Source organism: Allobosea sp. NPDC055332 (assembly GCF_053645455.1).
The window spans coordinates 1,063,618-1,117,990 of record NZ_JBSHMO010000003.1 but is presented as its reverse complement, the minus strand read 5'-3'; the positions used below and the strand labels follow the sequence as shown (position 1 = coordinate 1,117,990).

At 67.4% G+C, this 54,373-nt stretch carries 56 protein-coding genes, 1 tRNA gene and 1 pseudogene (2 of these 58 running past the window's edge); 31 read left to right on the top strand and 27 right to left on the bottom strand.

Annotation, left to right across the window (positions count from 1 at the left end):
* The 4 genes from ACWIGM_RS21610 to ACWIGM_RS21595 all read right to left on the bottom strand — a co-directional run.
* On the bottom strand, positions 1-660 hold the 5' portion of the coding sequence (locus ACWIGM_RS21610) for a glycoside hydrolase family 25 protein (RefSeq protein WP_454027998.1). It extends 270 nt beyond the left edge of the window; only the first 660 of its 930 coding nucleotides appear in the window; the start codon lies at positions 658-660; the stop codon falls past the left edge of the window.
* Positions 661-737: 77 nt separating this feature from the next.
* Complete coding sequence (mgtE, locus tag ACWIGM_RS21605) at positions 738-2,144, bottom strand: magnesium transporter (RefSeq protein WP_454027997.1); 1,407 nt, start codon at positions 2,142-2,144, stop codon at positions 738-740.
* A 178-nt stretch (positions 2,145-2,322) separates the two neighbouring features.
* A tRNA-Leu gene (locus ACWIGM_RS21600) sits at positions 2,323-2,407 on the bottom strand.
* 123 nt (positions 2,408-2,530) lie between these two features.
* Positions 2,531-2,800 (bottom strand): FliM/FliN family flagellar motor switch protein, encoded by a 270-nt coding sequence (locus tag ACWIGM_RS21595; protein WP_454027996.1) that lies wholly within the window; start codon positions 2,798-2,800, stop codon positions 2,531-2,533.
* A gap of 136 nt (positions 2,801-2,936) precedes the next feature.
* Here ACWIGM_RS21595 and lipB point away from each other — a divergent pair, with 136 nt between their 5' ends.
* From lipB to ACWIGM_RS21580, 3 genes are all read left to right on the top strand, one after another.
* Entirely contained in the window at positions 2,937-3,641 is a 705-nt protein-coding gene (gene lipB, locus ACWIGM_RS21590; RefSeq protein WP_454027995.1) for a lipoyl(octanoyl) transferase LipB, read from the top strand.
* Positions 3,642-3,705: 64 nt separating this feature from the next.
* Complete coding sequence (locus ACWIGM_RS21585) at positions 3,706-3,906, top strand: hypothetical protein (RefSeq protein ID WP_454027994.1); 201 nt, start codon at positions 3,706-3,708, stop codon at positions 3,904-3,906.
* A 162-nt stretch (positions 3,907-4,068) separates the two neighbouring features.
* Positions 4,069-5,676, top strand: a complete 1,608-nt coding sequence (locus tag ACWIGM_RS21580; RefSeq protein WP_454027993.1) for a carboxyl transferase domain-containing protein — start codon at positions 4,069-4,071, stop codon at positions 5,674-5,676.
* Between the two features lie 180 nt (positions 5,677-5,856).
* Here the strand turns inward: ACWIGM_RS21580 and ACWIGM_RS21575 are convergent, their stop codons facing one another.
* Positions 5,857-6,822, bottom strand: coding sequence for a Bug family tripartite tricarboxylate transporter substrate binding protein (locus ACWIGM_RS21575; protein ID WP_454027992.1), 966 nt, complete (start codon positions 6,820-6,822; stop codon positions 5,857-5,859).
* 218 nt (positions 6,823-7,040) lie between these two features.
* Here ACWIGM_RS21575 and ACWIGM_RS21570 point away from each other — a divergent pair, with 218 nt between their 5' ends.
* Positions 7,041-7,466 carry a GNAT family N-acetyltransferase gene (locus ACWIGM_RS21570; RefSeq protein ID WP_454027991.1) on the top strand — a complete coding sequence of 142 codons (426 nt, stop codon included), beginning with the start codon at positions 7,041-7,043 and terminating at the stop codon, positions 7,464-7,466.
* A gap of 8 nt (positions 7,467-7,474) precedes the next feature.
* Here ACWIGM_RS21570 and ACWIGM_RS21565 read toward each other — a convergent pair whose 3' ends face one another.
* Entirely contained in the window at positions 7,475-8,362 is an 888-nt protein-coding gene (locus tag ACWIGM_RS21565; RefSeq protein WP_454027990.1) for a LysR family transcriptional regulator, read from the bottom strand.
* 72 nt (positions 8,363-8,434) lie between these two features.
* Between ACWIGM_RS21565 and ACWIGM_RS21560 the strand changes: the two genes are divergently transcribed.
* Entirely contained in the window at positions 8,435-9,745 is a 1,311-nt protein-coding gene (locus tag ACWIGM_RS21560) for an aspartate aminotransferase family protein (RefSeq protein WP_454027989.1), read from the top strand.
* A gap of 33 nt (positions 9,746-9,778) precedes the next feature.
* Here ACWIGM_RS21560 and ACWIGM_RS21555 read toward each other — a convergent pair whose 3' ends face one another.
* Positions 9,779-10,231, bottom strand: coding sequence for an Lrp/AsnC family transcriptional regulator (locus ACWIGM_RS21555; RefSeq protein WP_454027988.1), 453 nt, complete (start codon positions 10,229-10,231; stop codon positions 9,779-9,781).
* 113 nt (positions 10,232-10,344) lie between these two features.
* Here ACWIGM_RS21555 and ACWIGM_RS21550 point away from each other — a divergent pair, with 113 nt between their 5' ends.
* On the top strand, positions 10,345-11,304 hold the full coding sequence (locus ACWIGM_RS21550) for a nucleoside recognition domain-containing protein (RefSeq protein WP_454027987.1): 960 nt from the start codon (positions 10,345-10,347) through the stop codon (positions 11,302-11,304).
* On the opposite strand, the gene ACWIGM_RS21545 is transcribed toward ACWIGM_RS21550, so the two are convergent.
* Positions 11,301-12,248, bottom strand: coding sequence for a LysR family transcriptional regulator (locus ACWIGM_RS21545; RefSeq protein ID WP_454027986.1), 948 nt, complete (start codon positions 12,246-12,248; stop codon positions 11,301-11,303). The two genes, ACWIGM_RS21550 and ACWIGM_RS21545, sit on opposite strands and share 4 nt — an antisense overlap.
* A 107-nt stretch (positions 12,249-12,355) precedes the next feature.
* On the opposite strand from ACWIGM_RS21545, the gene ACWIGM_RS21540 reads away from it, so the two are divergent.
* Positions 12,356-13,564 (top strand): cytochrome P450, encoded by a 1,209-nt coding sequence (locus ACWIGM_RS21540; RefSeq protein ID WP_454027985.1) that lies wholly within the window; start codon positions 12,356-12,358, stop codon positions 13,562-13,564.
* Between the two features lie 29 nt (positions 13,565-13,593).
* Here ACWIGM_RS21540 and ACWIGM_RS21535 read toward each other — a convergent pair whose 3' ends face one another.
* Entirely contained in the window at positions 13,594-14,484 is an 891-nt protein-coding gene (locus ACWIGM_RS21535; protein ID WP_454027984.1) for a LysR family transcriptional regulator, read from the bottom strand.
* Between the two features lie 101 nt (positions 14,485-14,585).
* Here ACWIGM_RS21535 and ACWIGM_RS21530 point away from each other — a divergent pair, with 101 nt between their 5' ends.
* Positions 14,586-15,578 carry a zinc-dependent alcohol dehydrogenase family protein gene (locus ACWIGM_RS21530; RefSeq protein ID WP_454027983.1) on the top strand — a complete coding sequence of 331 codons (993 nt, stop codon included), beginning with the start codon at positions 14,586-14,588 and terminating at the stop codon, positions 15,576-15,578.
* A 152-nt stretch (positions 15,579-15,730) separates the two neighbouring features.
* On the top strand, positions 15,731-19,279 hold the full coding sequence (locus ACWIGM_RS21525; protein WP_454027982.1) for an autotransporter domain-containing protein: 3,549 nt from the start codon (positions 15,731-15,733) through the stop codon (positions 19,277-19,279).
* A 35-nt stretch (positions 19,280-19,314) separates the two neighbouring features.
* Here the strand turns inward: ACWIGM_RS21525 and ACWIGM_RS21520 are convergent, their stop codons facing one another.
* Entirely contained in the window at positions 19,315-20,400 is a 1,086-nt protein-coding gene (locus tag ACWIGM_RS21520; RefSeq protein WP_454027981.1) for a Kelch repeat-containing protein, read from the bottom strand.
* Between the two features lie 155 nt (positions 20,401-20,555).
* Here ACWIGM_RS21520 and ACWIGM_RS21515 point away from each other — a divergent pair, with 155 nt between their 5' ends.
* From ACWIGM_RS21515 to ACWIGM_RS21490, 6 genes and pseudogenes are all read left to right on the top strand, one after another.
* Complete coding sequence (locus ACWIGM_RS21515) at positions 20,556-21,317, top strand: SDR family oxidoreductase (protein ID WP_454027980.1); 762 nt, start codon at positions 20,556-20,558, stop codon at positions 21,315-21,317.
* Between the two features lie 136 nt (positions 21,318-21,453).
* Positions 21,454-22,179: a cation efflux transmembrane domain-containing protein gene (locus tag ACWIGM_RS21510; RefSeq protein WP_454027979.1), complete on the top strand. Its 726-nt coding sequence runs from the start codon at positions 21,454-21,456 to the stop codon at positions 22,177-22,179.
* A 106-nt stretch (positions 22,180-22,285) separates the two neighbouring features.
* A pseudogene (locus ACWIGM_RS21505) lies at positions 22,286-22,702 on the top strand (rhodanese-like domain-containing protein); the annotation flags it as partial.
* Between the two features lie 117 nt (positions 22,703-22,819).
* Positions 22,820-23,272: a sulfurtransferase gene (locus ACWIGM_RS21500; RefSeq protein ID WP_454028038.1), complete on the top strand. Its 453-nt coding sequence runs from the start codon at positions 22,820-22,822 to the stop codon at positions 23,270-23,272.
* A gap of 6 nt (positions 23,273-23,278) precedes the next feature.
* Positions 23,279-24,529 carry a YeeE/YedE family protein gene (locus ACWIGM_RS21495; RefSeq protein WP_454027978.1) on the top strand — a complete coding sequence of 417 codons (1,251 nt, stop codon included), beginning with the start codon at positions 23,279-23,281 and terminating at the stop codon, positions 24,527-24,529.
* 87 nt (positions 24,530-24,616) lie between these two features.
* Complete coding sequence (locus tag ACWIGM_RS21490; protein ID WP_454027977.1) at positions 24,617-26,602, top strand: acetyl/propionyl/methylcrotonyl-CoA carboxylase subunit alpha; 1,986 nt, start codon at positions 24,617-24,619, stop codon at positions 26,600-26,602.
* A 40-nt stretch (positions 26,603-26,642) separates the two neighbouring features.
* On the opposite strand, the gene ACWIGM_RS21485 is transcribed toward ACWIGM_RS21490, so the two are convergent.
* Positions 26,643-27,224 carry a helix-turn-helix domain-containing protein gene (locus ACWIGM_RS21485; RefSeq protein WP_454027976.1) on the bottom strand — a complete coding sequence of 194 codons (582 nt, stop codon included), beginning with the start codon at positions 27,222-27,224 and terminating at the stop codon, positions 26,643-26,645.
* 70 nt (positions 27,225-27,294) lie between these two features.
* Between ACWIGM_RS21485 and ACWIGM_RS21480 the strand changes: the two genes are divergently transcribed.
* On the top strand, positions 27,295-28,263 hold the full coding sequence (locus ACWIGM_RS21480; RefSeq protein WP_454027975.1) for a threonine ammonia-lyase: 969 nt from the start codon (positions 27,295-27,297) through the stop codon (positions 28,261-28,263).
* Here ACWIGM_RS21480 and ACWIGM_RS21475 read toward each other — a convergent pair.
* Positions 28,260-29,099, bottom strand: coding sequence for an aminoglycoside phosphotransferase family protein (locus tag ACWIGM_RS21475; protein ID WP_454027974.1), 840 nt, complete (start codon positions 29,097-29,099; stop codon positions 28,260-28,262). The genes ACWIGM_RS21480 and ACWIGM_RS21475 overlap by 4 nt on opposite strands.
* A gap of 169 nt (positions 29,100-29,268) precedes the next feature.
* Positions 29,269-30,048 carry an SDR family NAD(P)-dependent oxidoreductase gene (locus ACWIGM_RS21470; protein ID WP_454027973.1) on the bottom strand — a complete coding sequence of 260 codons (780 nt, stop codon included), beginning with the start codon at positions 30,046-30,048 and terminating at the stop codon, positions 29,269-29,271.
* Positions 30,049-30,199: 151 nt separating this feature from the next.
* Between ACWIGM_RS21470 and ACWIGM_RS21465 the strand changes: the two genes are divergently transcribed.
* Positions 30,200-30,637 (top strand): DUF1489 family protein, encoded by a 438-nt coding sequence (locus ACWIGM_RS21465; RefSeq protein WP_454027972.1) that lies wholly within the window; start codon positions 30,200-30,202, stop codon positions 30,635-30,637.
* Between the two features lie 18 nt (positions 30,638-30,655).
* Here the strand turns inward: ACWIGM_RS21465 and ACWIGM_RS21460 are convergent, their stop codons facing one another.
* Complete coding sequence (locus ACWIGM_RS21460) at positions 30,656-31,186, bottom strand: YcxB family protein (RefSeq protein ID WP_454027971.1); 531 nt, start codon at positions 31,184-31,186, stop codon at positions 30,656-30,658.
* A 24-nt stretch (positions 31,187-31,210) separates the two neighbouring features.
* Entirely contained in the window at positions 31,211-32,059 is an 849-nt protein-coding gene (gene panC, locus ACWIGM_RS21455; protein WP_454027970.1) for a pantoate--beta-alanine ligase, read from the bottom strand.
* An 87-nt stretch (positions 32,060-32,146) separates the two neighbouring features.
* On the opposite strand from panC, the gene ACWIGM_RS21450 reads away from it, so the two are divergent.
* Both ACWIGM_RS21450 and ACWIGM_RS21445 read left to right on the top strand, forming a co-directional pair.
* Positions 32,147-32,896, top strand: a complete 750-nt coding sequence (locus ACWIGM_RS21450) for a VWA domain-containing protein (protein WP_454027969.1) — start codon at positions 32,147-32,149, stop codon at positions 32,894-32,896.
* Complete coding sequence (locus ACWIGM_RS21445) at positions 32,893-33,621, top strand: DnaJ domain-containing protein (protein ID WP_454027968.1); 729 nt, start codon at positions 32,893-32,895, stop codon at positions 33,619-33,621. Before ACWIGM_RS21450 ends, ACWIGM_RS21445 begins: the two co-directional genes overlap by 4 nt.
* A gap of 17 nt (positions 33,622-33,638) precedes the next feature.
* On the opposite strand, the gene ACWIGM_RS21440 is transcribed toward ACWIGM_RS21445, so the two are convergent.
* Positions 33,639-35,273 carry a serine hydrolase gene (locus ACWIGM_RS21440; protein WP_454027967.1) on the bottom strand — a complete coding sequence of 545 codons (1,635 nt, stop codon included), beginning with the start codon at positions 35,271-35,273 and terminating at the stop codon, positions 33,639-33,641.
* A 382-nt stretch (positions 35,274-35,655) separates the two neighbouring features.
* Here ACWIGM_RS21440 and ACWIGM_RS21435 point away from each other — a divergent pair, with 382 nt between their 5' ends.
* The 8 genes from ACWIGM_RS21435 to ACWIGM_RS21400 all read left to right on the top strand — a co-directional run bounded on the left by ACWIGM_RS21435 (position 35,656) and on the right by ACWIGM_RS21400 (position 42,802).
* A complete protein-coding gene (locus tag ACWIGM_RS21435) occupies positions 35,656-36,000 on the top strand; it encodes a phasin family protein (protein ID WP_038118787.1) in 345 nt (114 codons plus the stop codon).
* A 196-nt stretch (positions 36,001-36,196) separates the two neighbouring features.
* A complete protein-coding gene (locus ACWIGM_RS21430) occupies positions 36,197-37,282 on the top strand; it encodes a Rieske 2Fe-2S domain-containing protein (protein ID WP_454027966.1) in 1,086 nt (361 codons plus the stop codon).
* Between the two features lie 269 nt (positions 37,283-37,551).
* Entirely contained in the window at positions 37,552-37,893 is a 342-nt protein-coding gene (clpS, locus tag ACWIGM_RS21425; protein ID WP_454028037.1) for an ATP-dependent Clp protease adapter ClpS, read from the top strand.
* A 43-nt stretch (positions 37,894-37,936) separates the two neighbouring features.
* Positions 37,937-40,444: an ATP-dependent Clp protease ATP-binding subunit ClpA gene (gene clpA / locus ACWIGM_RS21420; RefSeq protein WP_454027965.1), complete on the top strand. Its 2,508-nt coding sequence runs from the start codon at positions 37,937-37,939 to the stop codon at positions 40,442-40,444.
* Positions 40,445-40,448: 4 nt separating this feature from the next.
* Positions 40,449-40,724, top strand: a complete 276-nt coding sequence (locus tag ACWIGM_RS21415; protein ID WP_454027964.1) for a hypothetical protein — start codon at positions 40,449-40,451, stop codon at positions 40,722-40,724.
* Between the two features lie 219 nt (positions 40,725-40,943).
* Positions 40,944-41,678, top strand: a complete 735-nt coding sequence (locus ACWIGM_RS21410) for an AzlC family ABC transporter permease (protein ID WP_454027963.1) — start codon at positions 40,944-40,946, stop codon at positions 41,676-41,678.
* Entirely contained in the window at positions 41,675-42,031 is a 357-nt protein-coding gene (locus ACWIGM_RS21405; protein WP_454027962.1) for an AzlD domain-containing protein, read from the top strand. Before ACWIGM_RS21410 ends, ACWIGM_RS21405 begins: the two co-directional genes overlap by 4 nt.
* A 228-nt stretch (positions 42,032-42,259) precedes the next feature.
* Positions 42,260-42,802, top strand: a complete 543-nt coding sequence (locus ACWIGM_RS21400; protein WP_454027961.1) for a hypothetical protein — start codon at positions 42,260-42,262, stop codon at positions 42,800-42,802.
* 112 nt (positions 42,803-42,914) lie between these two features.
* Here ACWIGM_RS21400 and ACWIGM_RS21395 read toward each other — a convergent pair whose 3' ends face one another.
* From ACWIGM_RS21395 to ACWIGM_RS21355, 9 genes are all read right to left on the bottom strand, one after another.
* Positions 42,915-43,757, bottom strand: coding sequence for a M48 family metallopeptidase (locus ACWIGM_RS21395; RefSeq protein WP_454027960.1), 843 nt, complete (start codon positions 43,755-43,757; stop codon positions 42,915-42,917).
* 107 nt (positions 43,758-43,864) lie between these two features.
* Positions 43,865-44,752 (bottom strand): sigma-70 family RNA polymerase sigma factor, encoded by an 888-nt coding sequence (locus ACWIGM_RS21390; protein WP_454027959.1) that lies wholly within the window; start codon positions 44,750-44,752, stop codon positions 43,865-43,867.
* Positions 44,753-44,761: 9 nt separating this feature from the next.
* The gene (locus tag ACWIGM_RS21385; protein WP_454027958.1) at positions 44,762-45,235 is read right to left on the bottom strand and encodes a carboxymuconolactone decarboxylase family protein; all 474 of its coding nucleotides are present in this window, start codon (positions 45,233-45,235) and stop codon (positions 44,762-44,764) included.
* 70 nt (positions 45,236-45,305) lie between these two features.
* Positions 45,306-45,773 (bottom strand): carboxymuconolactone decarboxylase family protein, encoded by a 468-nt coding sequence (locus tag ACWIGM_RS21380; protein ID WP_454027957.1) that lies wholly within the window; start codon positions 45,771-45,773, stop codon positions 45,306-45,308.
* Positions 45,774-45,837: 64 nt separating this feature from the next.
* Positions 45,838-46,266 (bottom strand): HIT family protein, encoded by a 429-nt coding sequence (locus tag ACWIGM_RS21375; protein ID WP_454027956.1) that lies wholly within the window; start codon positions 46,264-46,266, stop codon positions 45,838-45,840.
* A 33-nt stretch (positions 46,267-46,299) separates the two neighbouring features.
* Positions 46,300-47,520 carry a GNAT family N-acetyltransferase gene (locus ACWIGM_RS21370; RefSeq protein ID WP_454028036.1) on the bottom strand — a complete coding sequence of 407 codons (1,221 nt, stop codon included), beginning with the start codon at positions 47,518-47,520 and terminating at the stop codon, positions 46,300-46,302.
* Between the two features lie 11 nt (positions 47,521-47,531).
* Entirely contained in the window at positions 47,532-48,281 is a 750-nt protein-coding gene (locus tag ACWIGM_RS21365; RefSeq protein WP_454027955.1) for a glycerophosphodiester phosphodiesterase family protein, read from the bottom strand.
* Positions 48,281-48,754, bottom strand: coding sequence for a RidA family protein (locus ACWIGM_RS21360; RefSeq protein WP_454027954.1), 474 nt, complete (start codon positions 48,752-48,754; stop codon positions 48,281-48,283). The genes ACWIGM_RS21365 and ACWIGM_RS21360 overlap by 1 nt, the downstream gene beginning before the upstream one ends.
* 107 nt (positions 48,755-48,861) lie before the next feature.
* Positions 48,862-49,674, bottom strand: a complete 813-nt coding sequence (locus tag ACWIGM_RS21355; protein ID WP_454027953.1) for an SDR family NAD(P)-dependent oxidoreductase — start codon at positions 49,672-49,674, stop codon at positions 48,862-48,864.
* 123 nt (positions 49,675-49,797) lie between these two features.
* Between ACWIGM_RS21355 and ACWIGM_RS21350 the strand changes: the two genes are divergently transcribed.
* Together ACWIGM_RS21350 and ACWIGM_RS21345 are read left to right on the top strand one after the other, a co-directional pair.
* The gene (locus ACWIGM_RS21350; protein ID WP_454027952.1) at positions 49,798-50,373 is read left to right on the top strand and encodes a TetR/AcrR family transcriptional regulator; all 576 of its coding nucleotides are present in this window, start codon (positions 49,798-49,800) and stop codon (positions 50,371-50,373) included.
* Positions 50,374-50,479: 106 nt separating this feature from the next.
* Entirely contained in the window at positions 50,480-51,307 is an 828-nt protein-coding gene (locus ACWIGM_RS21345; RefSeq protein WP_454027951.1) for a cell envelope integrity EipB family protein, read from the top strand.
* Here the strand turns inward: ACWIGM_RS21345 and ACWIGM_RS21340 are convergent.
* Together ACWIGM_RS21340 and ACWIGM_RS21335 are read right to left on the bottom strand one after the other, a co-directional pair.
* Positions 51,264-52,628, bottom strand: coding sequence for a DNA polymerase IV (locus tag ACWIGM_RS21340; RefSeq protein WP_454027950.1), 1,365 nt, complete (start codon positions 52,626-52,628; stop codon positions 51,264-51,266). The genes ACWIGM_RS21345 and ACWIGM_RS21340 overlap by 44 nt on opposite strands.
* On the bottom strand, positions 52,625-52,963 hold the full coding sequence (locus ACWIGM_RS21335) for a DUF3572 domain-containing protein (RefSeq protein ID WP_454027949.1): 339 nt from the start codon (positions 52,961-52,963) through the stop codon (positions 52,625-52,627). Before ACWIGM_RS21335 ends, ACWIGM_RS21340 begins: the two co-directional genes overlap by 4 nt.
* A 92-nt stretch (positions 52,964-53,055) precedes the next feature.
* On the opposite strand from ACWIGM_RS21335, the gene ACWIGM_RS21330 reads away from it, so the two are divergent.
* Positions 53,056-53,427, top strand: coding sequence for a response regulator (locus tag ACWIGM_RS21330; RefSeq protein ID WP_454027948.1), 372 nt, complete (start codon positions 53,056-53,058; stop codon positions 53,425-53,427).
* Between the two features lie 16 nt (positions 53,428-53,443).
* On the top strand, positions 53,444-54,373 hold the 5' portion of the coding sequence (locus ACWIGM_RS21325; RefSeq protein WP_454027947.1) for a PleD family two-component system response regulator. 447 nt of this gene lie beyond the right edge of the window; only the first 930 of its 1,377 coding nucleotides appear in the window; its start codon is at positions 53,444-53,446; its stop codon lies beyond the right edge, outside the window.

Genomic DNA, 54,373 nt, shown 5'->3' with positions numbered 1-54,373 from the left:
GGTGAACTGCCAGAAGGCCCAGGGCCGGTTCTCGTAGCGGACCTCGGGCTTCGCCGCGGTCGAGCGGATCCAGTAGGGATAGTCGTTGAACTCGCCTTCCAGAATGTCCTTGTGGAAGGTGATGTCGGTGTAGATCACCGGCTTCTTGCCGGTGAGCTGCTCGAGCTCGGTCAGCATCAGCCGGATCTTCTCCAGCGCCAGCGAGCGCTCGACCTTCTTCGGGCAGGTCTTGGAGTGGCCGTTCCATTCGAGGTCGAGCACTGGCGGCAGCGCCTCGGGATCGTTCGGGATGTGCTGCTTGAACCAGACCGCCTGCTCATGCGCCGGGCGGCACCAATAGACGAAATGATAGGCGCCGCGCGGGATGCCGGCGCGGCGCGCGCCTTCCCAGTTCTTCTGGAAAGCCGGGTCGATATGGTCGCCGCCCTCGGTCGCCTTGATGTAGACGAAGCGGGTGCCGGCGGCCTTGACCGAAGCCCAGTCGATCTCGCCCTGCCAGCGCGAGATGTCGATGCCCTGGATCGGATAGCGCCTGGCAGCCTCGACGCCGGGGTGCGGGCGCGCATCGCCCTTGGCCGGATAGTTGTCCAGCCCGACGCAGCCGCCCAAGGCCGTCAGGGCGGCGAGCAGTGCGAAGGGGGCCAGGAAAAGGGGTTTCATGCGGCGGGCGGTCATTTCTCGGACAATTATGGAGAAAGCTTGACGCCCGGTTTACGTTACCGGTTTTCCGCCGCAGGTCAGCCCAGCCGCAGCAACAATGTCGCGATGCCCAGGAAGGAGAAGAAGCCGACCACGTCGGTGATGGTGGTGACGAAGGTGCCGGACGAGATCGCCGGGTCGATGCCGGCCTTGTCGAGAGCCAGCGGCACGGCGACGCCGGCGAGCGCTGCGATGATCAGCGTCGCGACCATGGCGAGGCCGATGACCGCGCCGAGCATGGGGTTGCCGAACCAGAAGCCGGCGACCAGCGCGGTGATCAGCGCGAAGGCGACGCCGTTGAGCACGCCGACGATCATCTCGCGCCGGAAGAAGCGGCCCATGTTCCAGCCGCCGAGTTCGCCGGTGCCGAGCGCGCGCACCGCCACTGTCATCGTCTGCGTCGCGGCGTTGCCGCCCTGGCTGGCGACGATCGGCGCCAGAACGGCGAGCGCCACGAGCTTGCCGAGCTGTTCCTCGAACAGCGCCATCACCGAGGCGCTGACGAAGGCGGCGATCAGGCTGATGAAGCGCCAGCGGAAGCGGCCGAGCGCGACCTGGCGCACCGAATCCGAGATCTCTTCTTCGGCATCGACGCCGCCGAGCTGCTTGACGTCGTCGTCGCCGGCTTCCTCGATCACGTCGACGATGTCGTCGATGGTCATCACGCCGACGAGCCGGCCAGCCGCGTCGATCACGGGAGCGGCGACGAGGTTGTAGCGCTGGAACATGCGCGCCACGTCCTCGATGTCGTCGGTTGCCAGTACGACGCGGCGATCGTCCTCGACGAGATCGACCACGCTGACCGGGCGCTTGGTGCGCAGCAACCGGTCGAGCGGGACCGTGCCGACGAAATGATGGCTGGGATCGGCGATGAAGATCTCGAAGAAGCGCTCGGGCAGGTCCTCGGTGTCGCGCAGGAAATCGATGGTATGGCCGACCGTCCAGAACGGCGGCACCGCGATCACCTCGGGCTGCATGCGCCGGCCGGCGGAACCTTCCGGATAATCGAGGCCCTGCTGCAGTACGGTCCGTTCGGCCGGCGTCAGCTTGTCGAGAATCTCGCGCTTGTCGGCCTCGTCGAGGTCCTCGAGGATGTAGACCGCATCGTCGGTGTCGAGGTCGCGCACGCCCTCGGCGACGGTCTCCGGCGAGAGCTCCTCGAGAATCTCCTCGCGGACGGCGTCGTCGACCTCGGTCAGCGCGGCGAAGTCGAAATCGCCGCCGAGCAGCGAGATCAGCTTGGGCCGCTCGTCGGCGTCGAGCGCCTCGATCAGGTCGCCGAGATCGGCTTCATGGAGTTCTGCGACGAGCTCGCGCAGCGTGGTGACGTCGGAGAGCAGGACGGCCTGCGAGACCTGCTCGACGAAGCCGGCCTCGATCGCGCCGTCCTCGTCGCGGACCTTGCGCTCCAGCGTTTCGTCCGGAGCGTGCTCGGCTTCCACCATGGGTCGCTCCGCGATTCGAGGGCAGGGGCTTTGGGGCAGGGGATTCGCGACCGGAGACGCTGCGCTCTTGTGTCAGCGCCCCGGCCACATGGCAACGCGCCACAAGCCAATTCGATGCAATCGCAACGAAAAACGGCGACCCTCGCGGATCGCCGTTTCTCGGACCTTCGTCCTAAACTGGTGCGGTCAAGAGGACTCGAACCTCCACGGGTCTCCCCGCTACCACCTCAAGGTAGTGCGTCTACCAATTCCGCCATGACCGCAGCGGCTCTGAAGGGCGCCGCGCTGTGGCGGTGAACTCCGGAGCGGCGCGGGTCTAGCAAATCAGGTTCCCGGCTACAAGAGCCGCAATCAGGAAAATCGTCAGGGCTGTGGGAAGAGGCCGCTCAGGCGGCGTCGGCGACGGTCTCGAGCGAGTAGACGGTCGGCCGCATCAGCATCTCGGTGATCTCGACCGAGATTCGGGTGCCGGCGACGACGACATGCCCCTTGGCGAAGGGGTGGTTGTTGGCGAGAATCTGGACTTCGTCGTTCTCGGTCGCATTGAGCTCGATGATCGCGCCGCGGCCCATGCGCAGCAGCTTGTAGATCGGCATCTGCGCCGAGCCGAGCACCACCGTGAGCTCTACCGCGACGTTGTCGAGATCGGCCTTCAAAACCTGCCTCCGCAGACCTACTTCAAAATGATTCCACGAACTTGCCAGCGACGCGGAAACCGGCGCATGAGCAGCGGTGAAGCGAAACGGGCGCCGCACCGGTTTCCAAGAGTTGAACGGACAGGGTTAAGGCAAGGTGAAGACGCGCGAGGCGCTGTCGGTCTCGTTCCTGCCGGAGGCGGGTTCGGAGCCGGTTGAATGGGTGATCGCCGACGAGCCGGTCGGCTACGAGGCGGCAGTCGCCGAGATGGAGGCTCGCGCCGCGCTGATCGCCGAGGGCGTGGCGCGCGAGCGCGTCTGGCTGGTCGAGCACCCGGCGCTCTATACCGCGGGCACCTCTGCCAAGGATGAGGACCTGCTGACGCCGGAGCGCTTTCCGGTGCATCGGACCGGGCGCGGCGGGCAGTTCACCTATCACGGCCCGGGCCAGCGCGTGGCTTACGTGATGCTCGACCTGAAGCGGCGCGAGCCGGACCTGCGCCGCTTCGTCTCGGCGCTGGAGGCCTGGCTGATCGGCACGCTCGCGGCCTTCAACATCCGCGGCGAACGGCGCGAGGAGCGTGTCGGCGTCTGGGTGCGCCGGCCGGAGAAGGGGGCAGAGGCCGAGGACAAGATCGCCGCGCTCGGCATCCGCGTGCGGCGCTGGGTCTCGTTCCACGGCATCTCGCTCAATGTCGAGCCGGAGCTGGCGCATTTCGACGGCATCGTGCCCTGCGGCGTCTCCGACCAGGGCGTGACCTCGCTGGTCGACCTCGGCCTGCCGGTGACGATGCCGGAGGTCGACAGCGCGCTCAGGGCCGAGTTCGAGCAGATTTTCGGGCCCACGGTCGCCGTTTCCTGACGTTTACCTTGCGTTGACCATCCGCCCGGATGCTTGCCCCGTGATATCAACCATGGGGACGATGATGACGAGGTTCATCTTCGCGGGCTGCCTGGCGGCCCTGCTTTCTGCCTGCTCGACCACCGAGGAGCGCATCGCCGGCGCTGCCGCCGGAGCGGGAACGGGCGCGATCATCGGCGGGCCGATCGGCGCCGTCGCGGGCGGTGCGGTCGGCGCCTTCGCCGCTCCGACCGTGACCGGCTCGGTCAAGCGGATGCGCGAATAGCCTATGTCGTTCAGCGCGAATTCTGATCGTTCAGCCGAGATCGGCTGAACGGAACGCGCGCTGCAAATTCACGCACGGCGCATCTGCGCGCCGTCGCCTGTTTGCCTTTTGGCCGCGGCACGCCATAACCCGCACTGAAGAGTTGTCGTGAGGGAGCGCGCCGTGGCGGTCATCGAGAGCAAGGTCGATCTCGGCTCGGCCGAGGCGCGCGCCAATACCGAGGCCTGGAGCACGCTGCGTGACCAGCTGCTGGAGCGGCGCGCCACTGCTGCGCTCGGCGGCAATGCCCGCTCGCGTGAGCGCCATACGTCACGCGGAAAACTGCTGCCGCGCGAGCGCGTGCTTCGCCTGCTCGATCCCGGCTCGGCCTTCCTCGAGATCGGCTCGCTCGCCGCCTTCGACATGTACGACAAGGACGTGCATGGCGCCGGAATGATCGCCGGCATCGGCCGCGTCGCCGGACGCGAGGTGATGGTCGTCTGCAACGACGCCACCATCAAGGGCGGCACCTATTACCCGATGACGGTGAAGAAGCATCTGCGCGCCCAGGAGATCGCGCGCGAGAACAATCTGCCCTGCATCTATCTCGTCGATTCGGGCGGCGCGAACCTGCCGCACCAGACCGAGGTCTTCCCCGATCGCGAGCATTTCGGCCGGATCTTCTACAACCAGGCGACCCTGTCCGGTCTCGGCATCCCGCAGGTCGCGGTGGTGATGGGCTCCTGCACCGCCGGCGGCGCCTATGTGCCGGCGATGTCGGACGAGACTGTTATCGTCAGGAACCAGGGCACCATCTTCCTCGGTGGCCCGCCGCTGGTGAAGGCGGCGACCGGTGAAGTCGTCTCGGCCGAGGATCTCGGCGGCGCCGACGTGCATGCCCGGCTCTCGGGTGTCGCCGACCATTATGCCGGCGACGACACCCATGCGCTTGCGATCGCGCGGCGGATCGCCAGCAACTTCAACAGCGTCAAGCGGCCGGACATCGACATCGCCGAGGTGGTCGAGCCGCTCTACGGCGCCGACGAGCTCGACGCCGTCGTGCCGACCGATCTCAAGAAGCAGTACGACATCCGCGAGGTCATCGCCCGGCTGGTCGACGGCTCGCAGCTCGACGAGTTCAAGCCGCTTTACGGCTCGACCCTGGTCACGGGCTTCGCCCGCATCCATGGCATCCCGGTCGGCATCATCGGCAATAACGGCATCCTGTTCTCGGAGAGCGCGCTCAAGGGCGCGCATTTCATCGAGCTCTGCTGCCAGCGCCGCATCCCGCTGCTCTTCCTGCAGAACATCACCGGCTTCATGGTCGGCCGCGAGGCCGAGACGCGCGGCATCGCCAAGGACGGCGCCAAGCTGGTGACGGCGGTCGCCTCGGCGCGGGTGCCGAAGATCACCGTGCTGGTCGGCGGCTCGTTCGGCGCCGGCAATTACGGCATGTGCGGGCGCGCCTACTCGCCGCGCTTCCTGTTCGCCTGGCCGAATTCGAAGGTCTCGGTGATGGGCGCCGAGCAGGCGGCGAGCGTGCTCGCGACCGTGCGCGGCGACAATCTCGAAGCCGAGGGCAAGCCCTGGACGGCGCAGGATGCCGAGGCCTTCAAGGCGCCGATCCGCGACAAGATCGAATCCGAGGGCTCACCCTATTACGCCACAGCCCGGCTTTGGGACGACGGCATTATCCTGCCCTCCGAGACCCGCCGCGTGCTGGCGCTCGCCTTCTCCGCCTGCCTCAACGCCGAGGTGCCGGAAACGCGGTTTGGCGTATTCAGGATGTGAGGCGAGCCGCCTCTCCCTTCTCCCCTTGCGGGGGAAGGTGGCCCGCAGGGCCGGATGAGGGGTCGCACAGGTCTGGAAGGTTCTGGGATACAGGTGGCGCTGCGCTCGCGATCAGCGTCGCGCGACCCCTCACCCTAACCCTCTCCCGCAGGGGGAGAGGGGATATGGCGCGCTTCTTCGTCAGTTCTTGGTCAGGCCGAGTTCCTTCAGCACGCCGTTGCCGCGTTCGGTGAAGGCCTTCACATAGGCAGCGAACTCCTCCGGCTTGTCCCAGACGGGGGTGATGCCGCGATCGGCCATGCCCTTGCGGACATCCTCGCGCGCCATGGTGCGCTGGGCGGCGTCGAACAGGATCTTGCGCCGGTCGGCCGGGACGCCCTTGGGCGCGGCGAGGGCGAACCAGTTCTGATAGGTCCAGTCGAGCCCGGCCTCCTTGGCGCTCGGCACGTCCGGGAAGTTCGGATGGCGCTCCTCGGTCATCAGCAGGATGGTACGCACACGGCCCGCTTCCAGCATCGCCTTGGCCTCGATCGGCGAGCCGGTGAAGACCTGGAGGCCGCCGGCGACGAGGTCCTGCAAGGCCGGGGCGCCGCCATTGCTCGGCACCCAGCGCACCGCGTCGGGGGCGATGCCGGCCGCCTTCAGGATGCCACCGGAGGCGATGTGCCAGGAGCCGCCGACGCCGGTGCCCGACGCCATGATCGAGCCTTTCGGGCTGTCCTTGACCGCCTTGAGATAGTCGGCCGCGGTCTTCCAGGCGCTGTCGGCCTTGACGGTGATGCCGGCCGGGATCAGCGACACCCGCGAGAACAGGTCCATCGACTCCGGCGTGAGATCGCCGAGGCCGAGCGATTTGAAGAAGGAGATCTCCGGGCTGGCGCCGCCGATGGTGTAGCCGTCAGGCGCCGCATTCGCGATGGCCGAATGGCCGGTGATGCCGCCGCCGCCAGTGCGGTTGACGACGTTGACCGGCTGCTTCAGCTCCGCTTCCAGCCCGTTGGCGAAGATGCGCATAACCGAATCCATGCCGCCGCCGGCCGCCCAGGGCACGATCAACTGCACCGGCCGGTCCGGGAAGGCGAAGGCTGGCGCCGCGCCGATGGCGAGCGCGCCCAAGGCCAAAGCGAGTGTGCGGAAACCCTTCATCGTACTCCTCCCTCACTTGTCATTGCTTCTTGCATGCAAGGAGTAGAGCGCTCCCGCCGCAACGACAAGAGTGTATGCGGAATTTTGTATGCAGGATATCGCAGCGTTCCCATGCATGGCGGGGCCGAGCGCCCGGTGATGGCGAGCTGCCCTTCGGCGCGATACGAGATGCGCCCGGAAAAGCCGGTGACGTGCTGCCGACGCGGGGAGGGATGGCGATGATTTCAGTCAGACGGCTTGTTCCGGCCGAATGGACGCAGGCCTTCCCGGTCATTGCGCAGTTGCGGAGCGCGCTCGACGAGGCGGAATTCCTGCGGCGCGTGCAGCGGCAATCCTTTTCCGGCTACGAGCTGGTCGGTGCCTTTCGTGACGGAGCGCTTGTCGGTGTGCTCGGCATGCGCCCGGTCCACACATTGGCGCGCGGGCCGCATCTGCATGTCGACGATCTCGTGGTCGACGAACGGGTCCGCAGCGGCGGCATCGGCAAGGCATTGCTCGCCTTCGCCGAGGAGGATGCACGGGCGCGCGGCCTTACCGCGGTTTTCCTCGACGCCCGCCGCGAGGCGATCCCGTTCTACGAGCGCGAGCGCTACGCCTTCCACACCGCCCCGTCGATGAAGAAGCTGCTGGGTGAACAGGCCTAGGCTGGCGGTCAGAGGCGTGGCAGCTCGGCCCGAATGTGGGCGCCAAGCGCCGCTGCGGCGGCCGAGGGCCGTTGATCGGCGAACTCGACGGCGATGCCGATCGATGGAAGCGGCGGCAGCCCGGCTTGTACGACGTGGAGATCAGGCGGGACGGCCGTACGGGTCAGCACGCTGATGGCGTGGCCCGAGCGGGCGATCGCGATCAGGCCGGCGAGGCTGTTGCTGGCGAAGGCGATCCGATAGCGCCGGCCGACCGCCTCCATCGCCTCGCAGGCAGCGCGATAGTCGAGGGTCAGCGGGGCAGAGAGGGCGAGCGGCAGGCTGGAATGGTCGAGGATCGGCGGCTCGGGCTCGTTGGCGACCCAGACGAAGCGCTCCTCGCGGATGACCTCCCGGCTTGTGGCATCGGGCAGCGAAACCAGCGCCACTTCGATCTGGCGGCGATGCAACAGCGGCCGCAACTCCGAGGTCGGCGCGCAGACCATGCGCAGCTCGACATCGGGATGGAGCGCGCAGAAGCCGTGCAGCAGGTCGGGCAGGAAGGCGATCGAGTAATCCTCCGGGCAGCCCAGGCTCAACGCGCCGCTTAAGCCCGCGCCGCGCATCTCGGCGAGAATCTCGTCATGGCTGGCCAGCAGCGCCTCGGCATGCGTTAGAAGCTTCTGGCCGGCCGCGGTCGGCCGTACGCCGGAGCCGCTGCGATGCAGCAGCGCCTGGCCGATGAGGTCTTCGAGGCGCTGCATCTGCATGCTCAATGCCGATTGCGTGCGCCCGACCTGCACCGCGGCGAGGCTGATCGAGCCCGTCCGCGCCACGACGGCGAAGTTCCTGAGCAAAGCGAGGTCAAGCGTAGTCACGCCATCAATCCAATCGATATCGGATTGAAGAAGTATCAATTTGCCTGCTGAGGCAAGGGCCTATAGCGCTCTGGAACAGCGATTGCTTGGATGCCCCCGAAAGGAAACACGATGTCGCTCAATGCCGATGCCGCCTTCTGGGCCAGCGCCAACACGCATCTGACGCGCTATGGGCCGAGCTTCGAGCAGATCATCGTCGAGCGGGCCGAAGGCTCCTTCGTCTATGACGCCGATGGCCGCGGCATCCTCGATTTCACCTCCGGCCAGATGAGCGCCGTGCTCGGCCATACCCATCCTGACATCGTCGCCACCGTCGACCGGCAGATGCGGGCGGTGGCGCATCTGTTCAGCGGCATGCTCTCGCGCCCGGTGGTGACGCTGGCTGAGCGTCTGGCGGCGCTCGCGCCCGGGCTTCCACGCGTACAGCTGCTGACGACGGGGGCGGAGTCGAACGAGGCTGCGATCCGCATGGCCAAGCTGGTCACCGGCGGTCATGAGGTCGTCGCCTTCGCCCAGAGCTGGCACGGCATGACGGGCGCTGCCGCCTCCGCGACCTACAGCGCCGGGCGGCGCGGCTATGGGCCGGCTGCGGCGGGCTCCTTCGTGATCCCGGCGCCGAATTCCTATCGCCCGCGCTTCAAGCATCCCGATGGCAGCAATGACTGGCAGGCCGAGCTCGACGACGCCTTCGAGCTGATTGATCGGCAGTCGACGGGCGGTCTCGCCGCCTTCATCGCCGAGCCGATCCTGTCGAGCGGCGGCATCCTCGAATTGCCGCCGGGCTATCTCGCCGCGCTGAAGCGCAAATGCGAGGAGCGCGGCATGCTGCTGATCCTCGACGAGGCGCAGACCGGCGTTGGCCGCACCGGCCACATGTTCGCCTTCCAGCGCGACGGCGTGACGCCGGACATCCTGACGCTGTCCAAGACCCTCGGCTCCGGCCTGCCGCTGGCAGCGGTGATGACCACGGAGGCGATCGAACAGACGGCGCATGAGCGCGGCTTCCTGTTCTACACAACCCATGTCTCCGACCCGCTGACGGCGGCGGTCGGCGTCACCGTGCTCGACGTGGTCGAGCGTGATGGCCTTGTTGCGCAAGCTCGTGAACGCGGCGAGCGGCTGAAGCAGGGGTTGCTCTCGCTGCAGCAGCGCTACGAATGCGTCGGCGATGTCCGTGGGCGCGGGCTGCTGCTCGGCCTCGAAGTCGTCACCGACCGCAAGACCAAGGCGGCGGGCTTCGAGCTCGGGGCGCAGATCATGGACGAGGCAATGCGCCGGGGCCTCAGCATGAACATCGTCAAGCTGCCCGGCATGGGCGGCGTCTTCCGGATCGCGCCGCCGCTGACAGTATCCGAAGCGGAGGTCGACCAGGGCCTCGCGATCATGTCGGACGCCATCGAGGCGGCGAGCCGCGTGCAGTAGGATCGCGATAGGGGCGATAGGCGGCGGCGGTGCTCATAGTGGGATCGCCGTCGTTTCCTTGGCGGTCTTGTTGACGACCATGGTGTAGTAGCGCGTCACATTGCTGTGCCCGTCGAACAGCAGCTCGCACAGCGCCGTCACCTCGTCCATGTCGGCGACGCGCAGCATCAACATCACATCGGTCTGGCCGGTGACGCCATAGGCCTGGACGACCGCCGGCTGGCGCGCCGCCAGTTCCAGGAACTGCCGCCGGCTCGGCTCGTCATGCCGGGCGAGCTCGACGGCGATGATCACCTTCAGATTCTTGCCCGCCTTGACGGGATCGAGGATCGCGACGGTGCGGAGGATCAGCCCGGCCGCTTCCAGACGCCTTATCCGCCGCAGGCAGCTCGACGGCGCGAGGCCGACCTCATCGGCCAGCTGGGCATTGGTGCGCGAGGCGTCGGCCTGCAGCAGGTTCAGCAGCTTTCTGTCGATGCGATCCATTGCGGCCATCCCTGCGCTCGGCGTGCAATAAAATTGCACCAAGCCGACGATTTTGACCACCGCCGCGCATGCGTCGGCGCTAGTTTCCCGGCGTCAATCAAGGGCCGCCGCCGATGCCGCTTCAAACCCAGTTTTACCGGAAGACGCTGGAGACGCTGACCGTCTACCGCGAGCTGGTGGTGATCATGATGCCGATCGCGGTGGCGACGCAGGCGCTGACCGAATTCGGCGTCATCAGGGCCATCTCGCCCTGGCTGGCGCCGGCGATGCAGCTCTTCGGCCTGCCGCCGGAGCTGGCGCTGGCCTGGCTGACCGGATTGCTGGTCGGGATGTGGGGCGGCGTGATCGTGCTGTTCACGCTCGTTCCGACGATGGCGCTGAGCAGCGCCGACATGACGGTGTTCTGCAGCCTGCTGCTGATGGCGCATGCCATACCGGTCGAGCAGCGCATCGTCGCCAGGGCCGGGCCGAGCTTCTGGGCGACCACGATCCTGCGCATCGCCGGGGCGATGGCCTTCGCCGCGCTGCTGCACCAGCTCTTTGCGGCGACCGGCTGGCTGTCGCAGCCGATGGCCCCGGTCTGGACGCCTGCGGCGGGCGAGGGCGGCTGGATCAGCTTCTTTTTCGGGTTGGCCAAGACGCTCGTCGTGATGCTCGCGATCCTGCTCGCTCTGACCTGGGTGATGGAGCTGCTCCGGGCTGTGGGTGTCCTCGACATGCTCTACAAGGCGCTCGCCCCATTGTTCCGCCTGGTCGGCCTGCGCCAGGAGGCGCTGCCCTTTACCACCGTCGGCCTGCTGCTCGGCATCTCCTATGGCAGCGGGCTGATGCTGGCCGAGGTGCGCCGGCAGCCGATCGAGCCACGCCAGGTCTTCCTCGCCAGCGTCTTCATGGGCTTCGCCCACAGCCTGATCGAGGACACGCTGGTCGTGGTCGCGCTCGGCGCCGACCTGACGACGGTGCTGTTCGGGCGACTGCTCTTCGCCATCGTCGCCACGGCGGCCGTGGCCTTTGTCCTCGAGAGGTTCTCGGACGCCACCATCACCCCGAGCGACTCCGCGAGCCGGCCCTAGAGCGGTGGTCGGTTCGCGTCCCGCCCGGTCGAACGATCGACGAGGTCTGCTTCGGCCCTCAGCAGTGACAGCAGATTGAGAGTTGCCGGACTGAGATAGCCGCCCCGGCGAATGACGGCATAGACGGGATTGGCCATCTTCAGATCAGCGATCGCGATGGTGGCCAGTGAACCGGCGCGCAACTCCTCCTCGATCGCGCTTTCCGGCAAGAGCGCCAGGCCAAGGCCGGCCTCGACCAATCGCTTCATCGCGTTGAGGCTGTCGACGGGCGTCCAGCGGATCTCGCTGATTCCGCGCGCCTGAAACTGCGCGAAGATGTTGTCCGCGAAGCTTTCGCGCAGATCGTATGCATTGCGGAAGGCGAACCAGGATTCGTCGCGCAAGGCGGACACCGACGTCAGGCACTTGCCGGCGAAGGGATGTTCGGGGGCACATGCGACGGACATGCTTTCCGACGCAATGTGCTCGCAGACGAGGTCGGGCGCGATATCGAAAAGGTAGCGCAGCCCGATCGTGGCCTCGCCGCGTCTCACCAGCTCGCTGACCCCGGCGCTGGTGGCGGTGCTGATCGACAGATCGATTCCAGGATGGCCGGCTGTGAAGCGTTTCAGCACGGCGGTGAGATTCGATCCGGCGAGCGTACCGACGGTGACGAGTGCGACGCGGCCGGCAGCGCCCGTGCGCATCGCCTCGATCGCGCTTTGCGCATCGCGCAGCGCGGCCAGCACGCGTTCGGCATGGGGCAGCAGCACCTTGCCTGCTTCGCTGAGCACCACTCCGCTCGCAGCTCGCTCGAACACTGGCACACCGAGCTCGTCTTCGAGCAGGGCGATGCGCCGGCTGATCGCCGGCTGGGACCGGCCGAGGATTTCAGCGGCGCGGGAAAACCCGTTGGCATGATGGATGGTGACGAAGGTCGCGAGTGCTTCGCTATCCATGGTCATGCAAAAAGCTGATTGGCATCAGCAATACTATGACTTCGACAAATGATCGTGCAAGCCGCATCACTGGGCTGACGACGGCGCCAAGGCGCGAACCCGATGGGGTCCACATGCAGGCGATGACTTCGACGGACCGTGATCCCGCCCATGCCCGCGCGGCGCCGTCCCATCCTGACCCGTATCCTTACTATGGCCGCCTCGCGCGCCAGCGGCCGTTTTTCCGGGACGAGATCAATGGCTGGTGGGTGGCCGCGAGCGCCGCTTCCGTCGCCGAGGTCCTGGCCAGCCCGGTCTGCCTCACCCGCCCTGTGAGCGAGCCGGTCCCCGAGGTGTTACGCGGTGGCGCGACGGCGGAGATTTTCGGGCGGCTCGTGCGCCTGCGCGACGACGAGCAACATGGCAAACTCAAGGATGCGGTAGCGAGCGCTCTGACCAGCATCGATCTTCGTCAGGTCGCGGATATCGCGCGGAAGCGCGCGGCTGAACTCTACAGCGAGCTCGGGCCGGACCGCGACAAATCCTGGATCAGGCAGTTCATGTTCGCGCTGCCGGTGCAGGTCATCGCTCACCTGCTCGGTATCCCTCGGAGCCATTTCGGCGAGGTGATGGGTTGGCTCGGCGACTACGGCGCCGCTGCGGCGGCGGCCGGAACAGGAATTCCGGTGGCGACGCCCGAAATGATCGCCAGGGGGCATTGCGGCGCGAAGGCACTCCTGGATCTGGTCGGCGCGCTCGGCAGCGAGCCCGGCCGACGAGGGCCACTCTTCGACGCGCTGCTGCGCGAGGCGGCGCGCACCGGATGCGACGACAAGGACGTGGTCGTCAACGCCATCGGCTACATGATCCAGGGCTATGCCGGGACCGCGTCGCTGATCGGATCGGCCCTTCTCGCGCTGGCGCGTGATCCGGCGCTGCGTTCGAAGGTCGATACCGACAGGAGCCTGTTGCGCCCGCTCGTCGCGGAGGTGGCGCGGCACGACACCGTGACCAGCAGCACATTTCGCTTCATGGCGCGCGATGGCGAGATCGCCGGTCATCAGCTGCGCCAGGGGGAGATGATCATCGTACTGCTGGCAGCGGCCAACCGCGATCCCGTGCTCAATTCCGATCCCGATCGCCTCGACATCATGCGGGCAGATCGGAAATCCTTCGAATTCGGCGCCGGCGCCCACGCTTGCCCGGCAGACAAGGCCGCCTCCCTGCTCGTCGAGATCGCGGTCGATCATCTGCTGAGCTGGGGCGTGCCACTCGACGGCCTCGACGTCTCGTTGAGCTATGCCGCCTCGGGACATGTCCGCACGCCTCTGTTCAAAGCCTGACCGGACGATCCGGACCTCGAAGACCGCCATCAGCCGAATTTGGCGACGATGAAATCGACGAAGCTGCGCAGCTTCGGGGTCGGGCGGCGATCGGGCATGAAGACGATGTGCATCGGTCGCGTCGGGCCCTCATAGCCCGGCAGGATCCGGACCAGGCGGCCGCCGGCGATGTCCTCGCGCAGCAAGTCCTCGGCCTGCAGGGTAATGCCGAAGCCCGACAGCGCCGCCTGGCGCAGCGCCTGGCCGTTATTGGTCAGGAACTGGCTGCGCACGGTGACGCGCTCGCTGCCGGACGGGCCGGTGAACTCCCAGTCGAACAGAGGTGGGGCAGCCCAGTAGGCGAAGCCGAGGCATTCGTGACCCGCAAGATCGGCTGGGACCCGCGGCGTGCCGCGTGCGGCGAGATAGGCCGGGGCGGCGCAGGCGATCAGCTGGTAAGGCCTCAGCGTACGGGCGATCAGCCCTGAATCCTTCAGCGGCGAGATGCGGATCACCGCATCATAGCCTTCCTCGGCGAGGTCGACGACGCGGTCGGTCAGCGAGAGGTCGACGCTGACCTCGGGATAACGCTGCATGTAGCGGATCAGCGCCGGCGTCAGGCTGTGGGCGCCGAAGCTGAGCGGGGCGTTGATCCGCAGCTTGCCGCGCGGTGTGGCGCGCAGGTTCTGTGCGATCGCGTCGGCGGCGTCCGCCTCGGCGAGGACGAGCTTGCAGCGCTCGTAATAGGCCGAGCCGATCTCGGTCAGGCTCTGGCGCCGCGTCGTCCGGTGCAGCAACCGTGCGCCGGTGCGCTCTTCGAGAAAGCGCAGGTGCTTGCCGACCATTTGCGAGGACAGGCCGAGGCTGATGCCAGCGGCCGTGAGCGTGCCTGCCTCCACCACCTTGACGAAGACCTGCATGCTGGTGAGGCGATCCATCATTGCACACTCAATGTTTCAAGTATGGCGATGGTACGCCGACTTATCGCTGGAATGCGAGCAATCCATATCCCGCCTCATCGGTCATCGATGAGGAGCTATCCATGCCGCGTATCGTTCGTTTTCATCAGAAGGGCGGGCCCGAGGTTCTGCGGATCGAGGAGGTCGAGACCGCTCCGCCGGGGCCGGGCGAGTTGCAGATCGCCGTCAGGGCGATCGGTCTCAATCGGGCCGAATCGATGTTCCGCTCCGGCCCCTATGTCGAGGAGCCGGTGTTTCCGGCCCGGCTCGGCTACGAGGCGGCCGGGATCGTCACCGCGCTCGGCCAGGGGGTCGAAGGCTTCGCCGAGGGCGATGCGATCAGCATTGTGCCGCCGCTCTCGATCACACGCTGGGGCAGCTATGGCGAGGTCGCGACGGTGCCGGCCGCGGTCGCGGTCAAGCATCCGGCCGAGCTCTCCTTCGTCGAGGCTGCGGCGCTGTGGATGGCGCACGTCACCGCCTACGGCGCGCTGGTCGAGCTTGCCGGTTTGAAGGCGGGCGAGCATGTGCTGATCACCGCGGCATCGAGCAGCGTCGGCATCGCCGCGATCCAGACGGCGCGGGCGCTCGGCGCGATTCCGATCGCGGCGACGCGGACGCGCGAGAAGGCGCAGGCGCTGTTGGAGGCGGGTGCAGCGCAGGCGATCGTCACGCAGGAAGAGGACCTTGCCGCTGCTGTGGCCAGGCATACGGCCGGGCAGGGCGCCCGCGTCGCCTTCGACCCCATCGCGGGGCCGGCGCTGGAACAGGTCTTCGGCGCCACGGCCCAGAACGGCATCGTCATCGCCTATGGCGCGCTTTCGCCGGAGCCGACGCCGCTGCCGCTCTTCCCGCTGCTGGCGAAGAACCTGCGGCTCGCCGGCTACCAGTACAAGGAGGTCGTCCGCGATCCGCAGGCGCTGGAGCGTGCCAAGGCCTTCATCCTCGACGGGCTGAAGCGCGGCGCGCTGAAGCCGGTCATCGACAAGGTCTTCGCCTTCGACGAGATCGTCGCGGCGCATCGCTATCTCGAGGCGAACCAGCAGTTCGGCAAGATCGTCGTCGAGGTGCGGTAGGCGGGCCGGCGCAATCGCGAGGCGCCTGGGCTTCGCGCCTCGCATCGACGCGGCAAATCAGCAACACAACCCCGAATTAACGATTTGTGAACGGCTGTTCATTGCCTCGCGCGCGCAGTCGGGCAACCTCGCTGGTTGGGGTGGGGTTTTGAATGTCGCTGATCGATCCGGATCGCCTGGAGGCCGTGCCGGCCCGCGCATCGGCGCGTGGCCGCATGCCTGCCGTCGTGATGTCGTCAGCATCCCTGCTCACCCTGACGCTATTGCTTCTTGCCGGCCCGGCAGTGGCCAATGGCGGGCGCGGCGGCAATCCTGAGGGTAACTCCAATACCGGCGGCCTTGCCGGGACCGACAACGCGACCGGCGCGGGCGGGGCAGGTAGCAATGGCTTCCAGCAATATGCCGGCGGCGGCGGCGGCGGAGCCGGCGCGACGGCCGGCGGCGCCGGAGGCCTGACCTGGAGTCACGATCCGACGCTTGGTCGTGGCGGCACGGGCGGTGTGCACGGCTCGGTCAGCGCCGGTCTGCCGACCGGCAACAGCACCGGCAGCAATGGCGGCAACGGCGCTGATGGCAGCACCGCCAGCGGCGGTGGAGGCGGCGGTGCCGGCGGCTGGGGCGCCGTGGTCACGGGGGCCGGAACCACAGGGGTCGTATCCGGCACGATCACAGGCGGCAATGGCGGGAACGGCGGCAACACCTACTGGGATTTTGGCGGCAGTGGCGGCTCCGGTGGCACCGGCTTGAGCTTCACCAATGGCAGCCAGACGACGACGCTGACGGTCAATGGCACGGTCCAGGGCGGCAATGGCGGCGGGAGGGGCGTCCACAATCCGGCCGCCAGCGGTGGCCCTGGCGCCTATGGCGCCGGCGGCATCGGTATCGTCGGTGCCAATCTTTCGATCACCAACAATGGCACGATCGCGGGCGGGATGTCCGGCGACGGCGTCACGCGCACCTGGGCGCTCCGCTTCACCAGCGGCAACAACACGCTGACCTTCGGCAATGCCACCTCCGGGCTGATCGGCGGCATCCTGATGGACGCGGGTACGCTGACATTCGCCCAGCCGACCGACGCTACCCTCGACAATGTCATCAACGGCAATGGCAGCGTGATCAAGACGGGGGCCGGCACACTGACGCTGACCGGGACGAACACCTATACCGGCGGCACGACGATCGCCGAAGGCAAGCTCAGCATCTCGGCGGAGGCCAATCTCGGCAATGTCGCGGCTGCGCTGACGCTGGATGGCGGTGTGTTGCAGGTGACTGGAACGACGCTGACCAGTCTTTCGCGCGGCATCGTGCTCGGCAGCAATGGCGGTGGCTTCGAGATCGTCGAGGCCGGCAACAGCTTCACGGTGACGCAGTCGCTGTCCGGCTCCGGCGCATTGTCGAAGAGCGGCGCGGGGACGCTGGTCCTGGCCGGAGCGAACACCTATACCGGCGGAGCGACGATCAACGCCGGCAAGCTGTCGGTGTCCTCCGACGCCAATCTCGGCGATGTCTCCGGCGGGTTGACGCTGGATGGTGGCACGCTGCTGGTGACGAACAGCATCACCCTGGCGCGTGCAGTGACGTTGTCGGGCACTGGCGGCGGCATCGAGGTCGACGCCGGACGCGCCGTGCTTTTGACCGGCACCATCACCGGCACGGGCGGCCTGACCAAGAGCGGCGGCGGCACGCTCGCCCTGCAGAACAACAGCAGCTATTCCGGCGACACGCTGGTCGAGGCCGGGACGCTGGTCGGCAGCTCGTCGACGGCCTTCTCGGCGAACTCGAACTTCACCGTTTCGGCCGGCGCGACGCTCGAACTCAGCGATGTGCCGGGCCTCGTCGCCACGGTCGGCTCGCTCGCCGGCGCGGGCGCGGTCCAGCTCGGCTCCGGCTCAACCTTGAAGGCGGGCAGCAGCAACGCCTCGACGACGTTCTCGGGCACGATCAGCGGCAATGGCGCGCTCGACAAGACCGGCACCGGCACGCTGACGCTGACGGGGACGAACACCTATACCGGCGGTACGAAGGTCTCGGGCGGCAAGCTCGTGGTGAACGGCTCGATCACCGGCGCGGTGACGCTGAGTGGCGGCACGCTCGGCGGCTCGGGCACGATCGGCGGTGTCAGCGTCGCCAGCGGCGGTACGATCGCCCCCGGCAACTCGATCGGCACGCTGAATGTTTCCGGCAACGTCGCCTTCGCTGTTGGATCGACCTACCAGGTCGAGGTCAACGCTGCCGGGCAGAGCGACAGGATCGCGGCTTCGGGCAAGGCGACCATCACCGGTGGCACGGTGCAGGTCCTGGCCGAGAACGGCAACTACGCTGCGGCGACCAACTACACCATCCTGACCGCCTCGGGCGGCGTCACCGGCACCTTCACCAGTGTCAGCTCGAACCTCGCCTTCCTGACGCCCTCGCTGGGCTATGGCGGCACCAGTGTGACGCTGACCATGACCCGCAACGACACCGGCTTCGGGCCGGGTGGTGGGGACACCGGCGGCGGCACGACACCAGGCGGTGGCGGCACGACCCCGGGTGGCAGCACCTCCGGCAATTACATCGCCCAGACCCGCAACCAGGGCTTCATCGCCAATGCGGCCGAGGCGCTGGGCGTCGGCAACCCGGTCTATGACGCGCTGATCTCGGCGACGGCGGCCGAGGCCAGGGCCGGCTTCGACCTGCTCTCGGGCGAGGCCCATGCGCAGGCGGTCTCGGTGATGATCGATGAGAGCCGGCTGGTGCGCGAGAGCATCCTCAACCGCCTGCGCGGGCCGCTGCTCACTCAGCCGGGCCAGCAGGTCGCGGCCGCGTTCAGCGCCGACCTGCCCGGCAGGAAGGGCGCGATCACGATGGCCGCGCCGCTGCCGCAGCCGCGCTACACGCTCTGGGGCGAGGCTTTTGGCAGCGCCGGCAATACCGACGCCGACGGCAATGCCGCGAGCCTGAGCCGCCGCAGCGGCGGCGCCCTGCTCGGGGCGGACGTCATGCTCTATGACGCGCCGGGCTCGTCGCTGAAGGTCGGCGTCGCCGGCGGCTACAGCCAGTCGCGCTTCGATCTCGACGCCCGCCTGTCCTCCGGCAAGCTCGAAAGCGGCCATGCCGCGCTCTATGCCGGCGCCCGCTTCGGCAGCCTGCGCTTCGATGCCGGTGCGGCCTATAGCTGGAGCGAAAGCGACATCCGCCGCCAGGTCGCGATCCGCGGCTTCGGCGACCTCTTGCGCCTGCAGCGTCCGGGGCAGGTCCTGCAGGGCTTCGCCGAGCTCGGCTATGGCTTTGCCTTCAGCGGCTTTGCGCTCGAGCCCTTCGCCCAGCTCGCTCTGCTCCGGGTCTCGACCGATGCCGGCACCGAGCAGGGCGGCGCTGCGGCCTTGCGCGTCCTCTCCAGCGACCAGACCCTCGGCTTCACCACGCTCGGCTTAAGGGCCGAGGCGCAGATCGGGACGATGCCGCTGTTCGCCCGGGCCATGCTCGGCTGGCGCCACGGTTTTGGCGAGCTCACCCCGCAGGCCCGCACCGCCTTCGCGCTGGGCACCAACCCGGCCGTGGTCTTCGCCGCCCCGATCGACCGCAACGCCCTCACCGCCGAGGCCGGCCTCGACTGGCGCATCTCGCAGGCCACAGCGCTCGGCCTGACCTACTCCGCGGCAATCGGCGAACGCTCCCGCGACCACGCCCTCAAGGGCAGGGTCGAGATGCGGTTCTGAGGGCGAAGCAGGCGAAGGCCGGCCTCGCGATCAGGTCAGCCCAGACTAAACGCCTCATGCACGGCGCTCTGGACGCCGCCGCCCATGATCGGGCCGCCGCCGGCGACGTGGATGGCGTCGCCGACCAGCGCAGCTCCCAGCCCGTGGCGCGGGGTCAGCATCGGGGCGTACTGCTCCCAGCCGTCGCTGGCGGGGTCATAGGCCTCCATCTGGCCGAAGACGCGGTTGGTGCCTTCGCCGCCCATGATGAAGACCTTGCCGCGATAGAGCACGGCGCCATGGCCGGAGCGCGCGGTCGGCAGCGGGTTGCGCGGCGCCCATTTGTCGGTGGCCGGGTCATAGGCGTGGTGCAGGTTCGAGTTGGTATGGAACGAGTCGACGCGCCCGCCAATGACATGGATCAGGTTGCCGATGGGAACCGTCCCGGTGTGGTCGCGCGCTGTCGGCAGCGGCGAGCGCTCGCTCCAGGCATCGGCCTTGGGATCATAGACGCGGTGCCAGTTGACCGAGGTCTTGCTCTCGGTGGTGTCGCCTATGGCGCCGCCGATCGAATGCAGCACCCCGTTCAGGCCGACGATCGCCGCCGAGCCGATCGGGCGGGGCAAAGGCGCGATCTGCGCCCACTTGTCCGCCCTGGGATCGTAGACGAAGCATTGCGGATGCGGCTTGCGGTTCTGCTCCAGGAAGCCGCCGATGGCGTAGAGCCTGCCGTCGAGGAAGGCGACGCCGACATGGTTGGCGCCCTGCGGCAGCGGCGCGCCGTCGCTCCATTTGTCGGCCTTGGGATCGTAGACATGGTGATAGGGCCGATCGGTCCGCTGCTCGCCATAGCCGCCGACGATGTGCATGCGGTCGTCATGGGCCGCCGCCCAGGCCATTTCGGAGCGCGGCAGCGGCAGCAGGGCCTTAGGCTGCCAGCGGCCGGGATTGGCGGCCTTGGGCGCCGGTGAATCGAAAACGTTCTGCGTGGCGGCGAGCTCGGGCTTGCCGATGCGGCCGGGCTGGTTCAGCCGCTCGTAATGGCCACCATGCTGCTCGTGGCCGGGCTGCTGGGCGAGAGCGGGACCGGCAAGACCGGCGGCTCCAGCGGCGATGAAGCTTCGACGGTTCAGGCTGGTCATGATGCATCCTCCCTCGCTAGAACTGTACGGGAGACCTTGCGTCAGGCAAGGGACAGGGCGGAGTCGATCTGCTGGAAAAGCGGTTCCGCATACTGCATACGCTGCTAAGGTGCGGCACCTGAAACGGTTTAAATCACGGTAAGGCGAGGAAGCGCATGTCTGGGCATAACAAGGTCGCGATCATCACCGGCGCCGGCTCGGGCGTCGGCAGGTCCGTCGCCATCGCCTTCCTGAAGGACGGCTACCGCACCGTGCTGGCCGGGCGCCGGACCGATGCTCTGGAAGAGACGATCAAGCTCTCGGGCGCACCGGCGGCGCAGGCGCTGGCGGTCTCGACCGACGTCACCGACAAGAAGTCGGTCGAAGCCCTGTTCGCTGCCACCAAGGAAAAGTTCGGCCGCGTCGACGTGCTGTTCAACAATGCCGGCGTCAATGCACCGGGCGGTGTGCTGCTCGAGGACCTCTCGCTGGAGGACTGGCAGAGGGTGGTCGACACCAATCTGACCGGCCCGTTCCTGTGCACGCAGGAGGCCTTCAAGGCGATGAAGGCGCAGGAGCCGCGCGGCGGGCGCATCATCAACAACGGCTCGATCTCGGCGCAGGTGCCGCGGCCGAATTCGGCGGCCTACACCGCGACCAAGCACGCCATTTCCGGTCTGACCAAGACCGCCTCGCTCGACGGGCGCAAATACGACATTGCCGTCGGACAGGTCGATATCGGCAATGCGCTAACCGAGATGGCCAAGAAGATGACCACCGGCGTGCCGCAGCCGGACGGCTCGATCAAGGTCGAGCCGGTGATGGATGTCGACCATGTCGCCACGACGGTGCTGCACATGGCCGGCCTGCCGCTCGAGGCCAATATCCTCTTCGTCACGGTGATGGCGACAAAGGCTCCGCTCGTCGGGCGCGGCTGAGCGACACGCTCCCGCAAGCGCCGGCGCCGTGAGCGGCGATCCGCTGTCGTCCTGGTCGGGCCAGTCCCGGCCAGCGACGGCTTGCGACGAGCGGTTTTTGCGCGACACTGCCCGGGGTGGCTCGGGAGTGCCTCGCTTGTCAGCCTTCGATGCCTCGGAACGACGTGAAGACGTGGATGGCCGCCACAAGGGCGACCATGACGGAGAGCCTGCGACCGGCGGCGAGCCTGGCCATGCCGCGCCGGTCGATCCCAGGGTCGGGCGCGCCTATCGGCTGACGATCTGGGGCATCGCGCTCGGCATCCTGATCTTTGCCGGCAATGTCGTGCTCTGGGCGCTGGCGATCGGCAACAACCAGCTGTTCAAGGACGGCGTCGACTGGGTCTACGACGTCGCGCTCTACGGCATCGCGGCGCTCGTCTTCGGCCGCGACGAGCGCGCCGAGAAGCTGGCGGCGCTCGGCATCGGCGCGGTGATGGCCGTCGCCGGGCTGCACACGCTCTACGACCTCTGGGACAAGATCCTGCGGCCGCGGCCGATCGAGCTCTTCACGCTCGGTTTCTCGGCAGCGAGCGCGATCCTGATCGCCTACCTCATCATCGGCGTGCTCTGGCGCTTCCGGCGCGAGCCCAATCCGGTGATCAAGGCGACCTGGCTGTCGAGCCGGAACGATGCGATCTCGACCACCGGCTTCGCGCTGCTCGGCCTCGCCGCGCGCCTGCTGCCGGTGCGCTGGCCGGAATACCTATTCGACGTCTTCGTCGCCTTCCTCTGCTTCCAGGCGACATGGGCGATCTGGCGCGCGACCAGACAGTCGCAGGATCGAACCAAAGTCGAAGCAAAAGGAGAATATTCTCCCTAGACCAAGGTCGTACGACTCAGTTCTTCCGCCTTGATGGCAAACAAAAAAATCCTGTCCGGCTTCTCCGGCAGGTCACGTGGCGAAATCATGGCAGCCCCTGCAATTCATGCCGAAACGGGCCGATATGTCGGCTCTTTCGGCGCCAAGGAGCGCCAGAATGTCCGTCCTCTCCCTCATCCGCCGCGGCGCGGTTGCGCTCGCCGCGAGCCTCGCGCTCGGCGGCGCGGCGCTGGCCCAGACCGGCCCGCTGGTCTCGACCGAGTGGCTGGAGAAAAATCTCAGCGACCCCAAGGTCCGGATCGTCGAAGTCAGCGTCGAGCCCGGCATCTATGAGCGCGGCCATATCCCCGGCGCGCAGAACATCGCCTGGCACACCGATCTGGTCGAGACTGTCTCGCGCGACATCGCCGGGCCGGAGAAGTTCCAGGCGCTGGCCCGCAAGCTCGGCGTCGACAAGGACGTCACCGTCGTCCTCTACGGCGACAACAACAACTGGTTTGCCGCCTGGGGCGCCTGGGTGTTCGACATCTACGGGTTGCGCGACAATGTGAAGCTGCTCGATGGCGGCCGCAAGAAATGGGAGCTGGAGAAGCGCCCGGTCGCGACCAATCCCGTCCCGGTCAAGGCGTCCAGCTTCACCGTGGGCGAGCCCAACAAGGCGCTGCGCGCCCGGCTGACCGACGTCGTCGCGACCGTCGAGAAGAAGTCGGAGGCGCGCGTGCTCGACATCCGCTCGCCCGACGAATTCTCCGGCAAGATCATCGCGCCGGCCGGCTTCCAGGAGCTGGCGCTGCGTGCCGGCCATATCCCCGGCTCGGTCAATGTGCCGTGGGCGCGCGCGGTCAACCAGGCCGACGGCACGCTCAAGTCGCCGGAGGAGCTGAAGAAGCTCTATGCCGAGGCCGGGATCGACGGTTCCAAGCCGGTGATCACCTCCTGCCGCATCGGCGAGCGTTCGAGCCACACCTGGTTCATCCTCTCGCGCGTGCTCGGCTATCAGGCCGCCAATTATGACGGCTCGTGGACCGAATACGGCAATGTCGTCGGCCTGCCGATCAGCAATCCGGCCGGCACGGTTTGGGGCGGCAAGTAAGATCGGATGAGCATCTCCGACGATAGCGGCGCGCTGGATTATGAGCTGGCGCGCCGGCAGGCGGGGGCGGAGCCAATCAGGCTGCCGCCCTTGCGCTACATCGCGGCGGCTGTGGTCGCTACCGCGATCGCGGCCTCGATCTACCTCGTCGGGCGCCATGGCGACCCGGCACCGCAGCTCCAGCTCTCGCTGATCCTCGGCGCCGCCTTCGGCTTCGTGCTGCAGCGCGCGCGTTTCTGCTTCTTTTGCATCTGGAAGGACTGGCTCGACCGGCATGATCCGCGCGGGCTGCTTGGCATCCTCACCGCGCTGGCGGTCGGGCTCGCCGGCTACACGCTGATCTATGGAGCCTGGCTGCCCGATCCCACGGGCACGCGCCTGCCGCCGACCGCCCATATCGGCCCGGTCGGTCCGGCGCTGCTGCTGGCAGGGCTCGCCTTCGGCGCCGGCATAGCGATCTCCGGCTCCTGCATCAGCGCCCATCTCTACCGGCTGGGCGAGGGCTCGCCGACCTCGCCTTTTGCGCTGGCCGGCGCCGGCCTCGGCTTCGTCCTCGGCTTCCTGAGCTGGAACGAGCTCTATCTCCTGACGATCTCGGAGTCGCCGGTGCTGTGGCTGCCGCGCCAGCTCGGCTATGGCGGGGCGATGCTGGCCGGGCTCGCAGTGCTCGGCGCGGCGGCGTGGTGGCTGCTGCGGGCTGGCCAGTCGAGCGAGCAAGGCACTTCGGACCAGGCGCAGGCCGATCCCATCGCTGCGATCTTCCTGCGGCGCTGGCCGGCCTGGTTAGGGGGGCTGTTCGTCGGGCTGATCGGCGTTGCTGCTTATTTCCGCCTCTCGCCGCTTGGCGTCACCGCCGAGCTCGGCTCGCGCTCGCGCCAGCTTGCGACCCAGCTCGACTGGCTGCCGGGGCGCCTGGAGGGGCTCGACAGCTTCCGCGGCTGCGCCACCCTGGTTCGCGATGCGCTGCTGACGCCGAACGGGCTCTTCGTCGCCGGGCTGATCGCTGCTGCGTTTGCTGCGGCTCTGGCGGCGGGCGAGTTCAAGCCGAGGCGGCCGAGCGGCGGGCATATGCTGCGCGGGCTCATCGGCGGCGTGCTGCTCGGCTGGGGCACGGTGTTCGGGCTCGGCTGCACAGTCGGCACGCTGCTCTCTGGCATCTCGGCCGGGGCGGTCTCGGGCTGGGTCTTCGCTTTGGGGCTGATTGTTGGGACGACGGTGACGCTGAAGCTGGGGCGGCGGCTGCGCTTGCTGGATTGAGGCGGCGCGCCCATCCCGGCCTGCGCAACAAGGCGCAGACAAGGGCTTCGGCTGGGCTATAACGGGGCATCGGTTCGAGGATGTCCCATGTCGATTGCCGCCAAACTGCCCTCCATCCTGATCGCCAATCGCGGCGAGATCGCCTGCCGGGTGATCCGCACCGCCAAGCGGCTCGGCCTGCGCACCATCGCGGTTTATTCCGACGCCGATGCCGAGGCGCTGTTCGTCGAGATGGCCGACGAGGCCTATCGCATCGGCCCGGCGCCGGCGCGCGAGAGCTATCTCGATGCGCAGAAGATTCTCGCCGTGGCGAAGCAGGCCGGCGCGGCCTGCATCCATCCCGGCTATGGCTTCCTGTCCGAGAATGTCGAGTTCGCCGAGGCCTGCGCTGCGGCCGGCATCGTTTTCGTCGGCCCGCCGGCCTCCGCCATCAGCGCCATGGGCCTGAAGGATGCGGCCAAGGCGCTGGTCGAGAAGGCCAATGTCCCGGTGGTGCCGGGCTATCACGGCGCCGAGCAGGGCGTCGATTTCCTCGCCAAGGAGGCCGAGCGCATCGGCTATCCCGTGCTGATCAAGGCGGTCGCCGGTGGCGGCGGCAAGGGCATGAAGAAGGTCGACCGGCCGGAGGATTTCGCCGACGCGCTCGCCAGCGCCCAGCGCGAGGGCAAGAACGCCTTCGGCGATGCGCGCGTGCTGGTCGAGAAATACGTGCTCTCGCCGCGCCATGTCGAAATCCAGGTGTTCGGCGACAGCCATGGCAATGTCGTCCACCTCTATGAGCGCGACTGCTCGCTGCAGCGCCGCCACCAGAAGGTGATCGAGGAAGCCCCCGCGCCGGGCATGACGCCGGAGGTGCGCGCAGCCATGGGCAAGGCTGCGACGGAAGCCGCCAAGGCGGTCGGCTATGTCGGGGCCGGCACGGTCGAGTTCATCGCCGACGGGCGCGACGGCCTCAGGGCCGACCGCTTCTACTTCATGGAGATGAACACCCGTCTCCAGGTCGAGCATCCCGTCACCGAGGCGATCACCGGGCTCGACCTGGTCGAGCTCCAGCTCAAGGTCGCAGCCGGCGAGCCGCTCGGCTTCACCCAGGAGGATGTGCGGGCCGAGGGTCATGCCGTCGAGGCGCGGCTCTATGCCGAGGACCCGGAGAAGGGCTTCCTGCCCTCGACCGGCAAGCTCTGGGCGCTGCAATTCCCGCAGAGCGAGGACATCCGCATCGACACCGGCGTCGAGGCCGGCGATTCCGTGACGCCGTTCTACGACCCGATGATCGCCAAGGTGATCGCGCATGGCCGCACCCGCGATGAGGCGCTCGACCATCTCGCCTTCGCGCTCGGCGAGACCATTGTCGCCGGCCCGCGCACCAATCTCGCCTTCCTGAAGAAGCTGGCCGAGGCCGAGGGCTTCCGGAAGGGGCCGTTCGACACCGGCTTCATCGAGCGCAACATCACAGCGCTTGGCGCCGAGCCGCAGCCGCTCGACGCGGCAGCGGTTGCGGCGGCAGCCTTGCAGCTCGAAGAGGAGCGCCAGGTGGCGGCGCTCGACCTTGCCATTGAGCGCACCGGCGATGAAGCCAAGTCGCCCTGGCTCGATGCCGATGCCTTTTCGATCATGCCGCGTCCAGCGCTCGGCCTGCCGCTGCTGGTCGATGGCGAGCGGATCGAGGCGAAGATCGAGTGGAACGGCGACGATGCCCGCGTCTCGCTGCCGGGCCATCCGCTTGATGAAGGCGAGCATGAGGTGACGCTGGCCAGGGCCGAGGCCGGGACCTATCTCGCGCTGCATCGCGGCCGGCAGACCTCCGTGGCGCTGTTCGACCCGTTCAGTGTCGATCTCGACGCGGCGGCGGGGGCGGGCGGCGTCGTCAAGGCGCCGATGCACGGCAAGCTGATCGCGCTCTTCGTCAAGGCGGGCGAAGCGGTCGTGAAGGGCCAGCGGCTCGCCATCGTCGAAGCGATGAAGATGGAGCACGTGCTGACCGCCCCGCGCGACGGCACCGTCACCGAGCTCGGCGCGGAGCCGGGCGCGCAGGTGGCAGAGGGCGCGAAGGTGGTCGTGCTGGGGGAGTGAACCGGCTGCGGCGCTGGGCTGGGCCTCTTCTCTGGGAGGCTCAAGCCTTCGGGCTCGGTGCGAAGCGGTAGTGGATGATGTCCATGATTACCGCGTCCTCGCTCGTGCGGTTGCGATAGCCGTGCCGGCGGTCGGCGGGGAAGCGCAGCGATTGCCCTTGCCTGAGCGGCTGCCACTCGCCTTCGATCAGCAATTCGACCTCGCCGTGCAGCACGGTGACATGCTCGACGACGCCGGAGTCATGCGGCTCCGAGATGCTCTCGAAGCTGGGCGCGAAGGTGAGTTCGTAGAGCTCGAAGCCGAAGCGCGCCTCGTAGGGGAAGACGAGAGCCCGCTGCATGCCTTCCGGCGACGGGCGCACGCGTAAGTCCGCGGCGTCACGCAGAAGCAATACATCGCCGCTCTTGCCATCAGCCTCCAGCAGCGCGGTCATGGGAACCCCCAGGCCCGTGGCGATCTTCCAGAGGGTCGCGATCGTCGGCGCGGATTCCCCCCGCTCGATCTGGCCCAGCATGGCCTTGCTGACGCCGGTGCGTGCCGCTGTCTGATCGAGGCTCCAGCCACGCTCGCTCCGGATCGTCTTGAGCAGCTTCGGTGTCTCGACAGGGCTGACAGGCTTCATCCAAGACAAACTCCAATTTGTGCGTTAAAGCGCACATGCCGTTCCTACCATCCTGCCGAAGGCTTGTCCCATGCAGCCGAACACCAGGCTCGATCTCGACCGCATCCTGCAGGCGAGGGGCGAGATCTCGCCAGCGTTTCGTGACACGCCGCAGTTCCAGTCTCCCACACTCGGCGAGTTGCTCGGCTGTGAGCTGGTCATCAAGCTTGAGACCGCGAACCCGATCGGCTGCTTCAAGGGCCGTGGGACCGAGGTGGCGATGGCACGGCTTGCCAAGAGTTCCGACCCGAAGTCCGCGGTCTGCGCCAGCGCCGGCAATCTCGGGCAGGCGCTCGCCTATAGCGGCCGGGCGCGCGGGATCGACGTCAGCGTGATCGCGGGGAAGGGCGCCAATCCCGGCAAGATCGAGCGCATCCGCCGGCTGGGCGGGATCGTCGAGCTGGTCGAGGGCGATATCGAGACTGCCCGCGAACGGGCGCGGGAGATCGCGGCTGGTGGCGAGGCCTTCCTGATCGAAGACAGCGAGAACCTCGATACCTGCGAGGGCGCGGCGACGATCGGGCTCGAACTCGTCGAGGGGGCAGGGCGCATCGATACCGTACTGCTCGCGCTCGGCGGCGGCGCTTTGGCTACCGGCGTCGGCCATGTCTTCAAGGCGCTGTCGCCGGCGACGGAGATCGTCTGCGTCCAGCCCAAGGGCGCGCCGGCCCTGGCGCTGTCCTGGCGGGCCCGATCGGTTGTGACCACCGAAAGCACCAATACCATCGCCGACGGCGTCGCCGGGCGGTTCCCGATCCCGGAGGTGCTCGACGACCTGCTCGCCGTCGCCGACCATGTCCCTTTGGTAGAGGAAGCGAGCATCGTCGACGGCATGCGGCTGCTCTACCGGCATGCCGCGCTCGTCACCGAGCCGTCCGCCGCGCTCGGCCTCGCGGCGATGCTGGAAGACCCCGAGCGCTACCGCGGCAAGCGCGTGGCCACGGTGATCTGCGGGGCGAACGTCCTGCCGGACCGCTTCAGCGCCTGGATGCAGGACTAGGGTGCATCGAGCGCGGCGATCGCCCGCTCGGCTACGGCGAGATTGATCTCGGCGAGTGGATCGTCATCGCCGAGGAACCAGGCGGCCGAGAGCCCGCACCAGGCCAGGACCCATTTCAGCAGGCGCTCGCGTTCCAGCCCCGATTTCGCCAGCACGATCTCCAGTCGCCTCTCGAAACGGCCGGGCAGGATCGCGACCGGCGGCTCGGGATCAGCGAGATCGGGATCGCAGAACAGGATCGTGTATTCGAAGGCACGGTCGCCGATCACGCATTTCGGGTCGATGGCGAGCCAGCCCTTGGCCTCGAAATCGAGCACGTTGTCGTGGTGCAGGTCGGCGTGGAGCGGCACGATCTCGCGCTGTGCCGGCAGGAGTTCGTTGGCTGCCGCGGCCGAGCGCGCAAGGATGCCACCGTGCCTGGCTGCAGCCGGGAACAGGTCCTCGAACCAGGCTTCCAGCGGGATCAGGCCGGAGGGCGCCGGGCCGCGTGGCTTCTGCAGGGCGGCGATGGCGTCGCAGAGGATGACGGTCGCCTCGTCGTCGCCCGCCGCGCCGCTGCGGGCCATGGCCGCGAGCGAGCGCGTGCCGGTGGCGCGCTCGATCAGCATGGCACTGCCATCGTCATTTCGGTCGAGTAGGGCCACGGCACCGTCGCCGGCCCAGTAGTCGAGCGGCAGGTAGCCGAGCCGCTCGTGCTCGCCGCTCGGAAGCTTCAGCATTGCCGGCTTGCCGTGCTGCAGGACCGGCAGGAGATCGCTGCCGAGGGTCTTGATCGGCTCGCCAGCAGGTTCGAGATTCCAGCGGGTCAGCCAGGGCGAAAAGGCGTTGGTCGGCATCGTCGGTTGTCGTCAGTCTCGGTTGATGGGCGAAGCGATCCGGGAGGGTTCGCCCTGCCATCCCCGGGTGCGTCGTCGCTGAGGTGCCGTGCAATTACGTCGCGAGCAAGATCCTTGGGTTTAGAGACGGATTCACCGATCAGGTTGATTAACCCGATCAGATCCGGCTCTAGTCGGCGGCCCGGCCGCGGCCCATCAACGGGTATTGCTCGACCTCGTAGATCTGGCCGGAGACATGGCCACTCTCGTCCGACAGCCAGAAGGCGGTGTGGGCGGCGATCTCGGCCGGCTGCATGATCTGGCCGAAGGGGGCAAATTCGAGCGGCACCTCCTTCTCCCAGCCCGGCTTCTTCCCCTCGCGCTGCTGCGTTGCGTCCTCGTTGGCGGTGAAGGTCCAGCCGACATTGAGCTGGTTGACCCGGATATGCTCGCGCCCGAGCGTGTTGGCGAGATTGCGCGTCATCGTCATCAGCGCGCCCTTCGACATCGAATACACTGTGAGGTTGGAGTTGCCGCACCAGGCGTTGATCGAGCCGACGGTGAGGATCGCGCCGCCGGATTTCTGCAGGCGGAAGGCCCGGATCGCGGCCTCGGCGCAGAGCAGCGGCGCGCGGGTGTTGATCGCGAACATATGGTCGAAGAAGGCGCCGGTGGTTTCGCCGAGCACGCCGCGCGGATAGATGCCGGCATTGTTGACGAGCCCGTCGATGCGGCCGAAGGCTTTTCGCGTCGCATCGACCAGCGCCTGGGCCGTCGCCGGCTCGGCGAGATCGCCGATCGCGCCCGAGGTTGCGGGGCCGAGCTTGCGGCAGGCGGTGTCGACCTCGTTCTGCTCGCGGCCATGGACCAGCACCTTGGCCCCCTCGGCGATCAGGCGCTCGGCCATGGCGTAGCCGATGCCGGTCGAGGATCCGGTGACGAGAATGGCCTTGCCTTGCAGTCCGCGCATGTCGTGTCTCCGTTCGGGTCGGTGGCCTTAGTAACCCGCGGAGACGGCGCCGTCATGGCCGCGCCCTTGCGGGGCACCCCGGCGCGGCGCGGTTGTGGAGAAAGGCCGTGGGCTCTGGCGAGGCGGGCCGGCGAGGATTAGGTTGCCCGCCATGCCGCTCCATATCCTCAAGCTCTGCGTCGGCGCCGAATCGATCAGCGATCTCGAAGAGTGGATCGCCGAGCGGCAGGCGCAGCGCCGCGCCCGCGGCGAGCCGGCGGAGCAATTGCACACCACCCGTATGGTGCCGAAGCGGATCGAAGAGATCGTCAACGGCGGCTCGCTCTACTGGGTGATCAAGGGGCAGGTCTCGGCGCGCCAGCGCCTGATCGCCATCCGCCCCTTCACCGATGGCGAGGGTATCGGCCGCTGCCATCTGGTGATGGAGCCGGTGGTGGTGCCGGTCGAGCCGCGTCCGTTCCGGCCGTTCCAGGGCTGGCGCTATCTGCAGGACAAGGATGCGCCGCGCGATATCGACGGCCGCAGTGGCGATCTCGGCGTCATGCCGGAGCAGATGCGGCGCGAGCTGGCGGAGCTGGGGCTGCTGTAAGCCTGCGTCTGCATACGGCTACCTGCTTTCCGCTTGGACCGCCGCGAGCACTCGCTGCAGATCGGTGATCTGCTCTCGAGTCAGCGCCCGCTTCGGCAGGATCTGGTAGCTGTAGTCCGAGATGAAGAACAGGAAGTGGTGTCGGTCCTCGCGGATCTTCATGTAGTCGCGCCACGGAATGTGGTTGCGCGCGCCGGGCTGCTCGGCCTCGTAGGCTTCCTCGTCCCAGCTGGCCGAAACGGGTTTGCGGACCAGCTTGTCCTGCTTGAACCGCCGGCGGATGATCAGCGGGCTGACGGCGAGCGGGATGCCAAGGCCGAAGACGAGGATGGTCGCGACGATGATGAGCGCGAACGGCAGGAGGTTGCCGCGCAATTCCGGCCAGGGCATCCCTGCGGCGGAGAAAAAGCCGATGAAGGCCGCTATCGCGATGAACCAGAGCATTGCTAGGCGGATGATGGCCGGCTTCTCACGGATTCCGAAGGCGTGCAGGCGAACCGCGCGACGGAGATCGAGTTCGTCGAGCGTGAAGGTGGTCGTGCGATTCATCGCCTCTTCCGATCAGCCTGCGCCTCACACCCCGATATTGTCGATCAGCCGCGTCCCGCCGATCCGCGCTGCGATCAGCAGGCGGATCGGGCCGTCGGCGCGCGAGGTCACCGGTGCCAGCGTGTCGGCATGGCGGGCTTCGAGATAGTCGAGCTCGAAGCCTGAGGTGATGATCTCGGTCTGGGCGTCGGCGACGGCCTGGAACAGCGGATCGTCGTTGCGGATGCGGGCGGCGAGGGCCTGCATCACCTTGTGCAGCGTCGGAGCCAGCGCGCGCTCATCGGCCGAGAGGTAGCGGTTGCGCGAGGACATCGCGAGACCGTCGGCCTCGCGGAAGGTCGCCAGCGGCACGATCTTGATGCCGAGGTCGAGGTCGCGCGCCATGCGCGTCACCACCTTGAGCTGCTGGTAGTCCTTCTCGCCGAAGACGGCGAAATCCGCCTGCGACTGCGTGAACAGCTTGCAGCAAACCGTTGCGACGCCTTCGAAATGCGTCGGGCGGAAGCGATCCTCCAGGCCGACGGCGGCCGGGCCGAGCAGCAACACGCGGCTGGCGAAGCCCGGCGGGTACATCTCCTCGACCGCGGGGAAGTAGATCGCGTCGGCATCGACCGCTTCCAACTGGGCGCGGTCGCTGTCGAAGGTGCGCGGGTATTTCTTGAAGTCCTCATGCGGTGCGAACTGCGTCGGGTTGACGAAGATCGAGACGATGACGCGGCGGGCATGCTTCTGCGCCTCGGTGACGAGCGCGATATGGCCCTCGTGCAGCGCGCCCATGGTCGGCACCAGCGCGACCTTCTCGCCGGCGGCATGCCAGGACGCGACGGCCTCGCGCATCGCCTTGACCGTCTCGAAAACCGCAACCTGCGACATAGCGCTTCTCCCTGAGGCTGCTGGACGGGTAGCAAATGCCGGCGGCGCGGCCAATATCTTCGGGATGAGCGAATCCCGGCGGGTGGCATGACGCGCGAAAACGGCAAGGCGGTAGGCAAGGCGGGCGAGACACGCCCGGCCGAGAATGCTGCGCGCTCGAAACCAGGCGAGATCGACCGTTTCGTCGCTGCGGCGAAGCAGCTCGCGCCGCTCGCGACCGGGCAGGCCGGACGGCTGGTCTTCGCGCTCGACGCGACGATGAGCCGGCAGCCGAGCTGGGATCTCGCCTGCTCGCTGCAGGGCCAGATGTTCGAGGTCGCGGCCAGGACCGGCGGGCTCGCGGTCCAGCTCGTCTATTTCCGCGGCTTCGACGAATGCCGCGCCTCGGGCTGGCTCGGCGAGCCGCAGCGCCTGACCGGGCTGATGAACAGGATCGACTGCCGCGGCGGGCAGACGCAGATCGGCCGCGTGCTCAAGCATATCCGCGATGAGGAGCGGCAGGTGCCGATCCGTGCCTTCGTCTATGTCGGCGATGCGATGGAGGAGGGCATCGACCACCTCTGCGCGCTCGCCGGCGAGCTCGGCCTGCGCGGCATCAAGGGCTTCGTCTTTCAGGAGGGGTCGGATCCGGATGCCACGGCCGCCTTCGCCGAGATCGCGCGCCTGACCGGCGGGGCGCATGCCCGCTTCGATGTCAATGCACCGAATTCTCTGCTCGACCTTCTCCGCGGTGCGGCGGCTTATGCCAGCGGCGGACGCGAGGCGTTGCTGAAGCTCGCCGGCCAGAACGCGGCGGCACAGAGGCTGCTGACGGCAATGGAGGGCCGTAAATCGTGACGCTGCTCTATGGCATCGCCACGCTGATCCTGCTCTGGTGGCTGGTGAAGCTCTTCGCCGGCGCCGATCCTAAGAAGCTGGTCAGGCTCGGCAAGATCGTCGGCGGCGTCGCCTCGCTCGGCGTCGCGGCGCTGCTGATGCTGCGCGGCCGGCCCGATATGGCGATCTTCCTCGGCGGGCTCGGCGCCTGGCTGCTCGGCTGGAGCGCCTATGGTCCGGGCGGCCTCAGGATGCCGGAATGGGCGCGGGACTGGGGCGGCACCGGCTCGGCCGGGCGTTCCAAGGTCGCCTCGGCTTTGCTCGAGATGGAGCTCGACCATGACAGCGGCGGCATCAAGGGCAAGGTTGTCTCAGGCAGCTTCGCCGGGCGCGATCTCGACGATCTCAAGCCCGCCGAACTCAGCGCGCTGCTGCGCGAATGCCTCGCTGGCGACCCCGATGGGGCACGCCTGCTAGAGGCATATCTCGACCGCCGGGCGCCCGGATGGCGTGAAGACGCTGATCGTCACCGCGACGCGGGGCAGCGCGGCCCGGCGCGCTCGGGCGCGATGACGGACGAGGAGGCCTACGAGATCCTGGGGCTTCAGCCGGGGGCGGGCCAGGAGGCGATCCGCGAGGCCCATCGGGGCCTGATGAAGCGCATCCATCCGGATGCCGGCGGCACCAGCGGGCTTGCCGCTCGCGTCAACCAGGCCAAGGATACCTTGCTGAAAAAGCATGGCTGATCTCCTTTCCCGATCACTCAGCTGCGGGTGGCGAAGCAGGCGAAGCCGCCGCGCTTGAGCTGGGCGCAGGCCTTTTCGGCGTCCTTCGACTCCTCGAAGCCGGCGAAGCGGGCGCGGAACAGGGTGGCGCCACCCTTCTCGACCTTCTCGGTGAAGCCGGAGGCGTCGGCGAGCGAGCCGGAAGCCTTGGCGCGGGCCCGGGCCAGAATGTCCTTGGCCTTGGCCTCGTCGTCGGTGGCGCCGAGCTGGATCACCCATTTCGAGGCGATCGCGGTCTTCTCGGCCGGCTTGGCCTCGGGGGCCTTGGCTTCAGGCGCCTTGGCAACCTGAGCCACCTTGACCGGCAGCGGCGCCGGCTCGGGCAGGCGGGCCTCGAGCTTCTTCGGCATGGGCTGGGCCTCGTCCTTCACCGCCGGCTCGGCCAGCTTGGCGATCGAGGAGGTGACGTCGACATTCGCCGGCGGACGCAGGACCTTGCCCTCGGCTGCCGGAGCGCCGATCGACCAGCGCATCGCCGACGGCGTCGTCGTCGCGGCGACCGGGCGCATGTTGGAGAGGGCGAGCGCCTGGGCGCTGCCGCTCAGCGCGCGCGGCGGCGGCATCTGCGCGGTCGTCGTCGTCGCGGCATAGGCGCGGGCGGCGGCCGGAACGTCGGGCTCGGCGCGCGGACGCGGCACCGGGATCGGCGCAGGAGCCGGGGCCGGTTCAGGCGCCTGGGCGACCACGGCCGGGCGAGCCGGCGGCTCGGGAACAGGGGCGGGAGCGGGCGCGCGGTAGCGCTCCTGCTGCGGCTCGGAGGCCTCGGCGATCATCGGCGCGCTACGGCCGCCGGTGCTGGCGCGGGGCAGGCTGGCGAGGACGAGATCGGACATGATCTTGTCGCGCGAGGCGCCGGAGCGGCCGCCGAGCACGATCGAGACGATCTGGCGGCCTTCCGACCTGGCGGAGGTCATCAGGTTGAAGCCGGATGCGCGGGTGTAGCCGGTCTTGATGCCGTCGACGCCTTCGATGCGGCCGAGCAGGCGGTTATGCCCGCGGATGGTGCGCGAGCCGTACTGGAAGGAGCGCATCTGGAAGAGCGGGAAATAGCGCGGGAAACGCTCCTGGATCGCCCGCGCCAGGATGGTCAGGTCGCGCGCCGTGGTGATGTTCGGCGGCGAGTTCGGCAGGCCGTGCGGGTTGTAGAAGCGGGTCGAGTCCATGCCGAGCGCGCGCGCCTTGCGCGTCATCTGCTCGGCGAAGGCCTCTTCCGAACCCGCAATGGCTTCGGCGACCACGACCGAGGAATCGTTGGCCGAGAGCGTGATCATGCTCTTGATCACGTCCTCGACCTCGATGGTCGAACCGGCGCGCAGGCCGAGCTTGGTCGGCGGCTGCGAGGCAGCGTAGGACGAGACCTTGAGCTCGGAATTCATGTTGAAGCGGCCGCGCTCCATCTGCTCGAAGAGCATGTAGAGCGTCATCACCTTGGTGAGTGAGGCCGGGATGCGCGGCGCATCCTCGTTGACGGCGTGCAGGGTGCGGCCGGTCTTGGCGTCGACGACCATCGCCGCATAGGGCGGGGCATAGCCGCCCGAGACATGGCGCCGCTTCTTGCGCGCCGCTTCCGCGGGGGACACCGTCGCGGCCAGCACGACGGCAACAGCACTCACCACCCCGACGACTGCGAGCCAGCGCCCGCGTCGGGACCCAACGCAACCAGAAGCCATGCAACTCGCCTCAAACTAACCACCGTCCGTCGCAGGCTTTGCAGCGTGGCGCGAAGGACACAGACGAGGAGGTTAGGCGGATGCGGTTACGGAGCGGTTAAGCGCCTAAAAACTTACTCAAAGCCGTCAGGTTGCAAACCGTTGTCGGTACACGCCGGGGTGCCCTGCGTTTGGTGCATTGCAATGTGATGTTGACTTTTATGTTGCGGTGCACAATATGAGGAAGCGCCCCGGTGATGGACCTCTTCATCTGACCTTGGGGGCACAGAACCCGGGCCATTCCGGCTCGTCAGCAGAGGCGGCGCCTGCGAGCGTCGGAGGAACCATGATCCAGCAGTTCGAGACCATCCAGAAGGCTTCCAAAGAGAACGTCGACGCCGCCCTGAAGGCTTTCGGCGCCACCTCGAAGGGCGTGCAGGCTCTCGCCGTCGAGACCACCGACTACGCCAAGAAGTCGTTCGAGGCCGGCACGGCCGCGATCGAGAAGCTTGCCGGCGTCAAGACGCTCGACAAGGCGATCGAGATCCAGTCGGACTACGTCAAGACCGCTTTCGAGGGCTATGTCGCCCAGGTCACCAAGATCGGCGAGCTCTATGCCGCGATCGCCAAGGACGCCTACAAGCCGTTCGAAGGCATCGTCGCCAAGGCCGTCCCGACCCCGGCCAAGTGATTTTGGCGCGGCCGGCTTCGCCCTGCCGCAGCTGATCACCTGAGAATTTCAAGAAGCCCGGCCTCGGCCGGGCTTCTTTTCGTTTGGGCTTCGGCTGTCCGTGTCCGTCTGCGCGGCAATGCTCTGGCAACCGGCGGGCGATGTCTTCCGGCCATCGCATTCCGCCTGATGGCGGCGAGGTGAGCCAGGAGCCGCAATGAGCAGTTCGACGATTGCCGTGGACGCAGCGACCGCCATCGAGGCGCCGCCGGCCAGCGAATTTCGCGAGCCGCCACGAGAGGCCTGGTACTGCGTCAGGAGCGCCGGCGGCCTGGCGACGGGCGCGATGGCGAGCGTGACCGTCCTCGGCGAGCAGGTCGTCATCGGCCGCACGAAGCTTGGCGAGCTCTTCGCCCTGCGCGACCGCTGCCCGCATCGCGGCGCACCGCTGTCGCAGGGCCAGTTCGATGGTGTCGCGATCACCTGTCCCTTTCATGGCTGGCGATTCGGAGCCGATGGCCGTTGCCGGGCGATGCCGACGCTGGTCGATGGCGACGTCACCGATCCCGGTCAGGTCAAGGTCGGCGACTTCCCGATCCGCGAGAGCGACGGCATCATCTGGCTCTATCTGGGCGCGCGATCGGAGCTTGCGCCGCCTGTGCCTGCGCTGGCGCTTACAGGCAGGACGCGCTGCCGGGTCGCCGTCTCGGTCCTGGTCGAGGCCTCCTACGATCTCAGCGTACTCAGCCTGATCGATCCCGGTCATGTCGGCTATGTCCATAATTCCTGGTGGTGGCGGCCGACCGCGACGGCGCAGGAGAAGATCAAGGATTTCGAGCCGCTGCCCTTCGGTTTCCGGATGAAGGCGCACAAGGCTGCGGCAAACTCGCGCGGCTACCGGCTGCTCGGGCGACCACAGACCGAGGTCGACTTCCTGCTGCCGGGCCAGCGCATCGAGCGAATCCGCATGGGCGAGCACTCGATCGTCAACGCGACCTTCGCCACGCCGATCGATGCGCGCCGGACGCTTCTCACCAATGTGCTGCTGTCGGATCTGCCGCAGCTGATGCCGCTTTCGCCGCTGATCAGAGTGGCGGCGCGAGCCTTCCTGCGCCAGGACCAGCGCATCCTCGAACTCGCGCAGCAGGGGCTCGAGCGCAAACCGACCATGCTGCTGCTGGGGCAGGCCGACCGGCTGGCGCAATGGTATTTCCGCCTGAAGCGCGACTATGCCACGGCGCGGCGCGAGGGAGCCGCTTTCACCAATGTGCTTACCCCCGAACGGCTGCATTGGCGGACCTGAGGCCAACTGCAACTCGGCAAAGCTCTGGGAAGCCCGGCTATTCGGCCGGGCTTTTGCTTTGTCTGCTTCAAAAAGGGCTCTTCGCTGTGGCCTGCTGCCGGAACGGGCTGGCGAAGCTGGGGAGACGCCTGTAAATTCGAGAGCGAAGCACTATCTTGATGTCAGCCTTCGGGACGGACACCTTGAGCCAAGCAACCACGACGCCGATCGATCAGGACCTGCCAGCCGGCAATGCGCCGAGCGGGAACGCGTCCCGTTTTGCACCGCGTCTGGCGTCGAAGCCGCGGGCGCCGTCCGGCCCGACCGACAGCGATCGATCCGGTACCGGGACTGCCGTCCTGACCCGGACCCGGACGCGCAAGCCCAATCTCTATCGCGTGCTGATCCTCAACGACGATTACACGCCGATGGAGTTCGTGGTGCACGTGCTGGAACGGTTCTTCAACAAGGACCGGGCCGAGGCGACGCGCATCATGATGCATGTCCACCAGAACGGCGTCGGCGAATGCGGCGTCTTCACCTACGAGGTCGCGGAGACCAAGGTCACCCTGGTGATGGACCTCGCCCGCAAGCACATGCATCCGCTGCAATGCGTGATGGAGAAAAAGTAGCTTTGATCATCATCCTCTCGAAACTGGATTGGGAGCGCTGACCTTGCCGAGCTTCTCGCGCAGCCTCGAACAGGCGCTTCACCGGGCCCTCGCGCTCGCCAATGAACGCCACCATGAATATGCGACGCTTGAGCACTTGCTGCTGGCGCTGGTCGACGACCAGGACGCTGCCGCGGTGATGCGCGCCTGCAGCGTCGATCTCGACACGCTGCGTCGCAACCTCGTCGACTATATCGATGCGGAACTGACCAACCTCGTCACCGACGGACGCGACGATTCCAAGCCGACCGCCGGCTTCCAGCGCGTGATCCAGCGCGCGGTGATCCATGTCCAGTCGTCCGGCCGTGAGGAGGTGACCGGGGCGAACGTGCTCGTGGCGATGTTCGCCGAGCGCGAGAGCCACGCCGCCTACTTCCTGCAGGAGCAGGACATGACCCGCTACGACGCGGTCAACTACATCAGCCACGGCATCGCCAAGCGCCCCGGTGCGAGCGAGAGCCGGCCGGTGCGCGGCGCCGAGGAGGAGCCGGAGCAGCGTGAACAGCGCAGCGAGCAGGCCCAGGACGGCGAAAAGGACAAGAAGAAAAAGGAAAGTGCGCTCGACGCTTACTGCGTCAACCTCAACCGCAAGGCGAGGGACGGGCGCATCGATCCGCTGATCGGCCGCGAGGCGGAGGTGCAGCGCACCATCCAGATCCTCTGCCGCCGGCAGAAGAACAATCCGCTGCTGGTCGGCGACCCCGGCGTCGGCAAGACCGCGATCGCCGAGGGCCTGGCGCTCAAGATCGTGCGCGGCGAGGTGCCGGAGGTGCTGGAGGACGCGACCGTCTTCTCGCTCGACATGGGCACGCTGCTCGCCGGCACGCGCTATCGCGGCGATTTCGAGGAACGCCTCAAGCAGGTGATGAAGGAGATCGAGCAGCACCCGAAGGCGATCATGTTCATCGACGAGATCCACACGGTGATCGGCGCCGGTGCGACTTCGGGCGGCGCGATGGACGCCTCCAACCTGCTGAAGCCGGCGCTGGCCTCGGGCACGCTGCGCTGCATCGGCTCGACGACCTACAAGGAATACCGCCAGTATTTCGAGAAGGACCGGGCGCTGGTGCGCCGGTTCCAGAAGATCGACGTCAACGAGCCGTCGGTGCCGGATACGATCGAGATCCTGCGGGGGCTGAAGCCCTATTTCGAGGAGTTCCACAAGCTGCGCTACACCAACGACGCCATCAAGGCGGCGGTGGAATTGTCGGCGCGCTACATCCACGACCGCAAGCTGCCGGACAAGGCGATCGACGTGATCGACGAGACCGGCGCCTCGCAGATGCTGGTCACCGAGGCCAAGCGCAAGAAGACGATCGGCGTCAAGGAGATCGAGGCGGCGGTCGCGACGATGGCGCGCATCCCGGCCAAGACCGTCTCCAAGGACGATGCCGAGGTGCTGCGCAATCTCGAGACCACGCTGAAGCGCACCGTCTACGGTCAGGAGAAGGCGATCGAGGCGCTGTCTTCCTCGATCAAGCTCGCCCGTGCCGGTCTGCGCGATGGCGAGAAGCCGATCGGCTGCTATCTCTTCGCCGGCCCGACCGGCGTCGGCAAGACCGAGGTCGCGCGCCAGCTCGCGTCCTCGCTCGGCGTCGAGCTCGTGCGTTTCGACATGTCGGAATACATGGAGCGCCACACCGTCTCGCGGCTGATCGGTGCGCCTCCCGGCTATGTCGGCTTCGACCAGGGCGGCCTCCTGACCGACCAGATCGACCAGCATCCGCATTGCGTGCTGCTGCTCGACGAGATCGAGAAGGCCCATCCCGACCTGTTCAACATCCTCCTGCAGGTGATGGACCACGGCAAGCTGACCGACAATAACGGCAAGCAAGTCGATTTCAGGAACGTCATCCTGATCATGACCACCAATGCCGGCGCGGCCGACATGGCCAGGAACGCCTATGGCTTCACCCGCCAGAAGCGCGAGGGCGACGACACCGAGGCGATCAACAAGCTGTTCGCGCCGGAGTTCCGCAACCGGCTCGACGCGACGATCTCGTTCGGCCACCTGCCGAAGACGGTCGTGGCCCGCGTCGTCGACAAGTTCGTGCTGCAGCTCGAGGCGCAGCTCGCCGACCGCAACGTCACCATCGAGCTCTCGGACGAGGCGCGCGAATGGCTGGTCGACAACGGCTATGACGAGGCGATGGGCGCTCGCCCGATGGCCCGCCTGATCCAGCAGACGATCAAGACGCCGCTCGCCGACGAGGTGCTGTTCGGCCGGCTGAAGAATGGCGGTGCGGTCAAGGTCGTGGTGATCCAGTCCGAGACCGGCATCAAGGTGCTCGGCCTCGAATTCCCCGACGGGCCGGTCAAGCCGAAGCCGGAGAAGGACGTCGCCGCTGCTGCGGAGAAGCGCAAGCGCAAGCCGCGTGCGAAGACGCCGGGCAAGGCCAAGGCAGCCACGTCCGGCAGCTCCAAGCGCGGCCCGAAGCCGGATGCCCCGGTCGAGCCGGCCAAGGCGCGCAGCGTGCGCACCGTGCCGAAAGTTCCGCTGACCAAGGCCTGACCCGGTGTTCTTCAAACGCAAGTCAGACAGCGTCTGGGCGCAAGAGGGAGAGGTCGCCGCGCAGGCGGCCGCTCCGGCGCCGAAGGAAAAGCTCGGCTGGTTCGAGAAGCGGGCGCGCCGGCGGCGTCGGCGCATCGTCTTCGAGGAAGTGCTGGGCTGGATCCTCGTCCCGGCTTTCCTCTATCTCCTGTATCTCGGCTACCGCGCCGTCGGCGGCGTGCCGAAGGAAGCGATCGATTTCTTCCAGGAGCTGATCGGGCTCGCGATGAAGAGCCTCTGATCCGGCTTGCGCCGAACGCAGGGCGGGCGCGCAGCCTGATGGCTGTCATGCGGCGACCGTAATGCGCTTAAACGAAAAGGCCCGCAGCCGCTGCGGGCCTTTTTTCGTATCGCTCGGTCAGATGGTTCGATCTTCAAGCCACCCGCACGACAGCCGCGGCAGAGCTTTCCCGCCAGGGATTGCGCTGGCAGCCACCGGATGTCGCAGGGCGATGGCGCCGTGACCGAAACAGCGCGCAATCAATGGCTGCGGCCATGGGCCCGCGGCTTTCGCGACGCCGTGATGCTGCCGGCCTGGGTGGTCGGATTGTCGCTGATGGGGGTCGGCACGCTGGCACGCGATGTCGGCTATCCGGTCGAGGTCGCGGTCCTCTCGACGATCCTGGTCTGGGCCGGTCCCTCGCAGGTGCTGTTCTTCGCCTCGATCGCCGCCGGCTCCGCCTGGAGCGCGATCGCGCTCGCCATTGGCTTCGCCTCGCTGCGGTTCCTGCCGATGACGGTGGCGCTGCTGCCGCTGCTGCGCCGGCCGGGGCAAAGCGTAGCGCAGCAGATTCTGATCGCCCATTTCGTCGCCGTCACGGCCTGGGTCGAGGCGCTCCGGCGGTTGCCGCATATCCCGCCCGAGCAGCGGGTCGGCTATTTCTTCGGCTTCGCCAACGCGCTGATCGTCGTCAGCTCGTTCACCACCTTCGTCGGCTTCCAGCTCGCCGGCGTGGTGCCGGCGCCGGTCGCGGCAGGGCTGCTTTGCCTGACGCCGATCTTCTTCCTGTCCTCGATGGTCGCCGGCATGCGCGGGCTCGGCGACATGGTCGCGATCGGGCTCGGTCTTGCCCTTGCACCGGTGGCCGGCTGGGCTGTCGGCGGCGGCTTCGATCTGATCGCGAGCGGCGTCGTCGGCGGCAGCGTCGCCTTCCTGGTCCAGCGCCGGCGCAAGGCGCGGAAGGCGGGCGAATGACCCAGCCGATCGCCTTCCTGGACGGGCCATGGTGGCCCTATCTCGCACTTCTGCTGTTTGCGGTGCTGCCGACCGAGATCTGGCGCTGGCTCGCGGTCGCCTTCGCGCGGCGGCTCGACGAGGCGTCGCCCTGGCTCGAATGGGTCCGGCTCGTCGCGACCTCGCTGCTTGCGGGGGTCGTGGCCAAGCTGGTGCTGGCGGCGCCGGGCGCGCTCGCTGCGGTGCCGCTCTATGTGCGTCTGGCCGCGCTCGCCGTCGCCGTCGCGATCGTGCTGGTCGGCCGGCGCAAGGTGATGCTGGCGGTCGTCCTGGGCGAGGTGGTGCTGATCGGCGGTGCCTGGTGGCTGGTCTGACAACCTGGACGCGAAAGCTGCTCTGACTGCAACAAGCAGCCCAGAGGGGCCCCGCGCGTCGCGAGCCGAATCGCAAGGCGCTCCTGGTTTTTCAAGGAGAGACGGGGCTGCCGAGCGGGCGGGTTCGACCTGTTCCAATCCGGCTCCATTGAGCGAAGCCGATATGCGAGGGAGCGGTGCCCGGCGCGCCCGGGACGATAGGCCTCCCTCGCTCTTTTCGAGGTGCCTATGAACAAGGTCTATTGCTGGTATCCGAAGCTGCCGAATGTCGGCCATGCGTCCCTCGACATCTCGTTCGGGGCGGGCGGCGGCAAGGCGGAATATGTCAGCTGGTGGCCGCGCGGCCAGGGCGACAAGGGCAATCCCGGCGCCAAGCCGCTGAAACCGGCCGAATGGTTCGGCGCGGCAACGCCGAACTTTGCTCATGACGTGCACGCAGAAGGGCGACAGCCGGACAAGGCGGTCGTCATCGACTGCCTCGACGAGGATCGCATGCGGGCGCGATACCGGGAGATGAAGAAGGACCTGACCTACAACATGACCATCCAGAACTGCGCCTCCGCCGTCGCGAACGTGCTCCTGGCCGGTGGGGCCTGCCTCAGCTTCGACTGCCTGGACTACGCCAAGAAGGCGGTCTGGACCCCGGCAGAAACGCTGACCTTCGCGCTGCTGATCAATAGCGAGGCCCGCGCGATCAAGGCCGGGATCGCCAAGGGGTTCAAGCCGGCGATGCAGTGGACGATGCCATCCTTCCGTAGCCATGGCTGGTGAGAGGAAAAGCTCGGCACCGATTTCCTGACGGCGTGCAGGACCAAATCCGATCACATGAAAAACCCGGTGCGAGCTCTTCGCACCGGGTTCAATTTTGTCAGCGCCTTTGGGCTCAGGCGAGGCGGGGGCGAAGTCCCGGCTGGACCGCAGCGCCTGCGCCTTGCTGCGAGCGGTACCACTGCGTCACCGCCTCGACGCGGCGGGTGTGGCGCGGATAGTGCGAGACGATCTTCAGGAAGAAGCCGGCGATGCCAGGCACCATCTGCTCCTGGCCCTGGAAGGCGTCGGGGTTCATCTGGGCGTTCAGCCTGGCGCTGCCGCAGGCGAGCATCTGCAGGCCGGTGCGGGCGGCCTGGAGGTCGCGGGCGACGAAGGCGCCGATGCGGTCGCAGGTCAGCTCGCGGCCGCGGGAATAGGCGGCGCCGAGGAACGGGACGATGTGGCCGGGGAAGCGCAGATAGCTCCAGGGTTCGTCGAGATGGCCGGCGACATGGTGGCCGAGCTCATGGCCGATGACGAAGCGGATCTGCTCGTCATTGTCGGCGTCGAGCAGGGCCGAGGTCAGCCAGATATAGCGCTGGCGGCCGACGAGGCGCAGCGCCATCGCGTTCAGCACGCCGCTGGAGTTGTAAACGAAGGTCTGCGGGATCTCGCGCAGGCCGAGCGCGCGGGCGCCATCCTCGACCATGCGATGGATGTGCGGGAACTGGTCGGGGCCGACCATGACGAAATGGCCGACCATGTAGGCGCGGGTGAGGGCGCGCGCCCAGTACGAAACCAGCCAGAAGGTGAAAAAGTAAATCAGGGCGAGCATCGCGGCGTAGAGCTGGCCGCGGAGCAGGCTGAGCACGATGAAACCGATCACCAGGGCCCAGATCAGGGTGCCGACGGCGAGCATGATGCTGCCGTAGAGCTTTTCCTTCGGGTGCTTCACTTGGGAAATATCAAAATTCATAGCGCAAGGCTCCTATGCGGATGCAAATCAGCTAGCGAGGCTGCCTTTGCCCACATTTGAGCCATAATCGCGTCCCGAGCGCGAACGGGGTAGGGCGTTGGGAGTACCTAGCCCGCTGCAAGCGAGATGTGGCGGAGCTTGTCGGGGTTGCGCACGACATAGATCGCGTGGACGCGCCCGTCGCGGATGTCGAGAGCCGTCGCCTGCAAGGTCTCGCCGCGTTCGAGGCTGAGATAGCCCGGCATGCCGTTGATCAGCACAGGCTTGTACAGCGTGGTCGACTTGTGCAGATGGGCGACCTTGTTGGCGATGCCGGCGAAGAAGCGCAGGACGCGCTCGATGCCGTGGAGCGGGTTGAGTACCGCCAGCACCTTGCCGCCGCCATCGCTGTGGAAGGCGACATCCTGCGCCAGCAGGGTTTGCAGATCGCTGGTGTCGGCCTTGTGGGCGGCCTTGAAGAAGGCCTCGACGAAGCGCTTCGCCTCGGCGGGATCGACCTTGTTGCGCGGCGGCATGTCGATGCGGACATGCTCGCGGGCGCGCTTGGCGAGCTGGCGGCAGGCGCTCTCGCTGCGGTCGATGGTGCGGGCGATCTCGGCGAAATCCAGCTCGAAGACGTCGTGCAGCAGGAAGGCGGCGCGCTCCAGCGGCGAGAGCCGTTCGAGCGCGAGCATCAGCGCGATCGGTGCGTCGAGCTGGGTGTCGACATCGGATTCGGCCGCGCCGATCTCCTCGACCAGCGGCTCGGGCAGCCAGGCGCCGACATAGAATTCGCGCTTGCTGCGGGCCGATTTCATCTGGTCGAGGCAGAGGCGCGTGACCGTGCGGGCGAGATAGGCGCGCGGCGTCTCGACCTCGCTTTGGGCTACGTCGCGCCAGCGCAGCCAGGCCTCCTGGACGATATCCTCGGCATCGCTGACCGAGCCGAGCATGCGATAGGCGAGGCGGGTCAGGAAACGGCGATGCGTCTCGAAGATATCGTCCGGGGCGGTCATGGCAGCGTCTCAGGCAGCTGTAGCGGCGGCCTTGGCCGGCCGATCGTTGGGATGGCTCGTGCGGAAGCCGATGGCGATGCGGTTCCAGGTGTTGATCGTGCCGATCAGCAGAGTGAGCTTCACGGTTTCCTCCGGGCTGAAATGGCGCAGCACCTCCTCATAGGCCTCGTCGGGCGCATGGGTCTGCGAGATCAGCGTCAGCGCATCGGTCCAGGCGAGGGCGGCGCGCTCGCGCGGCGTATAGAGCGCCGACTCGTGCCAGGCGTCGAGCAGGAAGAGGCGGGCCGGGCTTTCGCCTTCCTTGATCGCATCGGAGGAATGCATGTGCAGGCAATAGGCGCAGCCATTGATCTGCGAGGCCCGCATCTTCACCAGATGGATCAGGCTGTGCTCGAGGCCGCTCTCCTTGATCGACGCTTCGAGCGCGATCATCGGCTTCATGGTGTCGGGGGCGGTGACATAAGGGTTGAGGCGCTTGCTCATGATGGGGCTTTCGTGCGGAGCGGTCAGGCCCGGCGCGTTCGCACCGGGCCCATTGGCGACAGGGTTGAACTCAGGCGGCGGCCTTCTCGCGGCGCCGATCATTCGGATGCAGGCTGCGGAAGCCGCAATTGATCCGGTTCCAGAGATTGATCATGCCGATGGCGACCGAGAGGTCGACGCAATCCTTTTCGTCGAAATGCTCGCGCAGTTCGGCGAAGGCCTCGTCGCTCGGGCTGCGCTCGACGAGCCGCGTCAGCTCTTCGGTCCAGCGCAGGACGGCGCGCTCGCGCGCGGTGAAGAGCTCGGACTCCTCCCAGGCGCTGAGCAGGGCAATGCGGATCTCGCTCTCGCCGGCCTTGCGCGCATCGGCAATGTGCATGTGCAGGCAGTAGGCGCAGCGGTTGATCTGCGACGCCCGGATCTTCACCAGCTCGAGCAGGCTGTGCTCCAGCTTCGACTGGTTGATGTAGTCCTGCAGGCCGAGCATGGCCTTGTAGGCGTCGGGGGCGGTCTGGAAGCCGTTGAGGCGCTGGGTCATCGTTCTCTCCATCGGGTGGTGATGAAGACAGGACGAGACGGCCAGCGCCCGCGTGACATGCCGCTCAAATATTTTTCAGCGCGTCGCGAATTTTTTCCGCGGAGGCCGAGAGCTCGTCCTGACTCGCCTTGTAGGTGGCCGGGGGCCGCAAGGCCACGCCCTCATGGCGCGGGATGACGTGGACGTGCAAATGGAAGACCACCTGGCCGCCGGCGCTCTCGTTGAACTGCTGCACGGTGATGCCGTCGGCGGCGAAGGCCTTCATCCCTGCCCGGGCGATGCGCTGGGCGATCGTCGCGACATAGCCGAGGTCTCCTGCGTCGATGTCGAGGATGTTGCGGGCCGGGTTCTTCGGGATCACCAGCGTGTGGCCGGTGGCGCGTGGCATGATGTCGAGGAAGGCGAGCGCGCGATCGTCCTCGTAGACACGGTGGGCCGGCAGTTCGCCGCGCAGGATCTTGGCGAAGATGTTGCTGGGATCATAGGCAGTCATCGCGCAGGTTCCGGTCGTTGGTGGGCAGGGGAGTCAGCTGTCGCCAGCCTTGCGGAAGGGGCTCTCCTGCGCAAGCGCAGCCACTGCAGAGCTGATCTCCCGCCGTTCGCCGGGCAGATAGGCGGCGACGGCGCGGGCGAGGCCGGGATCGGCGAGGAGATGGGCCGAGCGGGTGATCACCGGGCGATAGCCGCGGGCGAGCTTGTGCTCGCCCTGGGCGCCGGCTTCGACGCGGATGAGCCCATGCGCGATCGCGTAGTCGATGGCCTGGTGATAGCAGAGCTCGAAATGCAGGAAGGGGTGGTCCTCGATGCAGCCCCAGTTGCGGCCATAGAGCGTGTTGCTGCCGCGGAAATTGATGGCGCCGGCGATGTTGCGACCGGCGCGGCGGGCCAGCACCAGCACGACGCGCTCGCCCATGCGCTGACCGATCTCCGAGAAAAAACGGCGGTTGAGATAGGGCCGGCCCCATTTGCGCGAGCCGGTGTCCTCGTAGAATGCGTGGAAGTCGTCCCAGACGCTCTCGGTGAGATCGGAGCCGGAGAGAACGGCGACCTCGATGCCGGCCGAGAGCGCTTCGCGGCGCTCGCGTTTCAGCGCCTTGCGCTTGCGCGAGGCGAGCGTGGCGAGGAAGTCGTCATAGCCGCCGAAACCCTGGTTATGCCAATGGAACTGGATGTCGTGGCGCTCGAGGAAACCGGCTTCGAGCAGCGCTGCCATGTCCGGCTCCTGCGCGAAGGTGACATGGATCGAGGAGCCACGAACCTGCTCGCGCAAGGCGTCGAGCCCCGCGATCAGGGCCTCGCGCGCCTCGCCAGCCTGCGGTCCGTTGGCGACGAGCAGGCGCGGGCCGGTCGCGGGCGTGAAGGGAGCCGCGACCTGGATCTTCGGATAGTAGCGGCCGCCGGCGCGCATATAGGCCTCGGCCCAGCTATGGTCGAAGACGTATTCGCCCTGGCTATGGCCCTTCACGAAGGACGGCGTGGCGGCGATCAGACGGTCGTCCGCGTCCTCCACCAGAAGATAGGCCGGCGACCAGCCGGTGCGGCCGCCGACGCAGCCGCTCTCTTCCAGCGCGCGCAGAAAAGCATGCGAAACGAAAGGGTTGTCCGGATCTGCTTGAGAGATTGAATCCGCTTGCTCGGGTGTCGATTCAAGCGGCCGGCCGGCGCCGGGATTGGCGCAGGCGTCCCAGGCCGCGGCCGGGACGCTTTTCAGCGAGGTGGCAACGCGGACCCTGAGAGTGTCGCGTATGCCGGTTTCGCTCAAGGCAGGAAGCCCTCGAAGACCATCTGGTCGGCATGTGCGGCGGCGCGGGCCCGATCCTCCGGCGTGCGCACCGTCCAGCTCATCAGCGGCAGCCCCAGCGCCTTGCGGCAGAGGAAGGGCGCGGCACTCGGCAGGTCGGCGACCTTCCACGATACGAAGTCGGGCCGGCTCTGCTCAAAATGCAGGAGATTGGCGAGGGCGTGCTTCTCGCCGGGGGAAAGCCGGTCGTAGTCGCCATAGTTGTATTCATTCATCGCGACGATGCCGCGGGCGAAGCCTGGGGCGAGCTCGCGCAAGGCGGCGACGATCACCGGATCGAAGGATTTCAGCACGATCGGCTGGCCCTTGTGGCCGGCGAGGATCTGCGCGGTGCGCTTCGCCAGCCGCAGATCGCCGTCGAAGCGGCTCTTCACCTCGATCACCAGCGGCGTCTTGCCGCCGATGGCGTCGAGGAAGCCGGTCAGCGTCGGGATGCGGTCGCTGGCGCCCTTCAGCCCGATCTGGGCCAGTTCGGCCACCTTGCGGGCGTCGACACGGCCGCTCTCGGCGGTGAGGCGGTCGAGGACGAAGTCGTGGAAGACGACCGCATCCTCGTCGGCGCTGAGCTGGACGTCGCATTCGATGGCGAAATTGCCGGCGATCGCGCCCGCGGCAGCCGAGAGCGAGTTCTCGATCACGCCGCCGGCGGCATCGTGCAGGCCACGATGCGCGATCGGGCGGGCGGTAAGCCAGGCTTCAGCGGCCATCAGGCGATCTCGAACATGGCTTCGACCTCGACGGCCGCGTCAGCCGGCAGGTTCGCAACGCCGACGGTCGAGCGGGCATGGCGGCCAGCATCGCCGAGCACCTCGACCATAAAGTCGGAGGCGCCGTTCATGATCGCCGGCAGGGCGGCGAAATGCGGGGTGGCGTTGATGAAGCCGCCGAGACGGACGCAGCGCTTGATCCGGCCGAGATCGCCGCCAAGCGCGGCCTTGGCCTGAGCGAGCACGTTGATGGCGCAGAGCTTCGCAGCCTCAAGCCCGGCCTCGTTGAAGATCTCGGCGCCGAGCTTGCCCTTGTGCGTGTCGGCGAGCTTGCCGTCGAGGCCGAAGCAGAGCTGGCCGGAGATGATCAGCAGGTTGCCGGTGATGACATAAGGCACGTAGTTCGCGACTGGCGCGGCCGGGGCGGGCAGGGTGATGCCGAGGGCGGCGAGCTTGGTGTCGATGGCGTTCATGATGAGAGGCTCCCGGCCTGCGCTGGACAGGAGCCTTTCATCGCCGATGGCAGGCAAGGTCGCAAGCGCGGTGCGGCTTGGCCGATGCGCCTGCCGGGCAGGGCGGGTCAGGCGGCGTCCGAGCGCTTCGCCAGGTAACGCTCGGCCGGCCGGTTGCGCGAGAGATTGGGGCCGAGGGCCAGCCGCGCAGCGGTATAGCGCTCGAAGTCGGCCGCATCCGGCAGCGAGGGAATGGTGACGAGCTCGCCTTGGTCGAAGCCGGCCAGTGCCGCATCGACCATGTCGTCGACCTCCATGATCATTTCGGGCGGGAAGCCGTCGACATTGACGCCGGCCCGGGCCCAGATCTCAGTGCGGGTGGCGCCCGGCAATACGGCCTGGACGCGGACGCCGGCGGCCTCAAGCTCCTTCTGCAAGGAGATGCTGAGGTTCAGCACATAGGCCTTGGTGCCGCTATAGCTGCCGTTGAACAGCTCCGGCGCCAGGGCCAGCACCGAGGCGATGTTGACGATCGCTCCGGTCTTGCGGGTCACGAAATTGCGAGCCGCCGCTGCGGCGAGGCGCGTCGGGGCGATGACATTGAGCTCGAGCATGGTCTGGAAGCGCTCGATATCGCCTTCGACCAGGGTGCCGGAGACGGACATGCCGGCATTGTTGACCAGCAAGGTCAGGCTCCGGTCGTCGCGCAGGCGCTGCTCGACCTGGGCGAGTCCCGCCTTCGCCGTCAGATCGGCCTTGAACCATTCGACCTTGCGGCCGGTCTCATGGCGAAGGCGCTCCGCCAGCGCGGCAAGGCGGGCCTCGTCACGGGCGACGAGGACGAGATCATAGCCACGGCGGGCCAATCGGTCGGCGTAGACGGCACCGATCCCGGTGGATGCGCCGGTGATGAGGGCGGTGCCGAGCTGCTGCGTAGCCATGTCCAACTCCTGTTCGATTTCGCTGTCGATTTTTTCATGATGATCATCATGATTGAATTTACATGATCAGCATCATATAAAGAGTCAAGAGGCTGGACTGCCGATTTTCGAAGGAGCGGATCGATGCGGGTGAGCCGCGAACAGATGGCGGAGAACCGCAAGCGCATTCTCGACACGGCCGCGACGCTGTTTCGCGAGCGCGGCTTCGACGGGGTCGGCGTCGCCGATGTGATGAAGGCGGTCGGCCTGACCCATGGCGGGTTCTACGGGCACTTCTCGTCGAAGGACGATCTCGCCGCCCAGGCGCTCGGACGCGCCTTCGTGCACTCCAGTCAATGGGCTGCCGAGGCGAGGGCGTCCGAGCCGCAGGCACCGCTGCGGGCGATCGTCGATCGCTATCTGTCACCGTCGCATCGCGACGACCCCGGCCATGGCTGTCCGGTCGCAGCGCTCGGCAGCGACACTGCGCGTCAGGGCGAGGCGTCGCGTCTTGCGGCAACGGAGGGCGTGCGGGCGGCGATCAAGGGGCTCTCCGCCATCACGCCGGGTGCAACCGCGGGCGAGCGCAGAACCAGCGCCATTGCGGGCTACGCCACATTGGTCGGCGCGCTCGTCCTGGCCCGAATGGTCGACGATGAAGCGCTGTCGGACGAGATTCTGGCTGCGGCCCGGGCGGAGCTTTGCCCTGCCAGGGCGTGACGGGCGCAACCTGCGTTGTCCCGCCTTGTTTGCGCCATTGCCGCATTGCACCTAGATTTGAAGGGCTGCAGTTCGCCCCGGCCAAAAGCGCGAATCGAGGATCGGCATGAAGACGTATCGCGGCGGGATCGCAGGCCTGGCGGTGATGGCGGCGACGGGGGCCTGGGCGCAGACCCCGGCCTCGACGGAGCGCGTCGTGCTCGTGCCGCACCGGGCGGTTTATGATCTCGTGCTCGACGACGGCAAACCCTCGCGCGACATCACCACGGCGCGCGGCCGCATCGCCTTCGACTTTTCGGGCGATGCCTGCGATGGCTATGCACTCTCCTTCCGCCAGGTCACCGAGCTGACCAGCGAAGCCGGCCCGCGCGTGATCGATGCACGTACTACCAGCTTCGAGGAGGGCGACGCCAAGAGCTATCGCTTCAAGACCGAGAGCTCGGCTGCCGGTGCACCGGCCGATGTCGTCGACGGCACGGCGAAGAAAGGCGAGGCCGGCTACGAGGTGAGCTTGCGCGCGCCCAAGGCCGAGACGCATCGCGAGGCGAGCGCCGCGATGTTCCCGAACGAGCAGATGAAGGCGGTGATCCAGGCGGCACGCGAGGGCAGGAACACCTTCAATGTCCGCCTCTATGACGGCGCCAATAGCGGCAAGGACGTCTACGACACGCTTTCGGTGATCGGCCGCAAGATCACGACGCCGGCGGCCGAATCGCCGCTGCGCAAGCCGGAATTCGAGAAGCTTGCGCGCTGGCCGGTGACGATCTCCTATTTCAAGGTCGGTTCGGGTGAGAGCACGCCGGCTTACACCGTTTCCTTCGAGCTCTATGAGAACGGCGTCACCGGCGCGATCCGGCTCGATTACGGCTCGTTCGCGCTGCGCGGCACGCTCACGCGTCTGGATCTGCTTCCGGCGAGCGACTGCTCGAAGTAGTCGCGCTCGAAGTCGTCTTGCGCCGCGTATCGCGCAGCGAGAGGCCCTTCTCGATCGCAGCGTCGCCGAACTTGGCGCGAACCTTGTCGAGTGCGCTTTCCATCGCCTTCAGCCTGGGCGTCTGCAGATCGGCGAGATCGCCGCGATCGGCCTCGGCCGGATCGGAGAAATCGCTCATGCCGATGCCGATCAGCCGGTAGCGTGGCCCGGTGCATTCGCGCCTGAGCAGCTCGCGACCGGCGGAAAAGAGGCGCGCCGCGAGCTGGCTCGGCTCGGGCAGGCGGGCGGCGCGGGTGATGATGTGGAAATCATGGGTCTTGAGCTTGAGGGTGACGGTGCGCCCGGCCAGCTCCTGCGCCTTCAGTCGCCGCGAGGTCTTCTCGCAGAGCCGCCACAGGATCGGCTCCAGCTCCTCGAAGCGGGCGAGGTCGATGTCGAGCGTCGTCTCGGATGAGACGGTCTTGGCCTCGTGCTCGACGGTGACCTTGCGCGGGTCGATGCCGAGCGCGAGATTCCGTAGGCGTGGGCCGTCCTTGCCGACCAGGCGGTAGAGCGTTGCGATTTCGGCTTTGGCGAGGTCGCCGATGACGCGGAACCCCGATTGCGCCAGCTTTGCCGCGCCGGCCTGGCCGATGCCGGGGATCATCCCGACCGGTTTCTGGGCAAGGAAGGCGACGGCCTCGGCCTGGCCGATGATCGAGAAGCCACGTGGCTTGTCGAGGTCGGAAGCGACCTTGGCGAGGAATTTGGCGTAGGAGAGCCCGACCGAGATGGTGATGCCGATCTCGTCCTCGATCCGGCGCTGGAAGCGGGCCAGGGTGAGGGCTGGGCTGGCATGATGCAGCCGCTCGGTGCCGCCGAGATCGAGGAAGGCTTCGTCGATCGAGATCGGCTCGACCAGCGGCGTCAATTCCTGCATCAGCCTGCGGACCTGGCGGCCGACGGCGACGTATTTCGCCATGTCCGGCTTGATCACGACCGCCTCGGGGCAGGCCTTCAGCGCCTTGAACATCGGCATGGCCGAGCGCACGCCCGACATGCGGGCGATGTAGCAGCAGGTCGAGACCACGCCGCGCTTGCCGCCACCGACGATCACCGGCTTGTCGAGCAGCGAGGGATCGTCGCGCTTCTCGATCGCAGCGTAGAAGGCGTCGCAGTCGATATGGGCAAGGTGCAGGCTGTCGCGCTCGGCATGGCGCAAGAGTCGCGGCGAGCCACAGGCCGGGCAGCGCCGCACCGGAGCGCGGGCTTCATCATGATCCTGCAGGCAGTCGCGGCAGAGCGCTCGGGTGGAGACGGCAATGCCGATCTCGGCGCTCACGGCTCGAAGGCTTCGGGCGGGCCGGCGAGGATTTCGCGCGCATGCCCGACGATCTCGGGATTCAGGCTCAAGTTTCCGGCAAACTCGAGCAGCAGCGAATCGCTGGCGCAGAGATGGTCGAGCACGCCGAGCAGGAAGCCGGGCTCCTGTGCCGCGCTGCGCAAGGTGGTGGGGCCGAGGCCGGTCGCGGCCAGGAACGGCTCCAGGCGCTCCGGTTCGGAGGCCAGGAAGGCGAGTGCCTTGAGCGCGAGCGTCTCGGCTTCCTCGCTGGTGATCGGGTGCGGCATGGCGTTCTTAAGACCGGCGATTCTGGTTTCGGGTTTGCGTTTCGTCAACTGCTCCCATGTTAAACCTAGCACTGAACACGGCCGACGGCCTGGAGAATCCGATCCTGCGGACGACCGGGGCTGTACGGACTGGGGGATAGATGAAGAAGACGGTTCTGATCGTCGAGGACAATGAGCTCAACATGAAGCTCTTCAACGACCTGTTGGAGGCCCATGGCTATGCGACGCTCAAGACGGCCGACGGCATCGAGGCGATCGAGCTGGCGCGCACGCATCGGCCCGACCTGATCCTGATGGACATCCAGCTGCCGGAGGTCTCCGGGCTGGAGGTGACGAAATGGATCAAGGAGGACGATGCGCTGAAGTCCATCCCCGTGATCGCAGTCACCGCCTTCGCGATGAAGGGCGACGAGGAGCGGATCCGGGAAGGCGGCTGCGAGGCCTATATCTCGAAGCCGATCTCGGTGGGCAAGTTCCTCGAGACGGTGCGCGCCTATGTCGGGACGGCCTGAGGGGAAACGCTGAGCCATGTCTGCCCGGGTCCTGGTCGTCGACGATACGCCTGCGAATGTGAAGCTGCTCGAAGCCAAGCTTGGGGCCGAGTATTTCGACGTCGTCACTGCAACGAACGGGCTCGAGGCGCTGGCGATCTGCGAGCGCGGCGAGGCCGATATCGTCCTGCTCGACGTGATGATGCCCGGCATGAACGGCTTCGAGGTTTGCCGGCGGCTGAAGAACAGCGCGATCACGGCCCATATCCCGGTGGTCATGGTGACGGCGCTCGACCAGCCGAGCGACCGGCTGAAGGGGCTCGATGCCGGCGCCGACGACTTCCTGACCAAGCCGATCGACGACACCGCCCTGTTCGCGCGGGTGCGCAGCCTTGTGCGGTTGAAATCGGTGACCGACGAATTGCGCCAGCGCGCACTGGCCTCACGCCAGCTCGGCATCGCCGACCCGCTGGCGGCGGCCGCCGCCGAGACCGGACTCAACGGCCGCGTCCTCCTGATCGAGGATCGGCCTCTGATCGCCCAGCGCCTGGTCCAGGCGCTCTCGGCCTTCCACTCGATCGAGACCGAGACCGATGCGCAGGCCGCGCTCACCCGCGCCGCCGAGGGCGATTTCGAGATCGTGCTGGTCAGTCTCGATCTCCAGAACTACGACGGCCTGAGGCTGTGCAGCCAGCTGCGCTCGCTCGAGCGGACGCGCAACCTGTCGGTGCTGCTGCTCGGCGAGGCCGAGGACCGCGCCCGGGTGCTGCGCGGGCTCGAGATCGGCGCGCACGACTTCCTGGTCCGGCCGATCGACCGCAACGAGCTGCTGGCGCGAGCGCGGACCCTGGTCCGCCGCAAGCGCTTTGCCGAGCGGCTGCGCGACAGCGTCCAGTCCTCGATGGAAATGGCGGTGATGGACCAGCTCACCGGTCTGCACAATCGCCGCTATCTCGACAGCCGGCTT

What these genes read in the sequence shown, in the direction of transcription:
- ACWIGM_RS21405 (WP_454027962.1), top strand. Translation starts at nt 41,675, where the DNA reads ATGACCCAGCCGATCGCCTTCCTGGACGGGCCATGGTGGCCCTATCTC.
- ACWIGM_RS21430 (WP_454027966.1), top strand. Translation starts at nt 36,197, where the DNA reads ATGAGCAGTTCGACGATTGCCGTGGACGCAGCGACCGCCATCGAGGCG.
- ACWIGM_RS21345 (WP_454027951.1), top strand. Translation starts at nt 50,480, where the DNA reads ATGAAGACGTATCGCGGCGGGATCGCAGGCCTGGCGGTGATGGCGGCG.
- ACWIGM_RS21550 (WP_454027987.1), top strand. Translation starts at nt 10,345, where the DNA reads ATGCCGCTTCAAACCCAGTTTTACCGGAAGACGCTGGAGACGCTGACC.
- ACWIGM_RS21525 (WP_454027982.1), top strand. Translation starts at nt 15,731, where the DNA reads ATGTCGCTGATCGATCCGGATCGCCTGGAGGCCGTGCCGGCCCGCGCA.
- ACWIGM_RS21485 (WP_454027976.1), bottom strand. Translation starts at nt 27,224, where the DNA reads ATGAAGCCTGTCAGCCCTGTCGAGACACCGAAGCTGCTCAAGACGATC.
- ACWIGM_RS21520 (WP_454027981.1), bottom strand. Translation starts at nt 20,400, where the DNA reads ATGACCAGCCTGAACCGTCGAAGCTTCATCGCCGCTGGAGCCGCCGGT.
- ACWIGM_RS21435 (WP_038118787.1), top strand. Translation starts at nt 35,656, where the DNA reads ATGATCCAGCAGTTCGAGACCATCCAGAAGGCTTCCAAAGAGAACGTC.
- ACWIGM_RS21530 (WP_454027983.1), top strand. Translation starts at nt 14,586, where the DNA reads ATGCCGCGTATCGTTCGTTTTCATCAGAAGGGCGGGCCCGAGGTTCTG.
- ACWIGM_RS21380 (WP_454027957.1), bottom strand. Translation starts at nt 45,773, where the DNA reads ATGACCCAGCGCCTCAACGGCTTCCAGACCGCCCCCGACGCCTACAAG.
- ACWIGM_RS21450 (WP_454027969.1), top strand. Translation starts at nt 32,147, where the DNA reads ATGACGCGCGAAAACGGCAAGGCGGTAGGCAAGGCGGGCGAGACACGC.
- ACWIGM_RS21560 (WP_454027989.1), top strand. Translation starts at nt 8,435, where the DNA reads ATGTCGCTCAATGCCGATGCCGCCTTCTGGGCCAGCGCCAACACGCAT.
- ACWIGM_RS21540 (WP_454027985.1), top strand. Translation starts at nt 12,356, where the DNA reads ATGCAGGCGATGACTTCGACGGACCGTGATCCCGCCCATGCCCGCGCG.
- ACWIGM_RS21515 (WP_454027980.1), top strand. Translation starts at nt 20,556, where the DNA reads ATGTCTGGGCATAACAAGGTCGCGATCATCACCGGCGCCGGCTCGGGC.
- ACWIGM_RS21490 (WP_454027977.1), top strand. Translation starts at nt 24,617, where the DNA reads ATGTCGATTGCCGCCAAACTGCCCTCCATCCTGATCGCCAATCGCGGC.
- ACWIGM_RS21360 (WP_454027954.1), bottom strand. Translation starts at nt 48,754, where the DNA reads ATGAACGCCATCGACACCAAGCTCGCCGCCCTCGGCATCACCCTGCCC.
- ACWIGM_RS21465 (WP_454027972.1), top strand. Translation starts at nt 30,200, where the DNA reads ATGCCGCTCCATATCCTCAAGCTCTGCGTCGGCGCCGAATCGATCAGC.
- ACWIGM_RS21545 (WP_454027986.1), bottom strand. Translation starts at nt 12,248, where the DNA reads ATGACCATGGATAGCGAAGCACTCGCGACCTTCGTCACCATCCATCAT.
- ACWIGM_RS21535 (WP_454027984.1), bottom strand. Translation starts at nt 14,484, where the DNA reads ATGATGGATCGCCTCACCAGCATGCAGGTCTTCGTCAAGGTGGTGGAG.
- ACWIGM_RS21570 (WP_454027991.1), top strand. Translation starts at nt 7,041, where the DNA reads ATGATTTCAGTCAGACGGCTTGTTCCGGCCGAATGGACGCAGGCCTTC.
- ACWIGM_RS21475 (WP_454027974.1), bottom strand. Translation starts at nt 29,099, where the DNA reads ATGCCGACCAACGCCTTTTCGCCCTGGCTGACCCGCTGGAATCTCGAA.
- ACWIGM_RS21470 (WP_454027973.1), bottom strand. Translation starts at nt 30,048, where the DNA reads ATGCGCGGACTGCAAGGCAAGGCCATTCTCGTCACCGGATCCTCGACC.
- ACWIGM_RS21365 (WP_454027955.1), bottom strand. Translation starts at nt 48,281, where the DNA reads ATGGCCGCTGAAGCCTGGCTTACCGCCCGCCCGATCGCGCATCGTGGC.
- ACWIGM_RS21480 (WP_454027975.1), top strand. Translation starts at nt 27,295, where the DNA reads ATGCAGCCGAACACCAGGCTCGATCTCGACCGCATCCTGCAGGCGAGG.
- ACWIGM_RS21350 (WP_454027952.1), top strand. Translation starts at nt 49,798, where the DNA reads ATGCGGGTGAGCCGCGAACAGATGGCGGAGAACCGCAAGCGCATTCTC.
- ACWIGM_RS21460 (WP_454027971.1), bottom strand. Translation starts at nt 31,186, where the DNA reads ATGAATCGCACGACCACCTTCACGCTCGACGAACTCGATCTCCGTCGC.
- ACWIGM_RS21330 (WP_454027948.1), top strand. Translation starts at nt 53,056, where the DNA reads ATGAAGAAGACGGTTCTGATCGTCGAGGACAATGAGCTCAACATGAAG.
- panC (WP_454027970.1), bottom strand. Translation starts at nt 32,059, where the DNA reads ATGTCGCAGGTTGCGGTTTTCGAGACGGTCAAGGCGATGCGCGAGGCC.
- ACWIGM_RS21585 (WP_454027994.1), top strand. Translation starts at nt 3,706, where the DNA reads ATGACGAGGTTCATCTTCGCGGGCTGCCTGGCGGCCCTGCTTTCTGCC.
- ACWIGM_RS21375 (WP_454027956.1), bottom strand. Translation starts at nt 46,266, where the DNA reads ATGACTGCCTATGATCCCAGCAACATCTTCGCCAAGATCCTGCGCGGC.
- ACWIGM_RS21355 (WP_454027953.1), bottom strand. Translation starts at nt 49,674, where the DNA reads ATGGCTACGCAGCAGCTCGGCACCGCCCTCATCACCGGCGCATCCACC.
- ACWIGM_RS21400 (WP_454027961.1), top strand. Translation starts at nt 42,260, where the DNA reads ATGAACAAGGTCTATTGCTGGTATCCGAAGCTGCCGAATGTCGGCCAT.
- ACWIGM_RS21555 (WP_454027988.1), bottom strand. Translation starts at nt 10,231, where the DNA reads ATGGATCGCATCGACAGAAAGCTGCTGAACCTGCTGCAGGCCGACGCC.
- ACWIGM_RS21575 (WP_454027992.1), bottom strand. Translation starts at nt 6,822, where the DNA reads ATGAAGGGTTTCCGCACACTCGCTTTGGCCTTGGGCGCGCTCGCCATC.
- ACWIGM_RS21390 (WP_454027959.1), bottom strand. Translation starts at nt 44,752, where the DNA reads ATGACCGCCCCGGACGATATCTTCGAGACGCATCGCCGTTTCCTGACC.
- ACWIGM_RS21395 (WP_454027960.1), bottom strand. Translation starts at nt 43,757, where the DNA reads ATGAATTTTGATATTTCCCAAGTGAAGCACCCGAAGGAAAAGCTCTAC.
- ACWIGM_RS21495 (WP_454027978.1), top strand. Translation starts at nt 23,279, where the DNA reads ATGAGCATCTCCGACGATAGCGGCGCGCTGGATTATGAGCTGGCGCGC.
- ACWIGM_RS21385 (WP_454027958.1), bottom strand. Translation starts at nt 45,235, where the DNA reads ATGAGCAAGCGCCTCAACCCTTATGTCACCGCCCCCGACACCATGAAG.
- mgtE (WP_454027997.1), bottom strand. Translation starts at nt 2,144, where the DNA reads ATGGTGGAAGCCGAGCACGCTCCGGACGAAACGCTGGAGCGCAAGGTC.